Origin of the sequence: Mesorhizobium sp. B2-2-4 (assembly GCF_006442375.1) — a bacterium.
Taxonomy (GTDB): domain Bacteria; phylum Pseudomonadota; class Alphaproteobacteria; order Rhizobiales; family Rhizobiaceae; genus Mesorhizobium.
Genome location: NZ_VFWB01000002.1, coordinates 566,690 through 623,253 on the forward strand (window position 1 = coordinate 566,690; position 56,564 = coordinate 623,253).

Annotated in this window: 54 protein-coding genes (2 of these 54 running past the window's edge); 31 read left to right on the forward strand and 23 right to left on the reverse strand. The window is 63.5% G+C overall.

Translation table 11 applies throughout. From position 1 onward, the window contains the following. The 4 genes in view from betA to betI are tightly spaced (at most 3 nt apart) and all read right to left on the reverse strand, a layout consistent with a single transcriptional unit that may run on beyond the window. Nucleotides 1-1,527 carry the 5' portion of a choline dehydrogenase gene (gene betA / locus FJ959_RS07785; RefSeq protein WP_140494786.1) on the reverse strand. It extends 126 nt beyond the left edge of the window, so 1,527 of the gene's 1,653 nt are visible here — the first part of the coding sequence; it begins with the start codon at nt 1,525-1,527; its stop codon lies beyond the left edge, outside the window. A gap of 3 nt (nt 1,528-1,530) precedes the next feature. Continuing rightward, the gene (locus FJ959_RS07790) at nt 1,531-2,538 is read right to left on the reverse strand and encodes a threonine/serine dehydratase (protein ID WP_140624497.1); all 1,008 of its coding nucleotides are present in this window, start codon (nt 2,536-2,538) and stop codon (nt 1,531-1,533) included. Further along, nucleotides 2,535-4,064, reverse strand: coding sequence for a choline-sulfatase (gene betC / locus FJ959_RS07795; RefSeq protein ID WP_140629372.1), 1,530 nt, complete (start codon nt 4,062-4,064; stop codon nt 2,535-2,537). Before betC ends, FJ959_RS07790 begins: the two co-directional genes overlap by 4 nt. Further along, the gene (betI, locus tag FJ959_RS07800; RefSeq protein WP_140494780.1) at nt 4,061-4,651 is read right to left on the reverse strand and encodes a transcriptional regulator BetI; all 591 of its coding nucleotides are present in this window, start codon (nt 4,649-4,651) and stop codon (nt 4,061-4,063) included. The genes betC and betI overlap by 4 nt, the downstream gene beginning before the upstream one ends. 188 nt (nt 4,652-4,839) lie before the next feature. On the opposite strand from betI, the gene FJ959_RS07805 reads away from it, so the two are divergent. Together FJ959_RS07805 and FJ959_RS07810 are read left to right on the forward strand one after the other, a co-directional pair. Further along, the gene (locus FJ959_RS07805; protein WP_140629375.1) at nt 4,840-6,006 is read left to right on the forward strand and encodes an acetyl-CoA acetyltransferase; all 1,167 of its coding nucleotides are present in this window, start codon (nt 4,840-4,842) and stop codon (nt 6,004-6,006) included. 26 nt (nt 6,007-6,032) lie between these two features. Next, a complete protein-coding gene (locus FJ959_RS07810; protein ID WP_140517947.1) occupies nt 6,033-7,037 on the forward strand; it encodes an asparaginase in 1,005 nt (334 codons plus the stop codon). Between the two features lie 11 nt (nt 7,038-7,048). On the opposite strand, the gene FJ959_RS07815 is transcribed toward FJ959_RS07810, so the two are convergent. Continuing rightward, complete coding sequence (locus FJ959_RS07815; protein WP_140517948.1) at nt 7,049-8,425, reverse strand: TIGR03808 family TAT-translocated repetitive protein; 1,377 nt, start codon at nt 8,423-8,425, stop codon at nt 7,049-7,051. A 116-nt stretch (nt 8,426-8,541) separates the two neighbouring features. Here FJ959_RS07815 and greA point away from each other — a divergent pair, with 116 nt between their 5' ends. Then, nucleotides 8,542-9,018, forward strand: coding sequence for a transcription elongation factor GreA (greA, locus tag FJ959_RS07820; protein ID WP_140494772.1), 477 nt, complete (start codon nt 8,542-8,544; stop codon nt 9,016-9,018). A gap of 9 nt (nt 9,019-9,027) precedes the next feature. Here the strand turns inward: greA and FJ959_RS07825 are convergent, their stop codons facing one another. The 4 genes from FJ959_RS07825 to FJ959_RS07840 all read right to left on the reverse strand — a co-directional run bounded on the left by FJ959_RS07825 (nt 9,028) and on the right by FJ959_RS07840 (nt 13,306). Next, the gene (locus FJ959_RS07825) at nt 9,028-9,417 is read right to left on the reverse strand and encodes a type II toxin-antitoxin system death-on-curing family toxin (RefSeq protein ID WP_140559427.1); all 390 of its coding nucleotides are present in this window, start codon (nt 9,415-9,417) and stop codon (nt 9,028-9,030) included. Beyond that, on the reverse strand, nt 9,414-9,635 hold the full coding sequence (locus tag FJ959_RS07830; RefSeq protein ID WP_140494768.1) for an AbrB/MazE/SpoVT family DNA-binding domain-containing protein: 222 nt from the start codon (nt 9,633-9,635) through the stop codon (nt 9,414-9,416). Before FJ959_RS07830 ends, FJ959_RS07825 begins: the two co-directional genes overlap by 4 nt. 111 nt (nt 9,636-9,746) lie before the next feature. Further along, on the reverse strand, nt 9,747-11,867 hold the full coding sequence (scpA, locus tag FJ959_RS07835) for a methylmalonyl-CoA mutase (RefSeq protein WP_140517950.1): 2,121 nt from the start codon (nt 11,865-11,867) through the stop codon (nt 9,747-9,749). Beyond that, on the reverse strand, nt 11,864-13,306 hold the full coding sequence (locus FJ959_RS07840; protein ID WP_140629377.1) for a methylmalonyl-CoA mutase subunit beta: 1,443 nt from the start codon (nt 13,304-13,306) through the stop codon (nt 11,864-11,866). The genes scpA and FJ959_RS07840 overlap by 4 nt, the downstream gene beginning before the upstream one ends. A 282-nt stretch (nt 13,307-13,588) precedes the next feature. On the opposite strand from FJ959_RS07840, the gene FJ959_RS07845 reads away from it, so the two are divergent. Beyond that, nucleotides 13,589-15,127, forward strand: coding sequence for a helicase HerA-like C-terminal domain-containing protein (locus tag FJ959_RS07845; RefSeq protein WP_140629379.1), 1,539 nt, complete (start codon nt 13,589-13,591; stop codon nt 15,125-15,127). 85 nt (nt 15,128-15,212) lie between these two features. Here FJ959_RS07845 and FJ959_RS07850 read toward each other — a convergent pair whose 3' ends face one another. Further along, nucleotides 15,213-16,037, reverse strand: coding sequence for a L,D-transpeptidase (locus FJ959_RS07850; RefSeq protein ID WP_140629382.1), 825 nt, complete (start codon nt 16,035-16,037; stop codon nt 15,213-15,215). Between the two features lie 202 nt (nt 16,038-16,239). Next, the gene (locus tag FJ959_RS07855; protein ID WP_140517954.1) at nt 16,240-16,902 is read right to left on the reverse strand and encodes a haloacid dehalogenase type II; all 663 of its coding nucleotides are present in this window, start codon (nt 16,900-16,902) and stop codon (nt 16,240-16,242) included. Between the two features lie 154 nt (nt 16,903-17,056). Between FJ959_RS07855 and FJ959_RS07860 the strand changes: the two genes are divergently transcribed. From FJ959_RS07860 to FJ959_RS07875, 4 genes are all read left to right on the forward strand, one after another. Continuing rightward, on the forward strand, nt 17,057-17,935 hold the full coding sequence (locus FJ959_RS07860; protein WP_140494756.1) for a branched-chain amino acid aminotransferase: 879 nt from the start codon (nt 17,057-17,059) through the stop codon (nt 17,933-17,935). Between the two features lie 172 nt (nt 17,936-18,107). Further along, nucleotides 18,108-18,710 (forward strand): superoxide dismutase, encoded by a 603-nt coding sequence (locus FJ959_RS07865; protein WP_140629383.1) that lies wholly within the window; start codon nt 18,108-18,110, stop codon nt 18,708-18,710. A gap of 157 nt (nt 18,711-18,867) precedes the next feature. Further along, nucleotides 18,868-19,305 carry a cytochrome c gene (locus FJ959_RS07870; RefSeq protein ID WP_140559431.1) on the forward strand — a complete coding sequence of 146 codons (438 nt, stop codon included), beginning with the start codon at nt 18,868-18,870 and terminating at the stop codon, nt 19,303-19,305. 9 nt (nt 19,306-19,314) lie between these two features. Beyond that, on the forward strand, nt 19,315-20,265 hold the full coding sequence (locus FJ959_RS07875) for a cytochrome c (protein WP_140559432.1): 951 nt from the start codon (nt 19,315-19,317) through the stop codon (nt 20,263-20,265). On the opposite strand, the gene FJ959_RS07880 is transcribed toward FJ959_RS07875, so the two are convergent. From FJ959_RS07880 to FJ959_RS07890, 3 genes are all read right to left on the reverse strand, one after another. Further along, on the reverse strand, nt 20,266-20,655 hold the full coding sequence (locus tag FJ959_RS07880) for an SET domain-containing protein-lysine N-methyltransferase (protein ID WP_140494748.1): 390 nt from the start codon (nt 20,653-20,655) through the stop codon (nt 20,266-20,268). Between the two features lie 159 nt (nt 20,656-20,814). Next, nucleotides 20,815-21,441 (reverse strand): LysE family translocator, encoded by a 627-nt coding sequence (locus FJ959_RS07885; RefSeq protein WP_140520736.1) that lies wholly within the window; start codon nt 21,439-21,441, stop codon nt 20,815-20,817. Between the two features lie 67 nt (nt 21,442-21,508). After that, nucleotides 21,509-23,623, reverse strand: a complete 2,115-nt coding sequence (locus FJ959_RS07890) for a S9 family peptidase (RefSeq protein ID WP_140629385.1) — start codon at nt 23,621-23,623, stop codon at nt 21,509-21,511. Between the two features lie 116 nt (nt 23,624-23,739). Here FJ959_RS07890 and FJ959_RS07895 point away from each other — a divergent pair, with 116 nt between their 5' ends. After that, nucleotides 23,740-24,108: an SH3 domain-containing protein gene (locus tag FJ959_RS07895; protein ID WP_140520957.1), complete on the forward strand. Its 369-nt coding sequence runs from the start codon at nt 23,740-23,742 to the stop codon at nt 24,106-24,108. Between the two features lie 429 nt (nt 24,109-24,537). Beyond that, nucleotides 24,538-24,963 (forward strand): MucR family transcriptional regulator, encoded by a 426-nt coding sequence (locus tag FJ959_RS07900; protein ID WP_095089970.1) that lies wholly within the window; start codon nt 24,538-24,540, stop codon nt 24,961-24,963. Between the two features lie 184 nt (nt 24,964-25,147). Here FJ959_RS07900 and FJ959_RS07905 read toward each other — a convergent pair whose 3' ends face one another. Next, the gene (locus tag FJ959_RS07905) at nt 25,148-25,576 is read right to left on the reverse strand and encodes a SufE family protein (protein ID WP_140495047.1); all 429 of its coding nucleotides are present in this window, start codon (nt 25,574-25,576) and stop codon (nt 25,148-25,150) included. Nucleotides 25,577-25,674: 98 nt separating this feature from the next. After that, nucleotides 25,675-26,025, reverse strand: a complete 351-nt coding sequence (locus tag FJ959_RS07910) for a DUF5330 domain-containing protein (RefSeq protein ID WP_140517959.1) — start codon at nt 26,023-26,025, stop codon at nt 25,675-25,677. 533 nt (nt 26,026-26,558) lie between these two features. Here FJ959_RS07910 and FJ959_RS07915 point away from each other — a divergent pair. The 3 genes from FJ959_RS07915 (at nt 26,559) to FJ959_RS07925 (ending at nt 29,462) form a co-directional block, all read left to right on the forward strand. Continuing rightward, nucleotides 26,559-28,304, forward strand: coding sequence for a PAS domain-containing sensor histidine kinase (locus FJ959_RS07915; RefSeq protein ID WP_140520733.1), 1,746 nt, complete (start codon nt 26,559-26,561; stop codon nt 28,302-28,304). Beyond that, on the forward strand, nt 28,279-29,043 hold the full coding sequence (locus tag FJ959_RS07920; protein WP_140629388.1) for a peptidoglycan-binding protein: 765 nt from the start codon (nt 28,279-28,281) through the stop codon (nt 29,041-29,043). Before FJ959_RS07915 ends, FJ959_RS07920 begins: the two co-directional genes overlap by 26 nt. A 71-nt stretch (nt 29,044-29,114) precedes the next feature. Further along, the gene (locus FJ959_RS07925; RefSeq protein WP_140494737.1) at nt 29,115-29,462 is read left to right on the forward strand and encodes a DUF1491 family protein; all 348 of its coding nucleotides are present in this window, start codon (nt 29,115-29,117) and stop codon (nt 29,460-29,462) included. Here FJ959_RS07925 and FJ959_RS07930 read toward each other — a convergent pair. The 6 genes from FJ959_RS07930 to FJ959_RS07960 form a co-directional block, all read right to left on the reverse strand. Beyond that, nucleotides 29,440-30,471 (reverse strand): hypothetical protein, encoded by a 1,032-nt coding sequence (locus tag FJ959_RS07930; protein WP_140629390.1) that lies wholly within the window; start codon nt 30,469-30,471, stop codon nt 29,440-29,442. The genes FJ959_RS07925 and FJ959_RS07930 overlap by 23 nt on opposite strands. A 450-nt stretch (nt 30,472-30,921) precedes the next feature. Then, nucleotides 30,922-31,491 carry a DUF1254 domain-containing protein gene (locus FJ959_RS07940; RefSeq protein WP_140629392.1) on the reverse strand — a complete coding sequence of 190 codons (570 nt, stop codon included), beginning with the start codon at nt 31,489-31,491 and terminating at the stop codon, nt 30,922-30,924. Continuing rightward, nucleotides 31,484-32,068, reverse strand: coding sequence for a DUF1214 domain-containing protein (locus FJ959_RS07945; RefSeq protein WP_140494728.1), 585 nt, complete (start codon nt 32,066-32,068; stop codon nt 31,484-31,486). Before FJ959_RS07945 ends, FJ959_RS07940 begins: the two co-directional genes overlap by 8 nt. A 133-nt stretch (nt 32,069-32,201) precedes the next feature. Next, nucleotides 32,202-34,355, reverse strand: a complete 2,154-nt coding sequence (locus tag FJ959_RS07950) for a penicillin-binding protein 1A (RefSeq protein WP_140520727.1) — start codon at nt 34,353-34,355, stop codon at nt 32,202-32,204. A gap of 204 nt (nt 34,356-34,559) precedes the next feature. Continuing rightward, a complete protein-coding gene (locus tag FJ959_RS07955) occupies nt 34,560-35,492 on the reverse strand; it encodes a dimethylarginine dimethylaminohydrolase family protein (protein ID WP_140517963.1) in 933 nt (310 codons plus the stop codon). 28 nt (nt 35,493-35,520) lie between these two features. Further along, nucleotides 35,521-37,110, reverse strand: coding sequence for an amidohydrolase (locus FJ959_RS07960; protein WP_181171578.1), 1,590 nt, complete (start codon nt 37,108-37,110; stop codon nt 35,521-35,523). A 75-nt stretch (nt 37,111-37,185) separates the two neighbouring features. On the opposite strand from FJ959_RS07960, the gene FJ959_RS07965 reads away from it, so the two are divergent. From FJ959_RS07965 to FJ959_RS07985, 5 genes are all read left to right on the forward strand, one after another. Beyond that, a complete protein-coding gene (locus FJ959_RS07965; protein ID WP_140553936.1) occupies nt 37,186-38,082 on the forward strand; it encodes a LysR substrate-binding domain-containing protein in 897 nt (298 codons plus the stop codon). Nucleotides 38,083-38,241: 159 nt separating this feature from the next. Further along, a complete protein-coding gene (locus FJ959_RS07970) occupies nt 38,242-39,336 on the forward strand; it encodes an ABC transporter ATP-binding protein (protein ID WP_140494713.1) in 1,095 nt (364 codons plus the stop codon). A 69-nt stretch (nt 39,337-39,405) separates the two neighbouring features. Next, on the forward strand, nt 39,406-40,518 hold the full coding sequence (locus FJ959_RS07975; protein ID WP_140494711.1) for an ABC transporter substrate-binding protein: 1,113 nt from the start codon (nt 39,406-39,408) through the stop codon (nt 40,516-40,518). Nucleotides 40,519-40,534: 16 nt separating this feature from the next. Further along, nucleotides 40,535-41,368: an ABC transporter permease gene (locus FJ959_RS07980; protein WP_140517968.1), complete on the forward strand. Its 834-nt coding sequence runs from the start codon at nt 40,535-40,537 to the stop codon at nt 41,366-41,368. Nucleotides 41,369-41,371: 3 nt separating this feature from the next. Beyond that, entirely contained in the window at nt 41,372-42,178 is an 807-nt protein-coding gene (locus FJ959_RS07985; RefSeq protein WP_140520723.1) for an ABC transporter permease, read from the forward strand. Nucleotides 42,179-42,223: 45 nt separating this feature from the next. On the opposite strand, the gene FJ959_RS07990 is transcribed toward FJ959_RS07985, so the two are convergent. Next, complete coding sequence (locus tag FJ959_RS07990; protein ID WP_140629395.1) at nt 42,224-43,012, reverse strand: fumarylacetoacetate hydrolase family protein; 789 nt, start codon at nt 43,010-43,012, stop codon at nt 42,224-42,226. 250 nt (nt 43,013-43,262) lie between these two features. Here FJ959_RS07990 and FJ959_RS07995 point away from each other — a divergent pair, with 250 nt between their 5' ends. The 13 genes from FJ959_RS07995 to FJ959_RS08055 form a co-directional block, all read left to right on the forward strand. Further along, the gene (locus FJ959_RS07995) at nt 43,263-43,670 is read left to right on the forward strand and encodes a DUF3168 domain-containing protein (protein WP_140494704.1); all 408 of its coding nucleotides are present in this window, start codon (nt 43,263-43,265) and stop codon (nt 43,668-43,670) included. Nucleotides 43,671-43,843: 173 nt separating this feature from the next. Further along, nucleotides 43,844-44,134, forward strand: a complete 291-nt coding sequence (locus tag FJ959_RS08000; RefSeq protein ID WP_140494702.1) for a hypothetical protein — start codon at nt 43,844-43,846, stop codon at nt 44,132-44,134. 73 nt (nt 44,135-44,207) lie between these two features. Continuing rightward, entirely contained in the window at nt 44,208-44,873 is a 666-nt protein-coding gene (locus tag FJ959_RS08005) for a response regulator transcription factor (RefSeq protein ID WP_140494700.1), read from the forward strand. Between the two features lie 28 nt (nt 44,874-44,901). Beyond that, entirely contained in the window at nt 44,902-46,290 is a 1,389-nt protein-coding gene (locus tag FJ959_RS08010) for an ATP-binding protein (protein ID WP_281405969.1), read from the forward strand. A gap of 187 nt (nt 46,291-46,477) precedes the next feature. Further along, nucleotides 46,478-46,915 (forward strand): hypothetical protein, encoded by a 438-nt coding sequence (locus FJ959_RS08015; RefSeq protein ID WP_140520719.1) that lies wholly within the window; start codon nt 46,478-46,480, stop codon nt 46,913-46,915. A gap of 127 nt (nt 46,916-47,042) precedes the next feature. Next, nucleotides 47,043-48,197, forward strand: coding sequence for a c-type cytochrome biogenesis protein CcmI (gene ccmI, locus FJ959_RS08020; RefSeq protein ID WP_140629399.1), 1,155 nt, complete (start codon nt 47,043-47,045; stop codon nt 48,195-48,197). A 14-nt stretch (nt 48,198-48,211) separates the two neighbouring features. Then, entirely contained in the window at nt 48,212-48,655 is a 444-nt protein-coding gene (gene ccmE, locus FJ959_RS08025) for a cytochrome c maturation protein CcmE (protein ID WP_140494692.1), read from the forward strand. Nucleotides 48,656-48,684: 29 nt separating this feature from the next. Beyond that, complete coding sequence (locus FJ959_RS08030) at nt 48,685-50,676, forward strand: heme lyase CcmF/NrfE family subunit (RefSeq protein WP_140629402.1); 1,992 nt, start codon at nt 48,685-48,687, stop codon at nt 50,674-50,676. Beyond that, nucleotides 50,673-51,140, forward strand: coding sequence for a cytochrome c-type biogenesis protein (locus FJ959_RS08035; RefSeq protein ID WP_140494688.1), 468 nt, complete (start codon nt 50,673-50,675; stop codon nt 51,138-51,140). The genes FJ959_RS08030 and FJ959_RS08035 overlap by 4 nt, the downstream gene beginning before the upstream one ends. Nucleotides 51,141-51,275: 135 nt before the next feature. Then, complete coding sequence (locus FJ959_RS08040) at nt 51,276-52,820, forward strand: Do family serine endopeptidase (protein WP_140494686.1); 1,545 nt, start codon at nt 51,276-51,278, stop codon at nt 52,818-52,820. Between the two features lie 342 nt (nt 52,821-53,162). After that, nucleotides 53,163-53,837, forward strand: coding sequence for a response regulator transcription factor (locus tag FJ959_RS08045; RefSeq protein ID WP_181165141.1), 675 nt, complete (start codon nt 53,163-53,165; stop codon nt 53,835-53,837). Nucleotides 53,838-53,842: 5 nt separating this feature from the next. After that, on the forward strand, nt 53,843-55,318 hold the full coding sequence (locus tag FJ959_RS08050; protein ID WP_140559439.1) for an ATP-binding protein: 1,476 nt from the start codon (nt 53,843-53,845) through the stop codon (nt 55,316-55,318). Then, nucleotides 55,318-56,564: the 5' portion of a bifunctional [glutamine synthetase] adenylyltransferase/[glutamine synthetase]-adenylyl-L-tyrosine phosphorylase gene (locus tag FJ959_RS08055; RefSeq protein WP_140629404.1), read on the forward strand. The gene runs 1,714 nt beyond the window's last position; the window shows 1,247 of its 2,961 coding nt (coding positions 1-1,247); the start codon lies at nt 55,318-55,320; its stop codon lies beyond the right edge, outside the window. The genes FJ959_RS08050 and FJ959_RS08055 overlap by 1 nt, the downstream gene beginning before the upstream one ends.

A 56,564-nucleotide genomic window follows, 5' to 3' on the forward strand; every position in this document is an offset into this window, starting at 1 on the left:
GCCGTTGGTGACGCGCGGGAAGATAGAGGAATCGGCTACCCGCAGGCCCTCGACGCCGATCACGCGGCATTCCGGATCGACGACGCTCGTGACCTCGTCGGCGCGGCCCATCCGGCAGGTGCCGCAGGGATGATAGGCGCTTTCGGCGTGATCCCTGATGAAGATGTCGAGGTCGTCGTCCGATTGCACGTGGCTGCCGGGCGAAATTTCCTGGCCGCGGAAGCCGTCGAAGGCCTTCTGGCCGAAAATCTCGCGCGTCAGCCTGATGCAGTGGCGGAACTCGCTCCAGTCGTCGGGATGCGACATGTAGTTGAAGTGGATCACCGGTTTCGAATTCGGATCCGGCGAGCGCAGCGTCACCGAGCCGCGCGACTTCGAGCGCATTGGCCCGACATGCGCCTGAAAACCATGCGACTTCGCCGCCGCCTTGCCGTCATAGCGCACCGCCGCCGGGATGAAGTGGTACTGGATATCAGGATAGTCGACGCCGGCGCGCGAGCGCACGAAGGCAGCCGCCTCGAAATGATTGGTGGCGCCAAGGCCGGTCTTGAAGAACAGCCACTGCGCCCCGATCATCGCCTTGGAGAACGGATTGAGCACCGAATTCAGCGTGATCGGCTTTGTCGATTCCTGCTGGATATAGAGTTCCAGATGGTCCTGCAGGTTGCGGCCGACGCCGGGTCTATCGGCTACCACCGCGATGCCGTTTTCCCTGAGATGCTCTGCAGGCCCGATTCCCGACAGCATCAGGATTTTCGGCGAGTTGATCGACGATGCCGCGACGATCACCTCACGTCGCGCCTTAACGACCTGAATCTGTTTGCGAGCTTCGATCTCGACGCCGATGGCGCGTTGATTCTCGATGATCACCCGTCGCGCAAAGCCCTTGACCAGGCTTACGTTTTTGCGCCTGAGCGCCGGCCTCAGATAGGCTGATGCCGCCGACCAGCGGCGGCCGCCGAAAATGGTCTGCTCCATCGGGCCGAACCCCTCTTGCCTGGAGCCGTTATAGTCGTCGGTCAGTTCGAAGCCGGCCTGGCGGCCCGCTTCGACGAAGGCGCCATAGAGCGGATTTTTCCGCGTGCCGCGTCGCACGTGCAGCGGCCCGCCATGGCCGCGCCAGCCGTCCTCGCCGCCATCCGCATCTTCCATGCGCTTGAAATAGGGAAGCACGTCTGCAAAACCCCAGCCGGCGGCTCCCTGTTCGGCCCAGTGGTCGAAGTCGCGGGCGTGGCCGCGCACATAGACCATGCCGTTGATCGAGGACGAGCCTCCGATCACCTTGCCGCGCGGCGTCGCCAGCACGCGGCCGCCGAGATGCGGCTCGGGCTCGCTGGCAAAACCCCAGTCGTAGAGGCTCATATTGAGCGGGATCGACAGCGCCGATGGCATCTGGATCAGCGGCCCGATATCGGAGCCGCCGAATTCGATAACGATGACCGAGTGCTTGCCATCCTCTGACAGGCGATAGGCCATGGCCGAGCCGGCGGAGCCGGAGCCGATGATGACGAAATCCGCTTCAAGCATTGTTCATATGCGCCCATCGTTCATATGCGTGATGAAATCGGCGAGCGAGACATTGCCGCCGGTAGCCACCACAAGGACGGTCTTGCCGGCCACATCCACCTTGCCGCCGAGCAGTGCCGCCAGCGAGGCAGCTCCGGACGGCTCAAGCACCAGCTTCATCCGCTCGAAGGCGATTTTCATTGCCCGCCGCACCAAGGCGTCGTCGACAGTGATGCCGCGAACGCCGGCGGTTCTGACCGCCGCGAACGGCGCGTCGCCGGGCCGCCGCGACATCAGCCCGTCACAGATCGAATTCGGGGCGAGCGGCATGGTCTCGATGCTGCCATGCGCCAGCGAGGCGCCCATGCCGTTGAAACCTTCGGGCTCGACGCCGATGATTTCTGTGGCCGGCGACAGGTAGTGGAAAGCGAGCGAAACGCCGCCGATCAGGCCGCCGCCGCCGACCGAGCAGAACAGCACGTCCGCCTTCGCGCCCTTGGCAGAAAGCTGCTCCAGCGCCTCCAGCCCGGCACCTGCCTGGCCGGCCACGATTTCCGGATCGTCGAAGGGATGCAGCAATGTCAGCCCTTCGGTCTCGGCGATCTCGCGCGCCTTGGCGGCGGCGACTTCCTCACGCGCGCGCTCGCCGTGATCGGTAAGCACCACGCGCGCGCCGTAGCCTGCTGTGGCGTCGCGCTTGGCGGCCGGCGCGTCGATCGGCATGACGATGGTGACGGGAATGCCGAGCGCCTGGCCCGCAGCCGCCAGTCCTTGCGCAAAATTGCCGGAAGAATAAGCGACGACGCCCTTCTTGGTTTCGTCGGGCGACAGCCGCTTCAGCCGCCAATAGGCGCCCCGAACCTTGAACGATCCCGCCCATTGCAGCGATTCCGCCTTGACGAAGACGCGAGCGGCGCCGGTTTCCCTGGCGAGCGCCGCCGATTCCAGCAGCGGCGTGATCTGCGTCGCCTTGGCGGTGACCGCATAGGCTTGCTTCAGGTGGTCGAGTGAGGGGACAAGCGTAGTCATCATTCGCCTCGAGGATACCGCTTGCTCTCCTCGAGAGTGTCGAGGTTCATGTGGTTGCGCATGTAGCGCTCGGACGCTTTCTGCAGCGGCTGGAAATCCCAGGGGTAGTAGGCGCCGTTGCGCAGCGCCCGATAGACGACCCAGCGGCGCGCCTGGCTTTCGCGCACCGCAGCGTCGAAAGCGGCCATGTCCCAGCGCGCCCGCACCTTGTCCATGAACGCCGCGACCAGCGGTTCGTTGGCCGGATCGGCCGCGAGGTTTTCCCGCTCCAGCGGATCGGATTGGAGATCGAACAGTTGCGGCGCATCGAGCTCGCAATGGACGAACTTGTATCGGCCCTCGCGGATAGCTACCAGAGGCGCGTATGAACCCTCAGCCGCATATTCCATCAGCACAGGCGCGCTGCGCCGCTCACCGTCGATCAGAGGCAGCAGCGATTGGCCATCGGTCCATGGCGAGACGGCATCGATGTCGATGCCAGCGAGTTCGCAAAGCGTCGGCGTCACGTCGAGATTGGAAACCGGCGCTTCGATCAGCCCGGCCGCAACGCCCCTGCCGGCAATCATCAGCGGCACCCGCGCCGAGCCCTCGAAGAAGCTCATCTTGAACCACAGGCCGCGCTCGCCGAGCATGTCGCCATGGTCGGAGCAGAACAGGATGGTGGTGTCGTCAAGCATGCGCGTTCGCTTGAGGACGTCCAGGAGCTCGCCGAGCTTGTCGTCGACATAGGAAATATTGGCGAAATAGCCACGCCGCGAACGGCGCACCTGCTCAGGGGTGATCTGGAACGACGGATAATCGCTGGCGACATACAGCCGCTGCGAATGCGTATCCTGTTCGTCATACGCAATGAAATTGGTTTCCGGGTCGAGCGCCTGGCAATTTTCGTAGAGATCCCAGTACTGCTTGCGCGCGACATAGGGGTCGTGCGGATGTGACAGCGAAACGGTCAGGCACCAGGGCCGGCGCTCCTCATCATCCTGCTCCCGCGAAAGCTGGTAGAGCTTCTGCGTGGCGAGGAACACGACCTCGTCGTCATATTCCATCTGGTTGGTGGTTTCCGCAATGCCGGCCCCGGTCACCGAACCCAGATTGTGATACCACCAGTCGATGCGCTCGCCGGGCTTACGATAATCCGGCGTCCAACCGAAATCGGCGGGGTAGATGTCCGTGGTCAGCCGTTCCTCGAAGCCGTGCAACTGGTCCGGCCCGACGAAGTGCATCTTGCCCGACAGGCAAGTATGGTAGCCGGCGGCGCGCAGATGATGAGCGAAGGTCGGGATCGACGAGGCGAACTCGGCGGCGTTGTCATAGACTCCGGTGCGCGACGGCAACTGGCCGCTCATGAACGAGGCACGGCCCGGCGCACAGAGCGGCGAGCCGGTGTAATTGTTGCGGAAGCGCGCCGAGCGGGCGGCCAACGTCTTCAGATGCGGCGCGTGCAGGAAGTCAGCCGGCCCGTCCGGAAAGAAAGTTCCGTTGAGCTGATCGACCATGACGATCAGGAAGTTAGGGTGCTTGCGTGTCACTGCGTCTGCCGTCCGCTGAGTTTCGTTTCGAGATAGTCCTCGACCAATGCGATCGCGGTCGCGGCATCGGGCACGCCGTCCTTGAGCGCGCGCCTGATATAGAGCCCGTCGATCATCGCCGCCGTCGCTTCGGCGACGCGGTCGGCCTCGGCTCGGGACAGGATGCCGGCCAGCCCGCTCATCAGGTTCGAATGCAGCCGCCGCGCATAAATCCTGAGCAGCCGGCGCAGCGCAGCCGATTTCTGCGCCTCGACATAGAAGGCGAGCCAGGCGGCGATCGTTTCGGCACGGAACTGGATCTCGGAGAAGTTGACGGCCACGACCGCCGAGACGCGTTCGCGTGGGGAACCGGTGGATTGAAGCGCGCGCCGCATGTCTGTGGTCAGTTCGGCCAGGATATGCCGCATCGTCGCGAACAGCAGCTCATCCTTGACGCCGAAATAGTGATGGGCCAGCGCCGACGACACGCCGGCGCGCCCGGCGATCTCCGACATCGTCACGTCAAGCGAGCCGCGCTCGCCGATCGCCGAGATCGTCGCGTCGATGAGCGCTTTGCGGCGCAGTGGCTCCATTCCGACTTTCGGCATGCTGTTCCCATTGTTTCGGTGAAGATTATTTTTTATTGACGGGTCAATCAACAAAAATTCAGCCCAAACAACAACCGATTGTCGGCTCTGGCTCATCCCGCGGACTGGAAAACGGTTCATTATTGAACAATATTGAGTGCTCAGGCCGCGATATGACGTGTTAGGATCCGCGGCAAATGGAGGTTGCCATGACCGCATGCATCGTTGGCTGGGCGCATTCGCGCTTCGGCAAGCTTGAAGGCGAAACATTGGAGAGCCTGATCGTCAAAGTGGCAACCGAGGCGCTCGACCATGCCGGCATTGGCCCGGACGACGTCGACGAGATTGTGCTCGGACATTTCAACGCCGGCTTTTCCGCGCAGGATTTCACCGCCAGCCTTGTCCTCCAGGCCGACGACCGGCTGCGCTTCAAGCCGGCGACGCGCGTCGAGAACGCCTGCGCCACCGGTTCGGCCGCTGTCCGGCAAGGCGCCCGCGCCATCGATGCCAATGCCGCCCGCATCGTGCTGGTGGTCGGCGCCGAGCAGATGACGACGACGCCCGGCCCCGAGATCGGCAGGAACCTGCTGAAAGCCTCCTATTTGCCCGAGGATGGCGACACACCGGCCGGCTTTGCCGGCGTCTTCGGCAAGATCGCACAAGCCTATTTCCAGCGCTATGGCGACCAGTCGGATGCGCTTGCCATGATCGCCGCCAAGAACCACAAGAACGGCGTCGACAATCCCTATGCGCAAATGCGTAAGGATTTCGGCTACGAGTTCTGCCGCCAGGAGAGCGAGAAGAACCCCTTCGTCGCTGGCCCGCTGAAGCGCACCGACTGCTCGCTGGTCTCCGACGGTGCCGCCGCTCTCGTCCTCACCGACACAGCGACGGCACTGAAGATGCGCCGCGCCGTCACCTTCCGCGCCAATGAGCACGTGCAGGATTTCCTGCCGATGTCGAAGCGCGACATCCTGACTTTCGAAGGCTGCGAGCAGGCCTGGAGCCGGGCGCTCAGGAATGCCGGCGTGACGCTTGATGATCTCTCCTTCGTCGAGACGCATGACTGCTTCACCATCGCCGAATTGATCGAATATGAAGCCATGGGCCTGGCGAAGCCTGGGGAGGGCGCGAGGCTGGCGCTGGACGGCACGACCGCAAAGGACGGGCGGCTGCCGGTCAACCCGTCCGGCGGCCTGAAGGCGAAGGGTCATCCGATCGGCGCCACCGGCGTGTCGATGCATGTGCTGAGCGCCATGCAGCTCGTCGGTGAGGCCGGCGGCATCCAGGTGCCCAACGCCAAGCTTGGCGGCATCTTCAACATGGGCGGCGCGGCGGTCGCCAACTACGTTTCCATTCTCGATCGGATTCGGTAAAAGCGACCCGCATCCGCGGGGGCAACATGACAAATCCGGTTCTGATCGAAGTTCTGCGTGGCGCCATCGTCGAGAGCGCGCACCGAGGCGCGGTCGCGGTTTTCGACGCCGATGGCAAGCCGGTTCTCGAGATCGGCGACACATCGAGGCCGGTGTTTCCGCGCTCCGCGGTCAAGGCGATCCAGGCGCTGCCGCTGGTCGAAAGCGGTGCTGCCGATGCCTACGGCTTCGGTAACCGCGAACTGGCGCTGGCCTGCGCCTCTCATTCGGGCGAACCGGCCCACGTCGAACTGGCGCGGTCGATGCTCGCGAGGGCCGGGCTGGACGGGTCGGCGCTTGAATGCGGCGCGCATTGGCCGTCGAGCCATGACGCGACGATCGCACTCGCCCGCGCCGGCGGATCCCCGAACGCCCTGCACAACAATTGCTCCGGCAAGCATTCCGGCTTTCTTTGCACCTGCGTCCATTCAGGCATCGAGCCTCACGGCTATGTCAGGGCGGATCACGCCTTGCAGGAGATGGTGCGCGATGCCATGCAGGCGGTGACGGGAGCTCGCCACGGCGCCGACGAGCGCGCGACCGACGGCTGTTCGATCCCGACCTACGCGGTGCCGCTCAGGAGTTTTGCGCTTGGCTTTGCCCGCATGGTGACCGGCAGGGGCTTCGCGCCCGAGCGCGCCAGGGCGGCAAAGCGATTGTTGTCGGCTTGCATGGCCGAGCCGTTCTTCGTCGCCGGCACAGGCCGCGCCGATCTCGCGCTGATGCAGGCGGCGCCTGGCCGAATATTTGCGAAGGGCGGCGCCGAAGGGGTCCATTGCGCGGCGCTTCCCGAGCTTGGCCTCGGCATCGCACTCAAATGCGATGATGGTGCCGGCCGGGCCGCCGAATCCATGGTGGCCGCAATCATCGCCCGACTGCTGCGCGCGGACGAGGTTTTGGCGGCGAAGCTGCTCGAAATGGCGAATGCACCCATCGAAAGCCGGATAGGCGCCAAGGTCGGTGCGCTCAGGCCGACGGCGGCACTGGCCTGAGCCGGACGCTCTCAACTGACATGATTGCGCTCGACGGTCAGATGCGGAAAGCCGGTGTCGGCTGACGCGGCGAGATCGCCCGTGGCCGGGTCGGCCCAGCGCTGCCCGACAATGGCGCCATTGCGTGCGCCGTCGATGACATTGTCGGAGATGATGGCGGTTCCGGCACCGTCGACCACGCTGACGACGATGCCGGTGCCCGCTTTGCGGATGATGTTGCCGGTGGCCACGACGTTGCGCAGATACGGTCCCCAGCCGATCGACATGCCGTAGAGCGGCGCATTCTCGATGACGTTGTTGGACACGGTGGTGTCGGCCTCGACGCCGATGCCGACGCCGAATCCCGGCGGGTCGGCGGGGTAGGGGCCTGATGTCGACAGGTTGCGCACGATGTTGCCCGAGCAAACACCCATGCGTCCGCCTTCGTTGAAATTGACGATCGAGATGCCGTTGGCGGCACCATCGACGATGTTGTTGCTGATAACGGCGCCCTCGAACGAGAATTCGGAATAGACCGCCGTTTCGCCGGAACGCATGCAAGTGTTGCCCGATACTTGCAGATTGCTGGCGCTGTTGGCGCGGATGGCGGAGAATGCACAGTCCGAAACAATATTGCCGGAGACGATCACGTTGGCGGCGCGGAAGGCATTGATGCCATTGCCGTTCTGGCCAGTGCCGCCGCCGCGCGCCGCGATGCGTTCGACCCGGTTGCCGGTGACGATGGTGCCGTCCTCCGCCGCTTGCCAGCGGTGCACGAGGATGCCGCCATTGGCGCAGTCGGAGACGGTGTTGCCTGTGATCGCCAGCCCTGCGGCCTCGACCGAATAGATGCCGGCGTCCGCCGCTCCGGATATTTCCGTGCGCTCGACCCGGCCCGCCGCGTGCTCGAGCGCCAGCCCGTTCTTGCCGCTGCCGGTTATCTGGCAATTATCGACGATGAGATGCGCCACGCGGCGCAGATCGAGCAGTCCTTGCGCGTAGTCGCCCATCGAGCGGTTTGAGCCGTCGAGGACCAGGCCGCTGAGCTCGATGTGATCGGCTTGTTCGGCCATGAACAGGTGGCCGTCGCCACCATAGACGATGCGCGTTGCGCCAGGCACGCCGGTAAGGCGCACCCGGCCGGGCAGCGTCAGGTTGGACACGACATAGGTGCCGGGCTGCAGGAAAACCGGCATGTCGCGATCGCTGGCCTCGCGCAGCAGCTTGGCGAAAGCCTTGCTCTGATCGTCAAAGGTGCCGGGTTGCACGCCAAGCTCGGTGGCGTTGATCGATCCGCGCATCGAGGCTTTCTCGACGCCGGGCAAGCTCGCGGCGGCTGCCTTGCCCAGCGAAAGCCCGAACACGGCAAAACCGGCTGTCCGGACAAGCAGCTTGCGTCTGTTCAACATCGGCACAGGTCCTGGCTTTTGCCCATCTAGTGGCAGGATTCGTGCCAGTCAGGCACCTGCGTCCCCGGCGAGGGCAATGACTTGTGAAGTCGTGAGGGCGGGCATAAGTTCAAGGAATGAGCAGAGCCTTTACCCGCGAGGAAGACAGCGAAAACGCCATCGCAGGCGTCGGCGAACGGCCGATCAGTCAACACCGCAACCTGGTGACGGAGCGTGGCCTGGCAATGATCGACGAGAATCTGGCCGATCTGCGCGACATATTGGCCAAAGCCGAGCGGCGGGGAGACCGCGAGCGCATCGCACTGGTATCTCGCGACCTGCGCTATTGGACCGCGCGGCGCGAAAGTGCCGAGCTTTCGGTGCCCGAGCCCGGGAGCGACGTCATCCGCTTCGGCATGGGCGCCACGCTCGAAGCCGACGACGGCAAGAAGGTGCACTGGAAGATCGTCGGCGAGGACGAGGCTGATCCATCGAAAGGCAGCATTTCCCATGTATCGCCAATGGCGATTGCTTTGTTTGGCAAGAAGGTCGGCGATGTCGCCACCGTCAATGGCAAGGAATGGGAAATCGTCAAGCTGAGCGCGGGCGGCTGAACCCCAACATCAGTCCTCGGTCTTCACGAGGTGGTCGCGAAAAAATGCGGCGGCACCCGCTTCATCGATCTCGCCGGCGGCGATAGCCATCACGAATTCATAAAGCGTGCCGTTGTCCGCCGTCAGGACCTGACCGTTGACGATCAGGAAGGCGCCGGCGGCGACAATAGCCGTGCGTTTGTTGCCGTCGACAAAGGCATGATTTCTGGCAATGCCGAAGACATAGGCTGCTGCAAGATCTGCAATCGACGGAGTGCCGTAATTAGCCTTGTTCTCGGCCCGGGCCAGTGCCGATTCAAGTGCATTTTCATCCCGCAAACCTTGTGCGCCGCCATGCCGGCGCAATTGTTCGGCATGCATCGCCTCCACCGCGCGGCGCGACAGGAACTCCCAGTTCATTCGGCGAGCTTCTGAAGCGCGACCTTGTACTTGTCCATGACCTTGCGAGCAGCTTCCATCTGCCGCTCGAAACTATCGTCGACCGGTTTGAGGACGATGTCCTTGTCTGTTTCGAGAACCTGAAGCTGATCACCGGCTTTGAGATTCAGGCGGTCGAGTAGCTCCTTGGGCAGGATCACACCTTCGGAATTGCCGATCTTGCGAATGGTGGTGTTCATGCTGGATTGCTCCTGTTGCAACGTCAATTATAACTCGACCGCCGCACCGTTGCAACAGATATTATAACTTACGAATGGGAGGAAGGCCCGGACACACTCGTTGCCGATAACTCAGGACGCCAGCAGCCGGTCGATCAGCCGCTCCGCTGCTTGCGGGATCACGGTACCGGGCGGGAAGATTTCCGCCGCACCCGCTTGCAGCACGGCATCATAGTCCTGCGGAGGGATCACGCCGCCGGCAACGATCAGCATGTCGCTGTGGCCGAGCCTCTTCAGCGCATCCCTGAGTTCCGGGATCAGCGTCAGATGTCCCGCCGCCAGCGACGACGCGCCGACAATGTGCACATCCTGCTCGTGGGCGAGCTTCGCGATCTCCTCCGGCGTCTGGAACATGGCGCCGACGGTGACGTCGAAGCCGAGGTCGGCAAAGGCTGTGGCGATCACCTTCTGGCCGCGGTCATGTCCGTCCTGTCCCATTTTGGCGACCAGGATGCGCGGCTTGCCGCCGGTCTTCTTTTCGAACGCGCCGATCTTCTCCTGCAGCCGGTCGACGGCCGGATTGTCGCCGAGCGCCTGGCGGTAGACGCCGGAAATCGTCTGCACCGACGCGATGTGGCGGCCAAAGACCTTTTCCAGCGCCAGCGAAATCTCCCCGACCGTCGCATTGGCGCGCGCGGCGTGGATGGCGAATTCGAGCAGGTTCTCGCCGCTCTCGGCCGCGCGGGAGAGCGCTGCGAGCGCATTCTCGAGCACCGCGACGTCGCGCGTGCCCTTCAGCCGCTGCAGCTTCGATAGCTGCCGGGCTCTTACCTCGGCATTGTCGATCTTCAAGACGTCGACTTCGATATCCGCACCGGGCCGGTGCGCGTTGACGCCGACCAGCACCTGCTCGCCTGAATCGATGCGCGCCTGGGTGCGGGCGGCCGCCTCTTCGATGCGCAGCTTGGGAATGCCCTTCTCGGTGGCCGCGGCCATGCCGCCGAGCGCCTCGACCTCCTCGATATGGGCAAGCGCACGCGCTGCCAGATCATGCGTCAGCCTCTCGAGATAAGCCGAACCGCCCCACGGATCGATGATGCGCGTGGTGCCGGATTCCTTTTGCAGGATCAGCTGCGTGTTGCGGGCGATACGGGCCGAATGATCCGTCGGCAGCGCCATGGCCTCGTCGAAGGAATTGGTGTGCAGCGATTGTGTATGGCCCTGTGTGGCGGCCATCGCCTCGATCATCGTGCGGATGATGTTGTTGTAGGGATCCTGCGCCGTCAGCGACCAGCCAGAAGTCTGGCAGTGGGTGCGCAAGGACAGCGAACGCTCGTCCTTCGGCGAAAAATTCTTCATCATCAGGCTTGACCACAGCAGCCGCGCCGCCCTGAGCTTGGCGACTTCCATGAAGAAGTTCATGCCAACAGCCCAGAAGAAGGACAGGCGCGGGGCGAAGCGGTCGATGTCGAGCCCGGCCGCGACGCCGGCGCGGGCATATTCGATTCCGTCGGCAATCGTATAGGCGAGCTCCAGGTCCGCCGTCGCGCCGGCCTCCTGCATATGGTAGCCGGAGATCGAGATCGAGTTGAATTTCGGCATGTGCCTGGATGTGTAGGAGAAGATGTCCGACACGATCCGCATCGAGGGCTTCGGCGGATAGATATAGGTGTTGCGGACCATGAACTCCTTCAGAATGTCGTTCTGAATGGTCCCTGCGAGATCCTTCTGCGCAACCCCTTGTTCCTCGGCCGCCACGATGTAGAGCGCCATGATCGGCAGCACCGCGCCGTTCATGGTCATCGACACCGTCATCTCGCCGAGCGGAATTCCGTCGAAGAGCTGGCGCATGTCGAGGATGGAATCGATGGCCACGCCCGCCATTCCGACATCGCCGGCCACCCGCGGATGATCGCTGTCATAGCCGCGGTGCGTGGCGAGATCGAAGGCGACCGACAAGCCTTTCTGGCCGGCGGCAAGATTGCGCCTGTAGAAGGCGTTGGATTCTTCCGCGGTCGAGAAACCGGCATACTGCCGGATCGTCCACGGCTGCTGGACATACATGGTCGGATAGGGTCCGCGCACGAAGGGCGGCATGCCCGGATAGGTGTCGAGATGCGGCAGCCCCTTCAGGTCGCCCTGATTGTACAGATGTTTGACGGCAAGGCCTTCCGGCGTCATCCGCTGGCCCTTGATCTCGACCGGCGCCCGCCGCGGCGGCGCCCAGCCGACCTGGCTGAAATCCGGAATCAAGAAGCGGCTCCGATCGATTGATCGATGCGGACCGGAAACAGCGGCTCGCACATGACGATGCCTTCCGTGAAGGCAGGTCGCCGCTCCGCGGCCAGCGTCTCGACCGCGCGCTCGGTTTTCTGCGGATAGAGCGTGGCGCCGACGATGGCGCGCTCGCGGGATCGGAAGGCGGCAGCGCGCTGGGCGGCGGCGGTGCGAACGCGCTCCTGTATGCGTCCCTCCTGAAGGCTGGACAGCACGCCGCCCTCGGCCTCGATCGCCTGCAACTCGGCCCAAGCCGCTTCGCAGAGGCCAGCAGTGAGCGCTTCGACGCCACCGGAGCCGCAGGCGGGATCGGCGACCTGATCGATGTGGCTTTCATTGGCCATGATCAACTGCGCGTTACGGGCCACGCGGCGTGCGAAAGGCGCCGGCAGGCCATGCGCGACGGTGTGCGGCAGGATGGCGATCGAATCGGCTCCGCCCGCCGCCGCGGCGAAGCAGGCGATCGTCGTGCGCAGGATGTTGGTCTCCGGGTCTAATGCCGTCATCATCCGAAACGACGTCTCGGCGTGAATATTGGCCGTCGAAGTCGGGATCGAGCAGGCCTCCTGGACGCGAGCCCACAGCCTGCGCAAGGCCCTGACCTTGGCGATCGACAGGAACTGATCCTGGTCGGCGCTCAGCGCAAAACCGATATGGGGCGCTGCGTAGACGAGCGGTTGCCGCGCTTTCTCGAACATCCTGAGATAGGAGACGGCCGAAGCGAGCATGATGCCAAGCTCCTGCGCCTCTGTGGCGCCGGCATTGTGGAACACCCGCCCATCCGCCTCGAGCAGCACACCGGGCACGCCCATCGAAAAGAAATGTGCCAGCGATTGCGGCATGGATTCCTGCAGCGCCTCGATCGACATGCGCAACCGGCCGGTTCCGGCCAGGATCGCCGCCGGATCGATGCCGAAGGAGAGGTTGAGCTTTGCCGGGTCGGAGCGGCGCTTGCCAAGGAACGCCACCAGCCAGTCGGCCATGGGGCGGCTCCATGGGTGGGCGTCGATGCGGATCTGGACGCGGTTTAACGGGATGCCGTCCAGAACCGTCTCCAGCGCCTGCGCCGTTCTCGGCAGGCCGTAGCCGAAGGCGTTCGGGGCACCTTCGAAGACGAGCGACAATCCCGTCGCGCCCTGCGCGACGTCCTCCAGCGCCTGGGCTTTGGCGCGACCAATGTCGGGATCGTCGATGCGCTGGCTGACGATCCACGGCGATCCGGGGTTGGCGCGCACGATCGGCTCGGCCGCCGCCGCGCGCTCATAAAGCGGTTCCACGCGGATGCCGTCATCGGTGTGCGAGACCAGTTTTTCCTCGAAAGATGCGCCGGCGAGCGCCTTTTCAGCCAGGGCCAGCCATCGCTGCCGGTCGGCATTCGGAACTTCGTTATCCCTGGTCAAGGCTCCGGCGCTCATCCACTGTCCTCGTCACTATGCGGCCGCATCAGCCTGGAGCACTTCAGTCTACGGGTCCCGGTGCGATACCGCAATGCAATGCGCTTCCAAGACTCGAATTCGATCCCTCGAGCGTACACCAGCCTTCGAGCACGAAGCATGAACGATTGCCAAACATGGGCAAAATCCGCAAGCTCCAAAAAAGGCCATTTTCGCCGATCGCCATTGTCGCTGTGCAAGGCCCCCACTATACCTTCGGGCGAAGGGCTGGTTTTATACACAGCAGTTGCGGAGACCGGACATATGGCTGACGACACCATTTTCATCGGCGCCAGCCGCAAGCCCGACGACAGCTATCAGCGTCCCGAAAACCTGCTTTTGCACTATGGCAACCGTCACGGCCTGGTGACCGGTGCCACCGGCACCGGCAAGACGGTCACCTTGCAAATATTGGCCGAGGGATTCTCCAATGCCGGCGTGCCGGTGTTCTGCGCCGACATCAAGGGCGATCTCTCCGGCATAGCCATGATCGGCACGGCGCAGGATTTCCTGGTCAAGCGCGCCGAGCAGGTCAAGCTCGCCCCCTATGACTTCCAGGAATTCCCCGTCATCTTCTGGGATCTGTTCGGCGAACAGGGCCACCCCATCCGCGCCACCATCTCCGAGATGGGCCCGCTGCTCTTGTCGCGGTTGATGAATCTGTCCGAAGCCCAGGAAGGGATCATGAACATCGCCTTCCGCATCGCCGATGAGGAAGGCCTGCTGCTGCTCGACCTCAAGGACCTGCAGGCGCTGCTCGCCAATATCGCCGGGCGCGCCGAAGAGATCAGCGCCCGCTACGGCAATGTGACGAAACCCTCGGTCGGGGCCATCCAGCGCACGCTGCTGGTGCTGGAACAGCAGGGGGCGGCGAACTTCTTCGGCGAGCCGGCATTGCGCATCGCCGACATCATGCGCACCACCCGCGACGGCCGCGGCGCCATCAGCGTGCTGGCCGCCGACAAGCTGATGATGAATCCGCGACTCTACGCGACGTTCCTGCTTTGGCTGATGTCGGAACTGTTCGAGGAGCTGCCCGAAGTGGGCGACCCCGACCAGCCGAAGCTGGTCTTCTTCTTCGACGAGGCACATCTGCTTTTCGACGACGCGCCGAAGGTGCTGATCGACCGCGTCGAGCAGGTGGTGCGCCTGATCCGCTCGAAGGGCGTCGGTGTCTATTTCGTCACGCAGAACCCTTTGGATATTCCTGAGAAGGTCCTGGCCCAGCTCGGCAACCGCGTCCAGCATGCGCTGCGCGCCTACACGCCGCGCGAGCAGCAGGCGGTAAGGACCGCGGCTGAGACGTTCCGGCCGAATCCGGATTTCGATTGCGCGACCGTGATCACGCAACTGGGCACCGGCGAAGCGCTGGTTTCAGTGCTGGAAGCCAAGGGCATCCCGTCCATGGTCCAGCGCACGCTGATCCGTCCGCCATCGTCACGACTTGGGCCCATAACCCCAGCCGAGCGGCGGAAGCTGATCCAGGAAAGCCCGGTGATCGGTCAGTACGATGAGGGTGTCGATCGCGAATCGGCTTTCGAGATGCTGCAGAAAAAGGCCAAGGACGCGGCGGATGCCGAGGCACAGCAGGCCGACGCCGGCCGTTCACGCTGGACCATTCCGGGCTTCGGCAATGATGCTCCGCCGCCGCAACCCGGCGGCAGACGCCCGCCTCAACCGCGCCCGTCCAACCGCCAGACGGTGGCGGAAGCCGCGATCAAGTCGGTGGTGCGCTCTGTCGGCTCGTCGGTCGGCCGCGCCATCGTGCGCGGGATACTCGGGAGTCTGTCGAGGGGCAGATAGGGAAGCGCGATCGCGCAACGGCCATGCAGGGATAGGCTGATGTGGAGGTGAAGGCGGCGAGTCGCCGCATTCACCCTCGCTCCCATCAGAAAATCGCGTCGCCCACCGCTTTCACCGGGCCAAGCAGCACCGATCCGTCCGGCACGCCGGCATCGATCGGGATGGCTTTGTGATTCGCGGTCGCCACCATGGGCTGGCTGGCGTCGCTGGTCACGATGACCGGGGTCTTCGAAGGCACGCGATCATATAGGTCTATAATGTCCTGGTTCATCAGGCGCACGCAGCCCGACGACACCGACTTGCCGATCGAACGCCATTCCGGCGAGCCGTGCAGCCGGTAGAGCGTGTCGACGTTGCCCTGGAAGAGATAGAGCGCACGTGCACCGAGCGGGTTTTTCAGCCCGCCCGGCATACCGCCATTGTCAGCGCTGTATTGCCTCAGTTCCGGCTGCCGGGCGATCATCTCGTCCGGCGGCGTCCATTTCGGCCACTTCTGTTTCCACTGGACGACGGCATCGCCCGACCATTCGAAGCCGGCGCGGCCGAGGCCGACGCCGTAGCGGATCGCCTGGCCGCCCGGACGAACCAGATAGAGGAAGTGGCCGGTCGTATCGACGACGATGGTTCCCGGCTTCTGGCCGGTCGGGTCGGGCACGATCTGGCGCAGGAATTGCGGATCGATCCTGTCGACGGGAATGGCCGGCACTTCGAAACCGCCATCGCTGACGGCGGCGTACATCGTCACGTAGTCGGCGAGCGGCGGCTCGACATAGGCCGGTGGCGGTGGCTCGACTGGCCCGGACCCGGTGGTGGCGCATGCGGAAACCGCGATCGAGGCGGCGCCCAGGGCTGCGGCATTGAGAAAGCCGCGACGGCTCAGGCGATAGGATTCGATTTCGGCTGGGAACATGGTTGCCTTCTTTAAGTCTGAAATCGCAACAAAGCATGAATATGCCGACCGTTGCGAGGGTGCCTGATCAACACTTGGGCGCGATAGGCGGTTCCGAATCTGGCCTCAAGGTGGACAAACAAAGGCGAAGCTGTGACCGCGTCGCCACTGTGGCGCTACGGTCACAGGAGCGAAAACCAGGATTACTTTTGGGCCGCATGCGTTAGCCACCTGTGACAAGGGCATCGAGCGACGGCAGGATCAGGGCCGGTGGAAAATCTCGATACTCCTCCGGCTGGTTGGAGCGGTTGATCCACACGGTGCGGAAGCCGAACTTGGTCGCGCCGGCAATGTCCCAGCGGTTGGACGACTGGAAGGAGACCGCACCCGGATAGAGGCGCCAGCCTGTCGTGACCATGTCGTAGACCGACGGATCGGTCTTGAAGCGCCGTACCGCATCGACGGAATAGATATCGTCCAGCACCTGATCGAGCGCCGCGGATTTAACGGCTGCCTCCAGCATTTCCGGTGAACCGTTGGACAGGATTGCCAGCTTGGCGCCGGACGCCTTCAGCGCCTTCAGCACGGCGGGCACTTCCGCATAGCAGTCCAGCCGCCAATAGGCATCCAGCAATACCGCCTTGAGGCCGGGATCGGCAGAGGGCACCTTGTGCAACGCGAAATCAAGTGCCTGCTCGGTGAGTTGCCAAAAATCGGCATAGGCGCCCATCAACGTACGCACCCAGGAATATTCGAGTTGCTTGGCGCGCCAGATCTCGGACAGCAACTGGCCGTCCGGTCCGATGGCGTCGGCGTGGCGGCGCACGGCGGCATGAACATCGAACAGTGTGCCGTAGGCGTCGAAAACATAAGCGGCGTATTGCATGGCAACAGTTTTGAGGCGAGGCGGGGCAAGGTGCAAGTCTTGATTGCAGCGCGCCGTCTGTGGCCTCAACAAAACTCCCCGATGCTGGTTGACGACGCCGGCCAAAGCGTCATCCAATGCTGCAACACGAGATTGATCGGAACGGGACAAAGCAATGACACTGGCGGCTGCCGCACTTTCCGCGACATGGACTTTCGTCGACGGCGACTGGTACGAGGGCAATGTCGCCGTTTTGGGCCCGCGCAGCCACGCAATGTGGCTCGGCACCAGCGTGTTCGACGGCGCCCGCTGGTTCGAAGGTGTCGCTCCCGATCTTGACCTTCATGCCGCGCGCGTGAATGCCTCGGCGATCGCGCTCGGTCTCAAGCCTTCGATGACGGCCGAGAAGATCGTCGGGCTGACCTGGGACGGATTGAAGAAATTCGATGGCAAGACGGCTGTCTATATCAGGCCGATGTATTGGGCCGAGCACGGCGGCTATATGGGCGTGCCGGCCGATCCCGCCTCGACCCGTTTCTGCCTGTGCCTCTACGAATCGCCGATGATCTCGCCGACCGGCTTTTCCGTGACGGTTTCGCCGTTCCGGCGCCCGACTATCGAAACCATGCCGACCAACGCCAAGGCCGGCTGCCTCTATCCCAACAATGGCCGCGCCATCCTCGAAGCCAAGATGCGCGGCTTCGACAACGCCCTGGTGCTCGACATGCTGGGCAACGTCGCCGAGACCGGAACCTCGAACATCTTCCTGGTCAAGGACGGCCACGTCCTGACGCCGGCGCCGAACGGCACCTTCCTGTCGGGCATCACCCGCTCGCGCACGATGACGTTGCTTGGCGAGTACGGGTTCAAGACCACGGAAAAGGCGCTGTCGGTGCGTGAATTCCTCGAAGCGGATGAGATTTTTTCGACCGGCAACCATTCCAAGGTCATTCCGATCACGCGCATCGAGGACCGCAGCCTGCAGCCCGGGCCGGTGGCCAAGAAGGCGCGGGAGCTCTATTGGGATTGGGCGCATTCGACGTCGGCGGGCTGATCCGTCCAGGCTTTTCGTCGCAATGCGCCCGGTTTCCGGAAACTGTGTGACAGTTCTCCGGAACCCGCTTAGAAAGAGCACCCGGCGCTTCACTTTTCGGAGTTGTCCGAACCCAATCCAGACCTATCTTAGTCCGGTATCGACACCGGATTTCCTTGAGGGAGTACCTTCCATGGCTTTTGAATTGCCCGCTCTGCCTTACGACTATGAGGCCTTGCAGCCCTACATGTCGAAAGAGACGCTGGAATATCACCACGACAAGCACCACAAGGCCTATGTCGACAACGGCAATAAGCTTGCCGCCGAAGCCGGCCTTGGCGATCTGTCGGTAGAAGAGGTGGTCAAGCAGTCGTTCGGCAAGAATGCCGGCCTCTTCAACAATGCCGCCCAGCACTACAATCACATCCATTTCTGGAAGTGGATGAAAAAGGGCGGCGGCGGCAACAAGCTGCCGGGTGCGTTGCAGGAGGCTTTCGACAGCGATCTGGGTGGCTACGACAAATTCAAGGCCGACTTCATCGCCGCCGGCACGACCCAGTTCGGTTCCGGCTGGGCCTGGGTTTCGGTCAAGGATGACAAGCTGGCGATCTCGAAGACGCCGAACGGCGAGAATCCCCTCGTCCATGGCGCGGCGCCGATCCTCGGCGTCGATGTCTGGGAGCACTCCTACTACATCGACTATCGCAACGCCCGGCCGAAATATCTCGAGGCCTTCGTCGACAGCCTGATCAACTGGGATCATGTTCTCGAACTCTACGAAAAAGCGAAAGCCTGATCGAGATTCAGAAAGCCCCGGCACCCCCGGGGCTTTTCTTTTTCTGTGCCGAGATCCCACAGCAAAGGTCTGCAAAATCGTCGGGGGAAGGGAATATTCCTCCCGCCACGTCCGTTAACGTCCTGTCCCGAAATGCCCTCATCATGGAGCTAATTGAATGAGAAAGCTTGTCGTCGCCATCTCTATGCTCGCGTTCGCCGGTTCGGCGGCCTTTGCCGACCCGATCCTCGACCGCCAGGCCCTGATGAAGGAACGCGGGAAGATCGTCGGCGGCCTGTCGAAAGTGGTCAAGGGTGAGGAGCCCTTTGATGCCGCCGCAGTACTGACTGCGCTGCAGGCGCTCCAGGCGAACGCGGAAAAATTCGACGCCGACGTCCTGTTCCCGGCGGGCAGCGACACGGGCGACACCACGGCGGCGCCGAAGATCTGGCAAGACATGGCCGGTTTCAAGGCGACAGAAGACAAGTATCTTGCCGACGTCAAGGCCGCGGTCGCCGCGGCCCCAGCCGACGTGGATTCCCTGAAGACGCAAATCGGCGTCATCGGCTCCGACTGCGGCACCTGCCACAAGGGCTACAGGGTCAAGAAAGGCTAATCGCCGGCCATGGCATGGCTGAGGAAGTTTGTCGGCGCCGCACTCGTGCTCGGCGGCGTCGGCGCGGTTGCCGCGTGGACGCTTTCGGCGCCGGTGAAGCTCGATGCGGAAACCCTGGCCAAGCTCGCGCCTGGTGACGCGGCCAGGGGCAAGCGCATTTTTTATGCCGGCGGCTGCACCTCCTGCCATGCAAAACCCGGTTCGAAAGGCGATGAGCGGCTCGAACTTGTCGGCGGCCTTGAACTCAAGACTCCGTTTGGCACGTTTGTGCCGCCCAACATTTCGCAAGACCCCAAGGACGGCATCGGCGCGTGGTCGGCCGAGGATCTCGCCAATGCCATGCTGAAGGGTGTCTCGCCGTCGGGCGAGCATTTCTATCCGGCATTTCCCTATACGTCCTACGCGCGCATGAAGCCCGCCGACATTGCCGATCTCTATGCCTTCCTGAAGACGCTGCCGGCGGTTGCCGGCCGAGCGCCGGCCAATTCATTGAGTTTCCCGTTCAACATCCGTCGCGGCATCGGCTTGTGGAAACGGCTCTATCTCAGCGAGCAGCCTGTTGTGTCCCTGCCCGAAGGCGCGCCTGGTCCTGTGATTGCCGGTCGCTACCTGGTCGAGGGACCGGGTCATTGCGGCGAATGTCACACACCGCGTGACCTTGCGGGGGGGACAAAGAAGAGCGAGTGGCTGGCTGGAGCCACAGCCGCCGAAGGCAGCGGCATCGTCCCCAATATCACCTCCGGGGAGGGCGGCATCGGCGACTGGTCGCAGGCCGATATCGCCAACTATCTCGAAACCGGCTTCACGCCCGATTTCGATTCCGTTGGCGGGGCCATGGTCGACGTGCAGAGGAACATGGCCGAACTGGCGCCCGAGGACCGCGCGGCGATCGCGGCCTATCTCAAGGCGGTTCCGCCGCATCCGAACGGCTATCCGGCGCGCAAAAAACCGGCGAGCTGACTACGGGTGGCGATCGCCCAGGAAGTCGAAGCCCGCCGCGAAGAAATGATTGTAGTTGCAGGTCAGTTCCTCGCCGGCCGCGATGTCGCGCAACGCAAAGCTTTCCTCCGGCGAGGATACGTCGCAATTCGGCTCGTCGGCGTGGTTCATGTAGCGTGCATCGTCGGCCTCGAAGACGATGTAGTTCGGATCTCGCCTGTCCGGATAGGCATAGCGGTCGAGATAGCTCTTCACCGGTCCTGTCTGGCTCTCATAGGTCTCGACCTCGATGAGCCGGTCGAATCTCGGATCCAGCTTCCAGATCATCGTGCCGCGGGAAATGGGATTCTTGGCAAAGACACCAATGCCCTGGATGGGGGATTTGTCGAGATAGACGTCGACGAGCAGCATGGCAGGCCCTTGTGCGATTGTGGGCTGTCATGGCCCGGGACAAAACGCGCCTTGGGTAGCGCGCGGGCATCGCAATTGCGAGCGAAAACCAGCAACACGGAATTCAAAAACCAATGATTGCCCGGCTCGCCGAGAAGGCGCGCCGGTCACCGTTTCGCGTCAGCGCTGCTGAAGCGCCAGCCGCACGCCCAGGCCGCAGTAGATGCCGCCGACAATCTTGCCCTGCCATTTCAACACCGTGGGATTTCGACGCAGGAAAGTGCCAAGCCCGCCTGCGCTCACCGCGAAAACCACTGTGCTGAAGAGGCCCAGCAGAACAAAGATGATCCCCAATACCGCCAACTGGAGCATGACCGATCCGTTTTCGGGCCGCACGAACTGTGGCAGGAACGCGAGGAAGAAAAGCGCCGTCTTGGGGTTGAGCATCTCAGTCAGTATGGCTTGCCGAAACGCCTTGCCCGCTGAGATTGGGAACCTGCCGGCGGCGAGATCGGCCGGCGTCTTTTCCATGATCGCGCGAATGCCGAGATAAACGAGATATGCCGCACCGAGATACTTCACGGCGCTGAACAACACCGCCGATGCGGCGATGATCGCCGAGATGCCGACCATGGCCGTGAAGGTGTGAAACACGTCGCCGGCCGCGATCCCTGCGCCGGTTGCGATGCCGGCTTTGGTTCCCGAACTCGTTGCCCGCGCGACCGTCAGCAGCGTGGCGGGACCGGGAATAAACACAAAACCGAGCACCACGGCGACATAGGTGGTCAATGTGGCCAGGTCGATCATTGCTCGCATCCTCCTCGGCGTTCGTCGTCGATCAAGTCACGCCAGGGGCCGAAGGGCAATGACCGCTTCAGCCCTGCGGCCCTGTTGCCTTGCCTGTCACTTTCAAGGCGAATGAATATGTGTAGGCGATCTCCTCCAGCCGGGAAAACCGGCCGGACGCGCCGGCATGGCCCGATTCCATGTTGATCTTGAACAGGACCGGATTGTCGCCCGTCTTGCGCTCGCGCAGCCGCGCCACCCATTTGGCCGGTTCCCAATAGGTGACGCGCGGGTCGGTGAGACCGGCTAGCGCCAGGATCGGTGGATAGCCGAGCGCGGCGACATTGTCATAGGGCGAGTAGGCGGCGATCGTCCGGTAGTCGTCCGCCGACGCGATCGGATTGCCCCATTCAGGCCACTCCGGCGGGGTCAGCGGCAGGCTGGCGTCGAGCATGGTGGTGAGCACGTCGACGAAAGGCACCTCGGCAACGATGCCGCCGAAACAGTCCGGCGCCATGTTGGCGACCGCGCCCATCAGCATGCCGCCGGCGGATCCACCTTGCGCGACGATGCGGTCATGCACAGTGTAGCGTTCGGCGACCAGATGGCGTGCACAGGCGATGAAATCGGTGAAAGTGTTCATCTTGTGCGCCCGCTTGCCATCATCGTACCAGCCATAGCCCTTGTCCTTGCCGCCGCGGACGTGGGCGATCGCAAAGACAAAGCCGCGGTCGACCAGCGAGAACCAGTTGGTGTTGAAGGCCGCCGGCACCGTGATGCCATAGGAACCGTAGCCGTAAAGCAGGCAAGGCGCGGAGCCGTCCAGCGGGGTATCGCGGCGGTACAAGAGCGAGACCGGCACCAATTCGCCATCAGCCGCGGGCGCCATCAGCCGACGCGTGACATAGCGCCCCGGGTCGTGGCCGGACGGCACCTCCTGGGTCTTGAGCAACACGCGCTCGCGGGTGCGCATGTTGTAGTCGAAGACCTGCGCCGGCGTCGTCATCGATGAATAGGTGAAGCGCATGATCTCGGTGTCGTATTCCAGGGATCCCGACAGGCCGAGCGAAAACGCCTCCTCGTCGAAGGAGATCAGGTGTTCCTCGCCGGTTGCACGGTCGCGCACGACGATGCGCGGCAGGCCCTCCTTGCGCTCCAGCCTGACCATATGGTTCTTGAAGCCGATCACCGACAGGATCAGCCGGCCGGCCTCGTGCGGAACCAGTTCCTGCCAGTTGGCGCGGATCGGATCGCTCGCCGGCGCCGTCATGATCTTGAAGTCCTTGGCCCCATCGGCGTTGGTCAGGATGAAGAAAATGTCGCCGCCTTCCTCCATCTCGTATTGAAGACCGGTCTCGCGCGCCGCCACCAGCTTCGGCTCGCTAAACGGCTCGCCCGCGCTCAGCAGCCGGTATTCCGATGTCTCGTGGTCGTTGATGGCAACCATGATCCATTCATTGGAGCGCGTGCCGCCGACATTCATGAAGAAGCCGGGATCATTTTCCTCATAGATCAGCCGGTCGCTTGCCGGATCCTGCCCAAGCGCATGGAACAGCACCTTGGAGGGACGGTGGTTGGGGTCGAGCCGGGTGTAGAAAAACCCGTCATTGGCGGCGTTCCACACCCCCGAACCGCCGGTGTCTGGAACCGTGTCCGCGAGTTCCTTGCCGTCGGAGAGGTCGCGCACCCGAAGCGTATAGAATTCGGAGCCCTTGTCGTCGAACGCCCATAAAAGCTTGCCATGGTCGGCCGAATGATCGACGCCGCCAAGCCGGAAATAAGCCTTGCCTTCGGCCTCGGCATCGCCGTCGAGCAGGATATGCTGCGCGCCGCCGTCCCGCGGCATGCGGAAATAGCGCGGCTGCTCGCCGCCGAGTTTGAAGGAGGAGCCATACGCATAGGGTCCGTCCTTCATCGGCACGGAAGAATCGTCTTCCTTGATGCGACCCTTCATCTCCTTGAACAGCCGCTTCCGCAAATCGGCCGTGTCGGCCATCAGTTTCGACTGGTAGGCGTTCTCGGCTTCGAGATGGGCGCGGATGCCCGCATCGAGCAATGCGGGGTCCCTGAACATCTCCTGCCAATTGTCGGCCCGCAGCCAGGAATAGTCGTCCGTTCGCGTGATACCGTGATGCGTGTCGAAAACCGGCCGCTTCTCGGGCGATGGCGGGGTGACATCCGGGAATGCAGAAGTTTTGGTCATTGCGTCTCGCTTTGGAAATGTCCTGAATGGCCAATGAACACGCCGATCAGCGCGGGTTCAAGAGCCGGGTCTTATTGCTGCGCCGGGCTCCAGAAAGCGGGCCGGGAGGAGAAATAATGTATATCTATGCTCGCACCGTCGCGGCTCTCGCCGTCGTTTCCGCAACTATGGCCATCGCCGGCCAATCTCATGCGACCGTATTCGCCGCTTGGCAAGTGGCCAACGTGCCGTTCGGCGACACGCTCAACGTGCGCAAATATCCCTCGGGCACGTCCCAGAAACAGGCCGCATATCCGAACGGCACCGTTTTGCAGATGACCGGACGATGCACTGGCGGGACGAACCTGCTCGACATCGCCAATCAGCCGGCATGGAAGCAGCAGCAGGCGGTTCGCTATCGCTGGTGCGAAGTCTGGCATGATCCGGCGAAGAACGGCGGTTTTGTCACCGGGTGGGCCTATGGCAAATACATCGCCCCGTATTGAGTGATCCGAGCTGGTCGGCTGCACGACGCGTGAGGGCCGGCAATGGCCGAGGTGGGGCAACCTATGGTTTTGTGAAAGGGGGTGAGCAACCAAGATTGCCGGCGCGATCGCCAAGCAAAGCGAAGCACTCGGAGATGCTTTGTGAGTTAGCGCGAATGTAACGGTTAGCTAACGCTGCGTCACCGGTCGCTGGTTTCGCCTGCGAAATATCGAAAAATTACATCGTGCACGAAAGATTGAAGCTGATCCGAAAATATTTGATCAACATCGTTCAATATAGTGCAAGGATCGAATTGACTTACTTGCTAGGTAGGTTCATTGATGCCCCCGCGACACGAATCGCAGAAGCTCTGTCTGCACAAAATTCGTGCAATGCCTTGCCTGTAAAAAAGGGCGCACTAAACTAACTCTCGTTGGGGCCTGAAGACCATGGATATTGTCGAAACACCTTCCAGAAACAGCGACGCGCTGATCGAGCTGACCGCCGACGTGGTGGCCGCCTATGTCAGCAACAATCCCGTGCCGGTCGGCGAACTGCCGAACCTCATCTCCGATGTCCATGCTGCTCTCGGGCGTGTGGGCGGAACCGCCGAACAGCCGCCCGCCGACAAGCAGAAGCCGGCAGTGAACCCGAAGCGCTCGGTTCATGACGACTACATCGTTTGCCTTGAAGACGGCAAAAAGTTCAAGTCGCTCAAGCGTCACCTGATGACTCATTATGATCTGACGCCGGATCAGTATCGCGAAAAGTGGAACCTCGACCCGAGCTACCCGATGGTTGCCCCGAACTACGCGGCCGCCCGCTCCCAGCTCGCCAAGAAGATGGGGCTCGGCCGCAAGCGCAAGGCCCGCTAAGCATTTGCTGCCAGGTGAGTACACTTGGTATCGCAGAATGCGGCTCAGCCGATAGATAGAGCCGGACGGAAGGTTCAACGATCGACATCGGCGCCTTCGGGCGCCGTTTTACTTTGCCGGCCGGGCCGGACAGCGCTGGTACCAGTGCGCGGTATGATGCGATCGGCTGATCGCGGAGGCGATATCAGGCCGTCTGCTCGAGTGCGGCCTCTGCGTCGCGCCTGATGCGCTTGACCATCGAGCGAAGGCCGTTGGCGCGCTGCGGCGACAGGTGCTCGTCCAGGCCGAGCGCCTTCAGCGTCGCTTCCGCATCGATTTTCTGGATCTCGCTGGCGGTCTTGCCGGAGAACAGCGCCAGCATGATCGCCACCAGCCCGCGTACGATATGGGCGTCCGAATCGCCCCTGAAGGTGATGACCGGATCGCCGCCCGGTCCCCGTTCGGTGGTCAGCCAGACCTGGCTGACGCAGCCCGGCACCTTGTTGGCGGCGGTGCGTTCCTCATCCGGGAATGGCGGCAGCGCCTCGCCGAGTTCGATGACATAACGATAGCGGTCCTCCCATTCGTCAAGGAATGAGAAGTCGTCGCGGATCGTCTGGATCGTGGTCGTCATGACAGGGATATAGTCATCCACCGTCGCCGCGTCACGGAAAAACAAGGACACCGCGGGCGTCGAGAGGCAGACTGCCCGCGGTGCGCCGTCGAAACGGCTTAATTCTTTACCGGCAGGTTGACTGTCTCGGGCAAGACGACTTCTTCGGGAACGCTGCCGGTCATTGTGGAGATGTCGGGGCCTGCGGACTTGTCGTCCAGCATGGCGGCCGCGATCTTGGCTGTCTCCTTGGCCCTTGCGGTGATGGTGTGCATTGCCGACTTGCCGGTCTCACAGACATCGGGCTTGCGTTCGCAAATACCGGCGATGTCGCCGACCGCGTCGCGGGCTGCGAACAGGGCCTGGATCGGTCCTACGCTTTCCTGGCCCGGCTCGCCGGGACCGACGCCCAGCGGCAGTGCCAGCAGCACCAGCGAAAACCAGAAAGCCATTCTCATCAGGAAGAACATGCTCGCCTCTTGTCGTGACCGGATCATGCAGCCATGAGCATGACCTCTTTTGTGGGCGGGATATTGGCACACAGGCGCAAAGGACGGCTTGCGGGTTAGCCGAGAATTTTCTTCAAATTTGAGGCAAATTCGAAACGAAGCGTTTTGCTGTCGATTTGTCTCAGATTGGAACCATTTTTCTTATCATCCATCAGCCATATATTCCTTTGTTTCTATTGCGTTTTCCACAAAATCAGGCGGTCGGTGCGCTGCGGCTGGCCACGCTGCGGGCGGCCCCTGCGGATAACCCTCCGTTTACTATGGTGGCATTTGCCCGCCTTTTCGGGCGCTCCCATCCCGATATTCGCCGTGGGCCGGGCCTTGGGTCGGCCCTGCCTTATCCATTCTTTAAAGGCTGGGTGCGAGTTTCAGAGTCAATCAAAACGATCTGCAAAAGCAGAGCTGTTCACGACGAGTGCGGGTGCGTTGAGTTGATGCCGATCAAGGCCAGATACGTTGAATTGCCTGGGGCAATGGCCGCCGGTTGTGAACGTATGGTCCATCCCTCCATTCTTGGGCTGGACGACCGCGAGCGTCAGCGTCGCTTTATCGGCGCCATGCTGGCCGCTCCGTTCTTTGCCGCCGGTGCCGCCGTCACGCTCGTCACGTCAGGCATGGGCGCAGCCGTCACCGTGGCCGCCATCTTCGCGGCCTTTGGTCTTTGCTGGTTCATCGCCTTGCTGGTGGCCGCGACCGGCAGGATGGATCTGGCCGGCCGGGCCGCGCTGGCGATCGCGGGACTTGCGCTCGCCGGTCTTGTTGCCGCTGCCGGCGGGCTGAGCTCTCCGGTCGCGATGCTTTTCGTGGCGCTGCCGTTCGAAGCCTGGTGGATCGGCGCCTCGCGCCGCGCGGCGCTGTGGGGAGCCGTCTGCGCCGTCGTCGCCATTCTGTTGCAGCCTGTGACGGCAACCGTCCTCCCGCACGCCGCGGTGCCGATCGCCGCGTGGCACTGGCTGCTGCCATTGGCCTGGGCGCTGACGCTGGTGCCGCGTATATCGGCGGTTCGCAACACGGCGGCTGCGGCCGACGTAGGGGACACCGGCGATCGTCTGGAAGACATGATCGACGCGGTGGTCCTGCGCGTCGCCCGCCATGGCGAGGTTATCGATGCCTCGGCAAAGGCGCGTACGCTGTTGAAGCTGCCCCCGCAACTGCTTTGCGGAACCGGGCTTTTCGATCGCGTGCATCTCTCGGATCGCGTCTCCTATCTCAGTGCCTTGGCCGACATGCGAGACGGGGCGCTGTCGCGCAGGCTGGAGTTGCGCGTCAGGCTGCCGCAGGACGGCAATGGACAGAATGGCAATGGCGCGGCAGACAACTATCGGCCGTTTTCGCTCGAACTGATGCGCGCTCAGGAGCAGGGCGACGTTTTCACGCTTGTGCTGCGCGAGAACGACGAGGTCGCCCGGTTGCGCGAAGACCTCGGCGCCGCCAATGACGCGGCCGCCGCCGCCGAAGTGGCGAAAGGGCGCTTCCTGGCGGTGGTGAGCCACGAACTGCGCACGCCGCTCAATGCCATCATCGGATTCTCCGACATGCTGCTGCACGAGATGTTCGGCGCCTTCAAGGATCCACGGCAGAAGGAATATGTCGGTCTGGTGCGCGATTCCGGCCAGCATCTGCTTGCCGTCGTAACCTCCATTCTCGACGTGTCGCGGATCGAATCGGGCGTCTATGCGACCGAACCGGAGCCATTCCGCTTCATGGAAGCCGTCGACATGTGTCAGCAGATGATGCGGCTCCAGGCGCAGGCCAAGAACATCGATCTCAAGGCGCAGATCGCGCCGGACGCCGGCGAAATCAACGCCGACCGGCGCGCCGTGCAGCAGATCCTCATCAATCTCGTCTCGAATGCGATCAAGTTCACGCCCGATGGCGGCGATGTCGTCGTCGGTGCCAAGCGGATCGGTTCGCGCCTGCATTTCTGGGTGCGGGACACCGGCATCGGTATCGCCGAGGAAGATTTCGCCAATCTCGGCAAGCCGTTCATGCAAATCCAGAACGACTATACCCGTCGTTTCGAGGGGACCGGCCTTGGCCTGTCGCTGGTCAAGGGACTGGTGGCGCTGCACGAAGGCACCATGTCGATCGAAAGCATGCCGGGCGAGGGCACCACGGTCACCATCAGCCTGCCGGTGAACGGGCCGAAAGGGCGGCCGGCGGACAAGGCCGGGGTGCTGACGATGCCGCTGGCCAGGGCGAAAGGGGACGGAAATGGCGCGCTCCGCAAAACAGCCTAAGGCGGCCAAGCGCCGCAGCAACGCCTTCCAGGACGGAGCCGTCGCCATCGGCGGCATGATTTCGCGCAATCCCGTCCTGGCGGGAGGGTCGACGGCATTCCTGGTGACGCTGTTCTACGTTTCGGCGAATGCGCTGTGGTACCAGCCTTTTCCGCATGCCGGCGCCTTCTTCGCGACCCGCAGCATGCAGGGCGTTCCGCACGCGGCCGCTGATGAGCCGGAGACCACCTTCAACATCGTGCGGCCAAGTACCGCGCCGGCGCCGGTCAAGGGCGATCCGGTGGTGGAGCAGGTGCAGGGCATATTGAAGGATCTCGATTTCTACGCCGGCACGGTCGACGGCATTTCCGGACCCAACACGCGCAAGGCGATCCAGGCCTATCAGCAGAAGGTTGGGCTCAACACGTCCGGCGAGATCGACGCGCTGCTGCTCGATCAGCTGGGCGCGACCCCGAAAACCGCCGCCGTGCCGAAACCGCAACCGCGTCCCGAAGTGTCGCAGGCGGTTCCAGTGTCGCTGCAGACCGATACGGCTTCCCAAGCGCCGGATCCTCGCATTGTCAAGATACAGGCCGGGCTCAAGGCCTTCGGCAATGACGACATGCAGCTCGACGGCGTCGTCGGCGCCCGTACCAAGGCGGCCATCAAGGAATTCCAGTCGCTGTTCGGCCTGCCGCAGACCGGCGAGCCCGACGAACTGGTCTATGTCAAGATGCGCGAGATCGGCCTGACCAACTGACGGCGCAAACAACGGCTCGCCCAGCGGTGTAAATACCGATAGATAGCCCGCATGCTGTCCGGACTTTTCTCATGCGCGTGACCACGGATCTCTGGGTATCGGCCCTGTTGCGTCGGGTTTTCGGCGCGGGCGGGTTTGCCGCCGTGGTCAAGCGCGGCGCGACCGAAGCCGGCGCCGTGTTCGTCCTGACGCGGAGCCGGCTTGGTGAAATCGCTCTCTATGGGCCGGCGCCACAGACGAGCTACGATTCGGCCAAGCCCGACGACCGTTTCTTTAGCCTTCTCGCCACCGCCGCCGATGCTTCGGTGCTGGACGCCAGACTGGAACGCGAGAAGAAATTCGATCCCGACATCTGGGTGGTTGAGATCGAGGCCGGCGCTGTTCCTGTCGAGGAGCTTATTTCCGTGAAGATGTCCTGAGGCCAGGGAAGGCCGCTGCATCGTCACTGTTCGACGCCTCGCGGCTGGCGCTGTTGGTGGGGGCGGCGTCGCGAACCACATCGGACAGGGTCACGGCCTTCCATTCCCGCACCTTGTCCAGCGCCGCGTCGCGGTGCAGGAGCCGGTAGCGATCGAGGAAGGTTCGGATCGCCTGCGGATGTGGAAACTCGCGGGAGTAGACGGCAACCGTGATCAGGAATGCCCGGTCCTCGCTGAGGTCGAGCGAGCGCAGCGCCGCCAGCAGCGGCATGTAATTCTGGTTCGCCGTCAGCAACCTGGCCGTCGAGAAATCGATATCGAGCGCATCGGCGAGCGCGGTCTGGAAGAAGGCGGCGTTTCCGGTCAGCGCCGTCTCGCGCAATTTGGCATAGGTGTCGGCTCCGGTGAACGGATCGACCTGCGCCGCCTGCGCCTCCTCGCCGGTCCGCATCATGGAGCGCAGTCTGCGCCGCGCATTTTCGGCACCAACGCCCGGCGTCTGCTGCTTCGCCGCGCTGTCGGCGGCCGGCGCCTTCGAGGGAGCGGTTTGTGCCGGAGAGGCTTCCGCTTCCGGATCGCGCACCCGCACCAGCGTCGGCCTTTCCAGTGCCCTGATCAGATCGGCGATAGTCGGATTAAGGTTCTTGCGGCGCGCGATCGCGCGCGCATGCGGCAGCCCGTGCCGGCCGATCAGCGCAATGAGGTCGATGTCACTGACTGCGCGCGAGCGGATGAGCAAGGGGGCGGCGATGCCCACCGGCTCCTCGCACAGGCGCCGCACCAGCCCGGCCGGAGCATATTCGCATTCAGAGAGGGCCGCCGCCACGTAGCGGCGCGATTCGGCGGACACGTTGTCGAACAGCGGCAGCGTCAGATCTTCGAGCTGGCCAATTTCACGGCGGGATGGCCGGGTGAGCGAGCAGAACGCAGACACCGCTGCGCGGAACAGCCTTTCGGCCTTTCCTGATTCCGTCCCTGCCGCGATTTGCCTGAAGTCCGAAGATGACACGAGGGATACGCCCGATACTCTATACACGCTTGACCATGCTCGGAACCATGTCGGTTTCGCGATTGCCAAAAACAAAGATCAAGTTAGCTGGGATCCGTTAGCGCTCCGTTAACCCTCTGCCGGCCTTAATGATATTTGGAGGCGTTGCGTTGTGCTCCGGGGCAACCGAGAGGAATACGCGAACCATGGGCATGGTACTGTCTTTCGTGCCGAGAACGGCACCGACCAATCGAGCAAAGCAAACCACCGAAATACCGGCGGCGGTGATCATCTTTCCCGGTATCCGCTATGAGCGGTCCGCCGCGGGGGAAGCGCGGCCTGCCGGCCCTGACAAGCCGGGATCGCCACGCACGCCAGTGCCGCACCACTGAACGTTCTTGAGGCCGAGGCGGGAATCATCCCTGCGGCACCGCCCTTGATTGTTGTGATGCTGACTGTCCGGGCCGCCGTCTAAAAGTCCTGCAGCTCGCACGAACTCTGCTCCAGAAAGCGCGACACGATCGACTTCCAGCTGTCGTCCGGCACGAAGCTGCGGATGACGAATATGCCCTCGTCGATCGGCGCTTCGACGAAGATCGCTCCCTGAAGCTCCTCGGGAAGGTCCCTGCGTATGTCGATCATCTGCGCCGGCGTCAGCACCACGGCATCCAGCTTGCTCCCGGTCGCCGTGTGGTCGTTGAATGAATAGATGTTGTGGCCGTTGCGGTCATAGACCGACACCGACCAGAAGGGCACATTGCCCGGCGCCCTGATCCTCACCATTCCCTCATCGAGGTCGAACCGGCAAGCCGTCGCATAAAACAGCGGGTCGACCGATTTCACCACCGGCGCGCCGCCCGCCTCGGCATCGAGCCGGGTCATCCGGTAGAGATCCGACGCCATCGACAGCCGTGACCAGGCATCGCGTTCCGAGAATTCAGGCACCAGAAGCAGCACGACGATATGCACGATGCCGGCGCCGACGAGGCCGAGCAGGACGGCATGTAGAAGTCTGCGCGTCGCGGCATAGACACTACGCATCGCAGCTGACCTTGGTGATCTTGGGCAGCGACACATCCGACAGGCCGGTGCTGCTGGCGATCGGCGTGTCGTAGAATGTCAAAACGAAATACATCCTGCCGGAACCGTCGGTCAGCAGCCAATTGCCGGGCATCGGGTGATGGCCGACGGAAATGAGCACCGAATTGTCGGATTGGCGCAGCACGCCATAGGATTGAAGCGCGGCAACCCGCGATTTGCCGGTCTCGACCACGCCGAGCGATTGGTCGGCGGCATAGAGGGTCCAGAATCGGGCGGTCGGAAATCCGCCTTCGATCGTGTAGGTACATTCGCGCCTGAGTTCTCCGCCAGCTGCGTCGTCCTCGGCGACAAAGGACAGCCCTTCGGCGCGGCCGAGCGCGAGCACGCCCTCGCGCGCCACGCGGGCCTTGGAATAGGGGTCGGCTGCGGGTGTGCCGATATCGGGAAAGGCGGTCCACTGGCCGATCCTGATCGCCCCGACGCCGTCCTGCATTTTCAGCGCATACCAGACGCTGGCGCCGCCGCCGCCGATGGCTATGGCAAGCGAAAGCAGCGTCAGGAAGGCGTTCTTGAGCATGAAAGGCCGGGCGCATGAAGAATTGCCGCTCGGGGATATCGCGGCGCGGGGTCGTGTGGCAAGCCGCAGGACGCGGATTCGCAAGGTGTGGCTTTTCCATCTTCCCGAAGGCAGAAGGGAAGAGGCGCCGCGATCACAGCGCCGACAGCGTTTCGGGCGGAGCCGATGCACCGAGCCTGCGCGCCGTTTCGAACAGGTGGGTCATGTCCCTGAGCGTCTGTGTCGTCCGGCTGGACAGCACCGGCGGCCGTTCGGCGGCGGCATCGGCCGCTGCCTGTTCCTCGCTCTTCTTCTGCGCTTCCGCGGCCTTGGCCGCGATCTCCTCGTCGACGAAGGGCTTGTCGATGCCGGGGATAGGCTTGAGGTCGATGTTCTGATGCGCATAGACCATGAGCCGCTGCCACACCATCGCCGGCAGCGAGCCGCCTGTCATGTTCTTGGTCGGCGTGAAATCGTCGTTGCCCAGCCAGACGGCCGCCGTGTAGTTGCCGGTGAAGCCGACGAACCAGGCATCGCGGTAGGATTGCGTCGTGCCGGTCTTGCCGGCGACGACGATGTTGGGTATCTGCGCGCGCCTGGCGGTACCCATCGCCGGTACCGCGACAAGCATGGTGTTCATCGATTTCAGCGCCTGCTCGGACAGCACGCGATGCGGCGGCGGCGCATCCTTGGCGAAATCGTAGACCACCTCGCCGGTGCGGGTGACGAGCTGCGTGATCCCATGCCTGGAGCCGACAAAGCCGTTCTGCGCGAACACGCTGTAGCCCGTCGCCTGGTCCATCACTGTCATGCCCGAGGTGCCGAGCACCATGGTCTTGTGCGCTTCGAGCGGCGATTCCACGCCGAACGATTCCGCCATCGCCTTGATCGGCCCGATACCGAGATAATCCTTGGCAAGCCGCACGGGCACGGTATTGATCGACTTGGCCATGGCCACGATGAGCGGAACCTTGCCCGCCGACTCGCCGCCGTAATTGTGCGGCGACCAGCTGCCCCAGCTGATCGGCCCGCCTGATACGATCGAATTCGGCGTAAAGCCGTGCTCCATAGCCGTTGCATAGACATAGGGCTTGAAGGAGGAACCGGTCTGGCGCAGCGCCTTGGTGGCGCGGTTGAACTGGCTGGCGCCATAGTCGCGGCCGCCGACGATCGCGCGCACCGCGCCGTTGGTCTCGATGACCACCACGGCCCCTTCGGTGACGTTGTACTCCTTGCCGAACTGGCGCAGGTGGAACTCCACCGACTCTTCTGCCGCCTTCTGGATGTTGGCGTCGAAGGTGGTGTGCGCCACCAGCGAGTGCTGCCCGGGCTTGGCGATCTTCTTAACCTCGTCGAAGGCCCAGTCGAGGAAATAGTCGGGGCTCTTCTGTTCGCCGCGGTCGACGACATCGGCCGGATGCAGCCTTGCCTGCAGCACCTGGCCCTCGGTCATGAAGCCGGAATCGACGAGATTGGACAGCACCACATTGGCGCGCGCGCGCGCCGCCGGCAGGTTGATGTGCGGCGCGTATTTGGTCGGCGCCTTGAACAGGCCTGCAAGCATCGCCGCCTCGGCGAGATTGAGGTCCTTGACGCTCTTGCCGAAATAGAAGTCCGCCGCCGCCTCGATGCCGAACGTGCCGCCGCCCATATAGGCGCGGTCGAGATAGAGCTGCAAGATTTCCTTCTTCGACAGATTGGCTTCGAGCCACAGCGACAGGAAGGCTTCCTTGATCTTGCGCTCGAAGGTGCGCTCATTGGTCAGGAACAGGTTCTTGGCCAGCTGCTGCGTGATGCTGGAGCCGCCCTGGACGACGGAGTTTGCCCGCACATTTTCGAAGATTGCGCGCGACAGGCCGAGAACGTCGATGCCGTAATGGTCGAAGAAACGCCGGTCCTCGGTGGCAAGCACCGCCTTGATGACATGATCGGGCATTTCGTCGACCGGCACGGAATCGCGCTGGATGATGCCGCGTTGGCCGATCTCGTTGCCATAACGGTCGAGGAAGGTAACGGCGAAGTCGCCCTGGGCGCGCCAGTCGCCGGCCGTGTCCTGGAAGGCGGGAATAGCCAGCGCCAGCATGACGACGATGCCGCCGGCGCCAAGCGTGAAACCTTCGCTCAACAACTCGACGATGCCACGGCGCCAGCCGTTGACGCGGAAACGCCGGGAGAAAATCGTCGCGCCCTCCCAGAACTGGCGCGCCTTGAACCCGATCTCGTAGAGAGAAGAATCGATCCATGCGTCGAGCGCCAGCAGCCGGGCGGCGATCGCACCTCTTCTCTTGCGTGGTTCAGGACTGACCATTCAAAAACCCGGACGGCTATGGCGCGGCCTGAAAACCAAGCGGGCAGTTTCAGGGCGACGCCGCCCTGACTATTCATCCATTTGCGGACGCCCACAAGGGTGGCGAGGACACACCTGCAGGGTTTGTTGATGGGGGCGGTACAAACCGCCATTCACCCGCCTGACGCTGATCAGGCGGGTGAAGATGGGGTTGCCGTTCCGGGCTCAGGCCGCCTCGCGCTTCAGCGCCTGCGCCATGCAGTGGATGCCGCCGCCGGTCTTGGAGATCTCGCTCATGTCGACGGCCGCCACCTCGAAGCCGCGCGCCTTGAGTTGACCGATCAGCGACTGGCTGGATGTCGGCGCGATCACCCTGTCCTTGCCAAGCGACATGAAGTTGCAACCGAGCGCCATCGTGTCCTGGAACGGCACGTCGATGATCTCGTGCCCTTTGCCCTTCAGCCAGTCGACGATCCCCGGCTCGGTGCAGGCGAGGCAGACGGCGGTGAGTTTTTCGGCGATCGGCACCACCATCAGGTCGATATGGACATAGTACTCGTCGATGAAGGCGATGCGTGTTTCCCAACCTTCTTTTTCGAACCAGGCCTGCACCTGCCGGGCGCCTTCTTCCTGCGTGCGGGCGCCGCCGCAGCCGATCAGCACAACGCCGTCCTCGATGACGTTGAAATCGCCGCCCTCGAAGGTGCCTGCGGTGACCATGTCGTAGATCGGGATACCGAGTTTTTCATAGGTGCGGATGGCGGCGTAATTCTCGCCGCGCCGCCACCAATTGGCCATGGCGGTGATGATGGCGCCGTAGGGCGTCATTACGCTGGAATCGCGGGAGTAGACCTGCATCGGCAGCTCCGGCGTCGGCTCGTGCCAGTGGATGTTGACGCCGAAATGCTCGTAGGCCGCGACCAGATCCTTGTGTTGTGCCTGCGCGATCTGGATGTTGCAGGGCGCCTCGCGCAGGTGCTTGCGCGACAGGGAGCTGGTCGAGAGATGGCGCAGGAAATTGGGCGAGCCGAGCAGCACATCGGTCAAGACGTCGGTCTCGTTGGCGAAACCCCATGATGTCAGCGGCTTGGTGCCGCCGGCTGGGTTGCGGCGCTGCAGCGAAAACGGCTCGGCGATGATGCGGTCATGAACGGTCATGCGGTTCTCCTCGTATGGGCGTTTGCGGTCATTGCTTGCTTGGTATCCACCAGTCGCGGCCGCGCGGCGTGGTGACATATTCCGGCCAGCGGAAGTTGATGGGCGGATCGTAGTCGCAGAGCGGGGCGATCCAGGTCGAACCGCCAATGCCGCCGCCGGTTCGGGTGACGAACTCGTCCATCGCCATGTCGCGCGCGGCCTTGTCTTCCAGCAGGCGAAGGGCGGATAGCGCGACGGTCTTCGCCGCGCAGATGACCATCGGGTCGATGGTCGCCGGGATGCCACCCAGCGCGTTCATCGCCCAAGCTGGAAAAACATGACCGTTTGCCGAACGCAGGGCAGGGCGGGCGACATAGAAACGCGCCGTCGGCGCGTGCCAGCTCATGTCGGTGTAGTCGTCCGAGGTCGAGTTCACCTGCGACGGCGGCAGGTCGCGGCGCAGGATCGCCTCTGCCTCCTGTGGTGCAATCAGCCGCTCCAGCTCGTCGATGAAGGGGTTTTCGCTCGCCACCCCACCGGCATTGACCTGGATCTCGCGGGCGATCTTCTTCGCCGCCTCGTCCCAGCGGGGCGGGCCGACGCTCGCCAACGCCTCATAGGCGATCCCGGCCATGGCATGATTGGCCAGCCCCGGCCGCGACTTCGAAACCCAGTGCCGTTCGTAGCGGCAGCCGCTGATCGCGGCGGCGGCCGAGGCGTTTCGGTCGAGCACGGCGGTGACCTGCTCGGCCATGGCGATGGTCGGAACACGGATCATGTACTGGATCTCGGCAAGGCCTGCCGGCAGATTGTCGGCGGTGGCCTGGCCCGCCGTCAGGATCGCCTCGCTGATCGACCAGCCGCCCTGGTGCGGCAGCATGGAATCGCGCAGCGCCTTGGAGGCTATGTACATCGTCATCAGCGCGTCGTTGGCGCCGGGCGCGCGAACCGCCGAATGTGCCTGCGGGATCGGGGCGCCGTCGCCGGCGGCGCGTGCCCAATTCTCGGGCTCATCGCAGATGAAGCGATAGATCATCGCGTAGGCAGCGCCGCAATGGGTGTCCCAGCGCGCAGTGTTGCAGAGCGGCAGCATGTAGAAGGGATGGAAGGAGATCATGCCGGCTAGGCCGTCATAATAGCCTTTGGCTGCATGGATCGGTTTCGAGCCGCGCACCTTCTCCGCCGGCTCGCCGGTGAAGCGCAGCGTGCCTGCAATGCCGTGGCGCTGCATGGCGGCCTTGGTGGCGAGCAGACCGCCCAGGCTGGCCATGCCCAGGCCCGAGTGTGGATCGGTATGGCCGCCGGCTTCGGAACCGAGCCCGAGGCGTGGCCGCATCACCGTGGCAGCGTCCTGGCAGTTGCCGGGCACGGCGTCATATTCGGCATACATGCCGATGGTCGGACCGTCCCCATTGGTCCAGTGGGCGCAGAAGGCCGTCGGCATGCCCGCGGAGCCTTCCTCGACCGCAAACCCCTCGCGCTTCAGCCGATCGACATACCAGTCTGCCGACTGGTACTCGCGCCAGGCAGTCTCGCCGAAGTCGAAGATGGTGCGCGTCCAGGCCGACAGCAGCGGCTGGATGCCGTCGAGGCAGGCAAGAGCGGTTTCTTGCGCCGATGTCGTCACCGGTTTTTCCATGCGCCAAAGAAAGCAGTGAAGCGGCTCGCCAAAAAGTGATATGTTTTCCCGGTTCGTGCAAATTCGGTTCACCTCTTGAGAATTCCATCGACGCAGGCGCTGCGCGCCCTCGACAGTTTCGCCCGTCATGGCAGCGTCTGGCGCGCCGCCGACGAATTGCACCTCACCCGCAGTGCGGTCAGCCATCAATTGCGCTTGCTCGAACGCGACCTCGGCTTCGATCTGCTGGAGCGCATCGGCAAGGGCGTGGCGCTGACGCCGCGCGGCCAGCGCTATGCCGCGGACGTGCGCAAGGCGCTGACCGTGCTCGGCGACGCGGTGGCGCAAAACGCCGGCACCGGGGTCGGCGGCTCCTTCGCAGTCTCATGCACACCAGGCTTCGCCTCGCTGTTCTTGTGCACCCATATCGGCGAGTTCCGGCAGATGTATCCGGACGTGGCGCTGAGCATACTGACGCCCCGGCGGCTCGACGACGTCAGCAATCCGGACGCCGACGCCTTCATTGCCTTTGGCGTCGGCAACTGGCCGAACCGCGTGGTGGAACTGCTGTGCGAAATCTCGTTCACGCCGCTCTGCAGCCCGACGCTACTCAACAAAGTGGGCGGCTTTTCCAAGCCCGCCGACGTCCTGCGCGCCAACCTGCTGCATCTTGGCGATACGGAGGACTGGGCGCGCTGGCTGGCGCTGGCCAAGGTCGAGAACCCCGACACCGAGGGCGGCATCTTCTTTTCCGACATGAACCTCGTTTTCTCGGCGGCGATTGCCGGCCAGGGCATCGCCATGGGGGACGAGCTGACCAGCCGCCGGGCGCTGAGTGAGGGCCGGCTGGTCAAGCCGTTCGAGACCTCGATCCCGTCGCCGCGTTCCTATTTCCTGGTTTCCGAGCACGCCAAGGCGGGTCACCCTGTGCTGGAGGCGTTTGGGGGATGGTTGAGGTCGAAGCTATCGGAGAACAGGTTGCGGACATATTGAGATCAACTGATCTCCCCCAGGAGAGGTGAATTTTCGCGGCTCCAGCGTCGCCGGCATTCGCCATAGATGAATCAAATTTGCCGATCAGGCGAAAACTATTCGGTTGCGGTGAGCCTTCGCGCTGCCTACGATTTCCCCAGCCACCAAGGAAGAGGCAGGATGCAGCAACCCGGCCGGGCCGCAGAGATCAAGGCGAACGGGATCGGCAAGAGCTTCGGCTCGTTCCGTGCGCTGGACAATCTGACGCTCAATATCGGCCGCGGCGAGTTTTTGACGCTGCTCGGCCCCTCCGGCTCCGGCAAGACCACCTTCCTGATGATCCTGGCCGGCTTCCTGCAGCCCAGCGAGGGCCGCCTGTTCAGCGACGGCGTCGATATTACCGACCGGCCGGCCGAGCAGCGCGCCGCCGGCATGGTGTTCCAGGGCTATGCGCTCTTCCCGCATATGAGCGTCGAGCAAAACATCGCCTTTCCCCTCAAGGTTCGCAAGAAATCTGCCGCCGAGATCAAGCGTAGCGTCGGCGAGATGATAGAGCGCGTCGGTCTGCTCGGCCACGAGAAGAAGCTGCCGGCGCAGCTTTCCGGCGGCCAGCAACAACGCGTGGCGCTGGCCCGCGCGCTGGTGTTCGAGCCGGGCGTGCTTTTGCTCGACGAGCCGTTCTCGGCGCTGGACAAGAGCCTGCGCGGCCAGATGCAGGCCGAGATGAAACGTCTGCACCAGGAGACCGGCACCACCTTCGTCTTCGTCACCCACGACCAGAGCGAGGCGCTGGCGCTGTCCTCGCGTGTCGCCATCTTCAACCATGGCAAATTGTTGCAGGTCGGAGCGCCTGACGAGGTCTATGACCGGCCCGCCAACCGCTTCGTCGCCGAGTTCCTGGGCGAGATCAATATGCTGCCGCTGAAGGGCGTGCGCGTCGCCGACCATGGCGCGACCGCGCTCTGCGAAGACCGGGCAATCAAGCTGCGCGGCAACGCCGAAGCAGTGGATGGCAATGCCATCCTGGCGATCCGGCCAGAACATATGTCGATAGCGCGCGAGGCGGCGGCAGGCGAGAACGGCATAGCTGCCACCGCGATCGGATCGACCTATCTGGGCGCGGCGACCAAACTCGACCTTACGACACGCCAAGGTGCGAAGGTGACCGTCTCTGTGCCGAACGAGGTCGCGGCCGCGGCACTCAGCAAAGGCAATTCCGTCTGGCTGACCTGGCCGGCGGAAAAGGGTTTCCTCCTTCCGGACGGAGGGCAATGAGCACCGGCGCGGCCTGAATTCGCCGCACCGGATTCCGGATTCGATCAACGAAAACAAAGGGGAACTAACATGAACGATACCAAAAAACAGGCCATCGAAACGCTCTCCGAAAGGACAAGGCGCGGTGAGATCTCGCGCCGGCAATTCACGCAACTTGCAGGCCTCGTGCTTGCCGGCACGCCGCTGCTGCTGCGCTCGACCAAGTCCTTCGCCGCCGCGAAGGAACTGGTGCTGGTCAACTGGGGCGGCGACGCCATCACGGCTTACGACGCCGCCTATGGCCAGGCTTTCACCAAGGACACCGGCATCACCGTCAAGATGGATGGCTCCGGCCCGACCGAAGGGGCCATCGCGGCACAATTTAAAAGCGGTGCGCCGACCTGGGATCTTGTCGACGTCGACCCGTTCTCGGCCATCACGCTTGGCGCGCAAGGCATGCTCGAGCCGATCGACTACACAATAGTCGACAAGAAGAAGATGCGGCCGGGTTTCGGCTGGGATTACGCCGCCTCGACCTATTTCTTCTCCTATGTGATCGCCTACGATTCGCAGAAATACGGCAGCAATGCCCCGACCGGCATGGCCGATTTCTTCGACGTGAAGAAATTCCCCGGCAAGCGCTCCCTCTACAAATGGGGCGTGTCGAGTTGGGAGGCGGCTCTTCTCGCCGACGGCATCGCGCCGGCGTCGCTCTATCCGCTCGACCTCAAGCGCGCGCATGACAAGATCGCCGCGTTCAAGGAGAACGTCGTCGCCTATTGGGGCGGCGGCGCGGAAAGCCAGAGCGTGTTGCTCAACGGCGAAGCCTCGATGGCGATCGTCTGGTCGACGCGAGCCTCGCTGATCGAGCAGGATTCGGGCGGTCAGATCAAGTTCATCTGGGACCAGGGCCTGATTTCGCCCGGCGCACTGGCCGTGTTGAAGAACAACCCCGGCGGCAAGGACGCGGCGATGAAGTTCATCGCCAGCGCGCAGGACCCTGCAAAGCAGCTTGTCATGTTCGACAAGCTCGGTCAGGGCCCGGCCAACCCGGCTGCCGACGCTCTGGTTCCCGCCGACAAGAAGCGCATCAACCCGGTCGATCCCGAGAACATGAAGAAGCAGATCCCGCTCGACATGGACTGGTACGCCAAGAATTACGGGGCGGCGCTGGACGAATATACCAAGATCATCTCCGCCTGACCGGCGCTGGGCTGACATGAGAGGCGTTCTCTCGGATAGGATGGGCGCGGCGCTGCTGATGGCGCCGCTGCTCCTGTTCCTTGGCCTCGCCTATGCCTGGCCGTTCCTCGGCGTGGTGAAGTGGAGCTTCACGCTGCCGACGCCGGGGCTTGGCCAGTACGGCGCGCTGATAACCGACCCGCTGGTACAGTCGGTGTTCGTCCGCACGCTGCGCATCGCGGCGATCGTCACCGTTGTATCGGTTGCCGCTGCCTACGCCATCACCGTGGTCTGGGTGCGCGGCAGCCCGGCGCAGCGGGTGCTGGCCGAATTCTGCATCCTGGTGCCGTTCTGGATATCGGTGCTGACGCGCGCCTTCGGCTGGGTGGCGCTTCTCTCCAACCGCGGCCTGATCAACACCTGGCTGCAGTCGATCGGCTTCATTGGCGAACCGCTGACGCTGGTGCGCAACGAATTCGGCGTCATCGTCGGCATGACGCACTTCCTCATTCCTTTCGCCGTCTTTCCGCTGGCGTCTTCCATGCGCAGCCTCGACGAGCGTGTGCTGCTCGCCGCGCGCGGGCTGGGTTCCAGCCGCATGCGCACCTTCTGGACGGTGTTCGTGCCGATGACGCGCTCCGGCATCATCGGCTCCGCGCTGATCGTCTTCGTCTTCTCGCTCGGCTTCTTCGTCACGCCGGCGATCCTTGGCGGTGGCCGCAGCGTCATGATCGCCGAACTGATCTATCTCCGCATCTTCCAGAGCCCGGACTGGGGGCTGGGTGCTGCCATCAGCGTGGTGCTGGTGTTGTTCGTCGGCATCCTGATGGCGCTGCTCTTCCGCTACGTCAGACCGAAGCAATTGGTGTAGCCTATGCCGACCTATCGCCCCGGTCCCGTCTCGCTGGCCCTCGCCGTCCTGGTGGCGCTGTTCCTGCTCCTGCCGCTGCTGGCCGTGATCCCGGTCTCGCTGACGCCCAGCCGCATGCTGGCGATGCCGACGGGCGAGTTGTCGCTGCGCCACTACCGCTCGCTGGTCGAGGATCCGCGCTGGCTCCAGTCCATCCTGCTCTCGATCAGGATCGGCATCGTCAGCAGTGTCATCTCGACGGTGCTGGCACTGTGCTTCAGCCTTGGCGTGTGGATGTTCCAGCCGCGCTTCACCGCGGCTCTGGTCGGCTTCGTGCTGTTGCCGATGGTGGTGCCGCCGGTGGTCTCGGCGGTGACGCTCTATTTCCTGCTCACCTCGATCTCCGGCGTCAGTTCCTTTTTCGGCTACGACACCTGGCTGGGTGTGGCCATGGCGCATTCGGTGATGACGGTGCCCTTCGCCACGGTGCTGATCCTGGTCTCCCTCAGCCAGCTTGACCGCCGTATCGACCTCGCAGCGCGTGGCCTTGGCGCCAGCGTCTGGGAGCGCGCCACGCGCATCATCATGCCCAACATCAAATTCGGCATCGTCACCGCGGCACTGCTGTCCTTCGTGCTCTCCTGGGAGGAAATCGGCGTCACGCTGTTCATCACCTCGGTCAACGCCATCACGCTGCCCAGGTTGATGTGGATGGGTCTGCGCGACAATATCGACCCGGCGATCGCGGCACTTTCAGTGATCCTGATCGTCATCACCGTGCTGGTGCTTGCAGTGCGCAGCGTTGTGGTGCGGCTGCGTGGAGGACAATGACCGGGGGCCTGTCTGCCTCAGGGGATTGTCACAGGGGTAAAACTGCTAGCAGAAGCGCACCGAGACCCGGCCGAACCTGCCCAAATCGCCGATGACTTCGTCGCCCGCCTCGACGCTGATCGGCGTCACGCAAGTGCCGGTGATCACGATCTGCCCCGGCTGGAGCGCTATGCCCAGGCCCGACAATTCGTTGACGATCCAGGTCAGCGCAATACGAGGATCGCCCAACACGGCTGCTCCTGATCCGTTATGCTGCGATTTTCCGGGGACAAAAGCGGCCACCGGGTGCTTCGCGAGATCTACGTCGCGCCAATCGTCTTCCACCGCCTCGCCGATGACGAACAGATTGGCACAAGCATTGTCGGCGATGAGCTGCGGCGCGCTGACAGCGCAGAAATCGTCATAGCGGGAGTCCGGTATTTCGATCGCCGGATGCAAACTCGCCACGGCGTCCATTACATCACCGATTTCATAAGGCCCCGGGCGAGGCGGCAACTGACGGCCGAACCGGAACGCGAATTCGATCTCGGCGACACGCATCTTGCTTGTCGCCAGGGAAACGGAGCCTCCAACCTCGACCGCCTTCTCGGCGAGGAGGCGCCCGGCCATCGGGCGGTCGACGTTGATATGCCGCTGGCCGGCCAGGCTGGTTGCCGCGATCTTCCAGCCGAAGAGCGGAGCCACTGAGCGATCCATGACGTGCGACTGGATGGCGTAGCCTTCGGCCCGCGTCTTCGGCCGCAATTCCTCGGGTATGGCGTCGAGGCGGGTGCCCTTGTCCCAATGGCCTACCAGGAGGCGCGACGCGGCCCTGGCCTTTTCTGGATCGAGCATGATCAGCTCCTGAAATTAGGAAATGCGGCGCTGCCGGGCGTTGCTGATGCTTGCGGTTCGCAAAGGGTACCCGCTATTCGCTGACGAGATTGTCGGGAAGTCGTATTTTCGAGATCATCGAGATTCATCATCGTGACAACGAATCGGCAATCGTGTTCGTTCGGTAAATGGCTATATATGGCAAAGCGTCTGGAGTGCGGAAGAGCTTCTGGCGAGCAGGGTCGATAGCGCACCGGGTGAGGGAGAAACGATGACGGCGCCCGGCGATTTGCAACAGGCACTGTTTCTGAGGCTAAAAAGCGATCCGTCCCTGTCGGCTCTGCTGGGCGGCGCCGGACTGCGCGAACAACCAACCGACAACGTCGCCTTTCCCTATGTGACATGCGGCCAGACCTGCGCCTTTGACTGGGACACCGGGGCCGAGAACCGCGACGATCAACTTATTACGCTGCATGTCTGGTCGAAGGCCCATGGCGAAGCCGAAACGCGGGCCATCATGGATGCCATCGAGGCGCGCCTTGCCGACGCGGTGCTGGAGGTCGGCGCTCGCGGCCAGACACGCCTGTCGCTCGAATTCAGCGAGGCGCGGTATGACGAGGAACTGCTTGTCCATCACGGCCTGCTGCGTTTTCGGGCGCTGACCCAGGAAAACGCCTGACGCGCGCTTTCAATATGAACGAAACGGAGTCTAGACTGGAACTTCATGGGTTTCATCGGGTTGGGCGGTGAAATCTCAATTTGTTTGTCTCGCATTGCAGGGGTGGCGAGCATGGTTTCAGCGGCGATCACCGTTCATTTCACGTTCAGCGCCGATGCGTTACAACGCTGGCCATGAGAACGCTTCGCTCCCATTTCCGAACCGCGACCCTGGCGCTCTGCGCGGGGCTGCTTGCGGTGCCGGCAAGCGTTGCGCCGGCAGCCGCGCAGGATGAATCGATTGTCGTGGCGGCGGCCGACTGCTACGCGATCGGCCAGCAGGTGGCCGAGCAGAATGGCGGGACGCTTGCCAAGGCCTCGCAGTCGACGCGAGGCGGGCAGCCGGTCTGCGTCATCGTCGTGCTCGTTCCGGGCAAGAACGGGCAGCGTCCGCGCCGCTCCGAGATCGTCGTCCCGCAGAACTGACCCCCCGTCGTTTCCCAGGCCGGCGGAATCGGCCTATAGCTGAAGCAATCGGTCAACAGGCAGTGGTCTTCGCATGCGCGTACTGGTCGTCGAGGATGACAAGGATCTCAACCGGCAGATATCGGATGCGCTGGTCGACGCCGGCTATGTCGTCGACCGGGCATATGACGGCGAGGAGGGCCATTTTCTCGGTGACACCGAGCCCTACGACGCGGTCGTGCTCGACATCGGCCTGCCGCAGATGGACGGCATCAGCGTGGTCGAGCGCTGGCGGCGCGGCGGCCGCAAGATGCCGGTGCTGATCCTGACCGCCCGCGACCGCTGGAGCGACAAGGTCTCCGGCATCGACGCCGGCGCGGACGACTATGTCACCAAGCCGTTCCACATCGAGGAGGTCCTGGCGCGGGTCAGGGCGCTGATCCGCCGCGCCGCCGGCCACGCCTCATCCGAACTGACCTGCGGGCCGCTACGCCTCGACACCAAGGCCTCGAAGGCCGATGTCGCCGGCGTGCCGTTGAAGCTGACATCGCATGAGTTCCGCCTGCTTGCCTACCTGATGCATCACATGGGCGAGGTCGTCTCGCGGACCGAACTGGTAGAGCATCTCTACGACCAGGATTTCGACCGCGATTCCAACACGATCGAGGTGTTTGTCGGACGGCTCCGCAAGAAAATGGGCATCGACATGATCGAAACCGTGCGCGGCATGGGTTATCGCATGCGTGAGCCGGAGGCGTAAGGCGGAACCGCTCCCTACCAACCCAACCGTGAGCAAGCGGCTCTCGCTGCGCTTGTGGCCGCGCTCGCTGACGTTCCGCGTCATCGCCTTTTCCACGGTCTGGGCGATCCTGACCCTCATCGTCATTTTCACCCTCATTACCACGCTGTACCGCCAGGCCAGCGAGCGCGGTTTCGACAGCCTACTTTCTGCGCATCTGTTCAACCTGATCGGCTCCATCGGCATTTCCGATACCGGCGCGCTCACCGGCGCTCCGGATCTCGGCGACCTCCGCTTCTCGGAACCGAATTCGGGCTGGTACTGGTCCGTCGAACCCGCTTCGGAAGGCGTGCACGGCAATCTCCACTCATCGTCGATGACCAGGACGATCCCGTCGCCCGATGTGGCGGACGTTCCCTTCAACGCCAATTTCCAGCGCAGCTACGCGGCGCAAGGCATCGATGGCGAGGAGTTGGTCGTGTTCGAGAGCGAATTCGTTCTCGATGCCAAGAACCGCGCCGCCCGCTTTCGCGTCATGGGCAACAAGACCGAACTGGAACAGGAGATCGCCACCTTCCAGCGCCGCCTCCTGACCTACCTTTCCCTGTTCGGCGTCGGCATGATCGCCATCAACGCCATCGCCATCCTGCTCGGCCTGCAACCGCTGCGAAGGGTCAGGGACGCGCTCGCCATGGTGCGCGAAGGCGCCGCGCAAAGACTTGACGGCCAGTTTCCAGCCGAGATTGAACCGCTTGCCAACGAAACCAATGCCTTGATCGAGAACAACCGGCGTATCGTCGAGCGCTCGCGGACTCAGGTCGGCAATCTCGCCCATTCCCTGAAGACGCCGCTGGCGGTGCTGCTCAACGAGGGGCGGGCGCTTGGTGGCGCCAAGGGGCAACTGATCGCCGAACAGGCCGCTTCCATGCAGAAGCAGGTCGATCACTATCTCCAGCGCGCCCGCGTCGCGGCGCAGCGCGACAGCGTCGTCTACCGCACGCCGATAGCGCCGTTGGTGCAGCGCATGGTCAGGGTCTTGCAGAAGCTCAATCCGCAGACCAACCTGTCGTTGTCGCTGCCGCCGATCGAGATCGTCTTTGCCGGCGAGCGCGAGGACCTCGAGGAGTTGCTCGGCAATCTGCTCGAAAACGCGATGAAATGGGCGAAGAGCGCGGTTTCGGTTTCCGTCGTTCCCGTGGGCGACAAGGACGACAACATGTTCGAGATCGCCATCGAAGACGACGGACCGGGCATACCCGAGGAAAAAGCGCGCGAAGCGTTGAAACGCGGACGACGCCTGGACGAGACCAAGCCGGGCACGGGTCTCGGCTTGGCCATTGTCGCCGACCTCGTCAACGAGTATGGAGGCATACTGCTGCTCGAACGGTCCGGCATGGGCGGATTGAAGGCGGTAGTGCGATTGCGGAGCCTTCAGTGATGCCTTTCCCCGGCCGATCGACATTGACGGACTGGGCATGTTATGGCGGCGCACCGATTGGCTCCGTAGCCGGCCCAACGGCCAAATTTCCGACAAATATCAACATTATAGGCTCGCCGACTTCTCCGATGACGCGGCCCCCGGCTCATCCATGACAGGCTCCAGCTCAAGAAAACCGGTTGTTGGCATGAAGATTCGCGTCGCGCTTGTTTCCGCATTGATGGCCGTTTCCGGCTGCACCACCTTGGGCGGCAAGGCTCCCACCATCGCTGCGACGCCGGCCTCCACGCCACCCAGCAGCGGCAAAGTCGCCACGACGATCATTTCGGCGATGGGCGGCGGCCTCATCGGCGGGTCGGTCGGCAGCGGCCTTAGCGAAGCCGAGAAGCGCAGCGCGCTGGAGGCTGAATACAAGGCGCTCGAATACACCACGAGCGGCCAGAAGGTGACGTGGAAGGGCACCCAGGCGTCCCGCTATGGCGAAGTGGTTCCGGCTCAGCCCTACCGCGTCGGCTCACAGGACTGCCGCCAGTACACGCAGACCGTCTTTACCGGCGGGGCAGGCGTCACGGCGCGTGGAACGGCTTGCCGCAACGCCGATGGCAGTTGGACGCCGCTCACCTGACAGGCTAGCCGGTCCATTTCGGACACGGCCGGTTGATGTCGATGAAGGATATGCGGCGCGCCCGCCGTCAAAGCGTCGCAGTATGCTTGTGTTGGCAGGGCAAGGCTCTGCCGTTATTGGAAGAACCATGCTGTTCTGGGTCATAGCCGCAATCCTAACGCTGGGCGCCAGCCTGGCGGTGCTGCTGCCGCTGGCCGGTGGCGCCAGAAGCGCGTCTTCGAGCGGCGAGCACGATCTGGAAGTTTATCGCGACCAACTGTCCGAACTCGACCGCGACGCCGCCCGTGGCCTGATCAAGCCTGCCGAAGCCGATGAGGCGCGCGCCGAGATCGCCCGGCGCATCCTTCGCCTCGACAATGCGGACCAGACCGGCAGCGCATCCGTCGGACGTACATCCTTCGCGACGCGGCTTGTCGCCACCGCGGCCGTGCTGGCGGTGCCGCTGGTCAGTTGGGGCCTCTACATCAACATAGGCTCGCCCGATCTGCCCTCGCAGCCGCTCAGCGAGCGCCTGGCCAAGAATCCGGCCGACAGCTCGGTCGACGAACTTGTGGCTCGCGCCGAAGCCCATCTTGCCGCCAATCCGTCCGACGGCAGAGGATGGGACGTGCTGGCGCCGGTCTATCTGCGCATGCAGCGCTTTTCCGACGCGGTCGCCGCCTATCGCAACGCCATTCGCCTCGACGGCGACAGCGCTGTTCGCCGGGCCGGTCTCGGCGAGGCGATCGCCAGCGCGGCCGGCGGCATCGTTTCGGCGGATGCCCAGGAGGCCTTCGAGGCGGCCCTGAAACTTGACCCGGCCAACGCCAAGGCCGGCTTCTACCTGGCTATGGCCTTGGCGCAGGAGGGCCGCAGCAAGGAGGCGGCCGCGGCCTGGCAGGCGATGCTGGGCACGCTGCCGAAGGATTCGCCATGGCGCGGCGCGATCGAGCAGGCGCTGGCCAAGTCCGATAGTTCCGGCGCCGGCAATGCAGGCATCGCTTCGAGCGAGCCGGCAAACGGACCGACCGCGGGCGATATCGATGCCGCTTCATCGATGTCGCCGCAGGACAGGGAAGCCATGATCAACACCATGGTCGCCGGGCTCGACGAGAAGCTGCGGCAGAATCCGCGCGACCCGGAAGGATGGATGCGGCTCGTTCGTTCCTACATCGTGCTGGGCAAGGCCGACCAGGCGCGCGAGGCGCTGAGCCGAGCTATTGCCGTCTTTGGAGCCGACAGTGACGAAGCCAGGAAATTCACCGCTTTTGCCGCTTCGCTCGGCCTGACGGCGACGCAATAGGGCTGGACCGGACAATGACACGCAAACAGAAACGATTGTCGGTGATCGCGGGCGGCCTGGCCTTCCTCGGCGCCGCCACCGGCCTGACATTCTATGCGCTCGGCCAGAAGGCGTCCTATTTCTACATGCCCGCCGATCTGGCCACGGCGACGGTGCAGCCGGGCCAGCGCATCAGGCTTGGCGGCCTGGTGGAAAAAGGCACGATCCAGCGCGGGCAGGGGGCGACAGTGGCGTTCTCGGTGACCGACACCCATAAATCGGTCAAGGTCACCTATACAGGCATCCTGCCTGACCTATTTCGCGAGGAGCAGGGGGTCATCACCGAGGGCACGTTCGGCCCGGATGGCGTCTTTGTGGCCGACAGCGTTCTGGCCAAGCACGACGAGCGCTACATGCCCAAGGAAGTGGCCGATGGGCTGAAGGCCAAGGGCGTTTGGCAGGAGAGCAAGAGTGAATAGGCAGGCTCGATATAGCCGGGTTGGCGATCATGGTTGAGACCGGACATTTCGCGCTGGTCCTGGCCTTCGCGCTGGCGCTGGTGCAGACGGTGGTGCCGCTGTTTGGCGCCCGCACCAACAATCAGCGCCTGATGGCGGTCTGCGCTCCCGTCGCGATCACCGGCTTTGCCCTGACGGCGCTGTCCTTCGCCGCACTGGTCAGCGCCTATGCGAGCTCCGATTTCTCGGTCGCCAGCGTCTGGGAAAATTCCCATTCGCTGCAGCCGATGATCTATAAGATCACTGGAACCTGGGGCAATCACGAAGGCTCGATGCTGCTCTGGGTGTTGATCCTGACCTTCTTCGGTGCGCTGGTCGCCGCCTTCGGCTCCAACCTGCCGGCGACGCTACGCGCCAACGTGCTTGCCGTGCAGGGTGCGATCGGCGCGACATTCTTCCTGTTTATCCTGGCAACGTCCAATCCCTTCGCCAGGCTTTCGCCGGCGCCCATCGAAGGGCGCGATCTCAATCCCATTTTGCAGGATCTCGGCCTCGCAGTGCACCCGCCACTGCTCTATCTCGGCTATGTCGGCTTTTCGATCTGTTTCTCGTTCTCGGTAGCCGCGCTCATCGACGGACGCATCGATGCGTCCTGGGCGCGATGGGTACGGCCGTGGACCCTGGTGGCCTGGATGTTCCTGACCGGCGGCATCGCCATGGGCTCGTACTGGGCTTATTACGAGCTCGGCTGGGGCGGCTTCTGGTTCTGGGATCCGGTCGAGAACGCCTCCTTCATGCCGTGGCTGGCGGGCACCGCGCTGCTCCATTCGGCCATCGTCATGGAAAAGCGTTCGGCACTGAAGATCTGGACGCTGCTGCTCGCCATCCTGACCTTTTCACTGTCGTTGCTCGGCACCTTCCTGGTGCGTTCGGGCGTCCTGACCTCGGTGCATGCCTTCGCCACCGATCCGACGCGCGGCATCTTCATCCTGTGCATACTGACGTTGTTCATCGGTGGATCATTGACGCTGTTTGCACTGCGTGCCTCGAGGCTGACGGCCGGCGGCCTCTTTCATCCGGTTTCGCGCGAAGGCGCGCTGGTGCTGAATAATTTGTTCCTGACCACGGCCACCGCCACCGTACTCGTCGGTACGCTCTATCCGTTGGCCGTCGAGGCCCTTTCGGCCGACAAGATTTCGGTCGGCGCGCCGTTCTTCGACCTCACCTTCGGACCGCTCATGGTGCCGTTGCTGGCCATGGTTCCGTTCGGGCCGCTGCTGGCCTGGAAGCGCGGCGACGTCTTCGCCGTCGCGCAGCGCCTGATGGCAGCTTTCGCGGCGGCGCTTCTGGCAACGCTGGTCACCGCCCTGTTCATCAACGGCGCTTCGGTATTCGCAGCCCTTGGCGTGGGTCTTGCCGTCTGGCTGATCCTCGGCGCTCTCACCGACCTCGCTGTCAAGGCGGGGTTCGGCAATGTGGCTGCGAGGGTCATGGTCAGGCGCCTGCTCGGCCTGCCGCGCTCGGTCTTCGGCACAGCGCTTGCCCACCTCGGTCTTGGCCTGACCACGCTTGGCATCGTCGGCACGCTTTGCTTCGGCACCGAGAAGATCCTGTCGATGCATGCCGGGCAAACCGTCGAATTGTCCGGCCACACTCTGCGTTTCGTCGGGCTCCATCCGGCGCAGGGACCGAATTACAGCGAGAATCGCGGTCGCTTCCAACTGATCGGTGTCGGCGGCAGTCCGGTTGGCGAAATCAGCTCGGCCAAGCGCTTCTATCCGGTACGCCAGACGACGACGACGGAATCAGGCATCAGGACGATGGGCCTTTCGCAGCTTTACATTTCGCTCGGCGACGAGGGCAATGACGGATCGGTCGTGGTGCGCCTGTGGTGGAAACCGCTGGTGACGCTGATCTGGGGCGGCGGCCTGGTCATGATGGTTGGTGCGGCCATGTCGCTGATGGACAGGCGCCTGCGCGTCGGCGCACCCTCGCGCCGCCGCAAGCAGGCCGGCGCCATGAGCCCCGCGGGCCTGCCATGAAGGCGAAGTTGTCCATCGCGTCGCTCGTGATGGTGCTGGCGCTGTCCTTTGCCGGCACGGCGCTGGCGGTGAAGCCCGACGAGATGCTTGCCGATCCGACGCTGGAAGCGAGGGCGCGAGCGCTGTCGGAAGGGCTGCGCTGCATGGTCTGCCAGAACCAGTCGATCGACGAATCCGATGCCGACCTTGCCCGTGACCTGCGCGTTCTGGTGCGCCAGCGCCTGGTCGCTGGCGATACCGACAAGCAGGTGATGGACTATGTGGTTTCGCGCTACGGCGAGTTCGTGCTGCTGAAGCCGCGCTTCGACCTGCGCAACGCTCTGCTTTGGGGCACGCCGGTGATCCTGCTTTTGGCCGGTGGCCTGTTCGTCGTGCTCAGCGCGAGATCGCGCCGGACACTGGCGACAAAATCCCTCTCCGCCGACGAGCGGGCGGCACTGGAGGCGATCCTGCGCCGCGATTGAGGGCAGGCGGCGATCGTTCGCCAACATTACCAAAGTTTCATGCGTCGGAAATGGCGTCGTAATGTACGCCGCTCTAATTCTCTTCCTCAGGATGCCGACAAGGCGCGTCCCTTCGAAAAGAGGATACGAGACCCCATGAATATTGCCCCCAATTCATATTCCCGCACCCGCAAGCGTCTCCTGGCTGCCGTCGCTTCCGTCGCCGTTGCCGGCGCGATCGGCGTTGGCGCGTTGACCAGCGGAACCAGCCCCGTTCTGGCCGATGCCGTGCGCGTCGAGGCGCCGCAGGTCCCCAGCTTCGCCGATGTCGTCGAGCGCGTTTCGCCCGCCGTTGTCAGCGTCAAGGTCAAGGCCAAGGTCCAGCCCACCGCCGATGACGGCTCCGACGACCAGGACGGTTTCGACAATTTGCCCAACAATCCGCAGCTGCGCCGCTTTTTCAAGGAATTCCGCGGCTTTGGCGATCAGGGCGGCCAGAACGACGATGGCCACCGCCGGTTCGGGCATCGTGACCGCGGTAATGGCGAGCCGCGCCCGGTGGCTCAAGGGTCGGGCTTCTTCATCTCCGAGGATGGCTATCTCGTCACCAACAACCATGTCGTCGAAGAGGGCACCGCCTTCACCGTGGTGACCAATGATGGCAAGGAACTCGACGCCAAGCTGGTCGGTACCGACCCGCGCACCGACCTCGCGGTGCTCAAGGTCGAGGGTGGCGGCAAATTTACCTATGTCGACTTCGCCGACGACTCCAAGGTTCGGGTCGGCGATTGGGTCGTGGCCGTCGGCAACCCCTTCGGTCTCGGCGGCACCGTCACCGCCGGCATTGTCTCGGCGCGGGGCCGTGACATCGGCGCCGGTCCCTATGATGATTTCATCCAGATCGACGCCTCGGTCAACCGCGGCAATTCTGGCGGCCCGACCTTCAACCTCAGCGGTCAGGTGGTCGGCATCAACACCGCTATCTTCTCGCCTTCCGGCGGCAGCGTCGGCATCGCCTTCGACATTCCTGCCTCGACCGCCAAGCAGGTCGTCGAGGATCTGATGAAGAGCGGTGCCGTGCAGCGCGGCTGGCTCGGCGTCGAGATCCAGCCGGTCACATCAGACATCGCCGAATCGCTCGGCCTGAAGTCCAACAACGGCGCACTGGTATCCAGCGCACAGGACGACGGCCCCGGCAAGAAGAGCGGCATCACCGCCGGTGACGTGATCACCCAGGTCGACGGCAAGGATGTTGCTTCGCCGAAGGAGCTCGCCCGCCTGATTGGCGCCTATTCGCCGGGCAAGTCGGTTGACGTCACGGTCTGGCGCGACGGCAAGAGCCAGAGCGTCAAGGTGGAGCTCGGCAAGCTGCCTTCAAGCGACAAGCAGGCCTCGGCCGACGACAAGCCTGCGGCTCCGGCTAAGGCCGATACGCTCGCCGATCTCGGTCTGACCGTCACCAAATCCGAGAACGGCAAGGGTTTGGTGGTGACCGATGTCGATCCCGACAGCGATGCCGCCGACCGTGGCATCCAGCCGGGCGACATCATCACCGCGGTCAATTCGATGGAAGTCAACGGCACCGACGACGTCACCAAGGCCATGGACGAAGCGGTGAAATCCGGGCGCAAGGCCGTCCTGATGCAGATTACCCGCGACGACAACAACCGCTTCGTGGCGCTGCCCGTCGCCAAGGGCTGACAACGACTTTTCCAGTGCGGCGGTTTCAAACACCCCCGAGCCGCCGCACGGGAAGTATGGAGCCGAGCACGTTAGTCAGTCATCGTGCTCCCCTCCGGCGGCAGCGGGCTTCCCATCGCCCGCTGCCGCACTCACCCCGCGGGCCATGCGCTCAGGCTGAGCGAACAAGCGGAGCGCTTTGGTGGCAACGGCATGCCGGCAGCATGCTGGGACAGTAACACCAGAGAACCAAGACTTTATCGCGCGCGGCCTGGATCATCTTGATCGCGATGCGCTTTGGCGAAGGCTAAAATGCAGATGCCGGCTACTCAATCTTCCAGCGAAATCGCGTATAACGGTCCTATGAAGATTCTCGTCATAGAAGACGATCGCGAGGCTGCGGATTATCTGCAGAAAGCCTTTACCGAGGCCGGGCACACCGCGCATGTCGCGGGTGACGGCGAGACCGGCTTCGCGCTCGCCGATGCCGGCGACTACGACGTGATGGTCATCGACCGGATGATGCCGCGCCGCGACGGCCTTTCGGTCATCGCCGGCCTGCGCTCCAGGGGGAACGCCACGCCGGTACTGATCCTGTCGGCGCTGGGCGAGGTCGACGATCGGGTCACCGGCCTACGCGCCGGCGGCGACGATTATCTGACCAAGCCCTATGCCTTTTCCGAGCTGCTCGCCCGCGTCGAGGTGCTGAACCGCCGGGCCAGCGCCAAGGAAGCCGAAACCGTCTACCGCGTCGGCGATCTCGAACTTGACCGGCTTTCGCATTCGGTCAGGCGCGCCGGACGCGAGATCACGCTGCAGCCACGCGAGTTCCGCCTGCTTGAATATCTGATGCGCCATGCCGGTCAGGTGGTGACGCGCACCATGCTGCTCGAAAATGTCTGGGATTATCATTTCGATCCGCAGACCAACGTCATCGACGTCCATGTCTCGCGACTGCGCGGCAAGATCGAAAAAGGCTTCGACAAGCCCATCCTGCATACGATTCGCGGCGCCGGTTACATGCTTAGGGCCGGTTAGGCGGCATGGCCCTTTCCGTGCCTGCCATCATGAAGACGACGGCTGCGCGGCTCTCGGCGCTCTATCTCTTGCTCTTCGCGCTCTGCGCCGTACTGCTTGTCCTCTACATGACCTCGCTTTCGGCGCGCATGCTGACCGCGCAGACGCAGGAGACCATCAACGACGAAGTGCTCGGCCTTGCCCGCGCCTACCAGCGCGGCGGCCTGCCTGTCCTGGTGCGCGTGGTGGAGCAGCGCTCGCGCCAGCCCGGCGCCAATCTCTATTTGATCGCCGACGCCAACGGCCAGATCCTGACCGGCAATGTCCAGAGCCTGGAGCCGGGGGTCATCGAAACCGAAGGCTGGACGACCGAGCCGTTCTCCTACCGTCGTTTCGGCGAAGGCGAACTCGACCGGCAGCGCAGCACACCTTCCGATCAGACCACGCCCCAGGCCGGCGATACGGCGGTCCGATCCGAAGGTGAGAAGGGCCACAATGCGATCGCCCTGGTGCTGCGCCTGCCGAACCAGATGATCATGCTGGTCGGCCGCGATCTCGGCGAACCTGAGAGGTTCCGCGCCGTCATCCGCCGCTCCCTGATGCTGGCGCTCGGCATGATGGGGCTGGGCGGGCTGTTGATCTGGTTCTTCGTCGGCCGCGCCGCGCTGAAGCGCATCGATGGCGTTTCGGAAGCCAGCCGCCGCATCATGGGCGGTGATCTTTCGGGCCGGCTGCCGGTGACCGGCGCCGGTGACGAATTCGACCGGCTTTCCGAGAACCTCAACGCCATGCTGGCCAGGATCGCCATGCTCAACGAGGGGCTGAAACAGGTTTCCGACAACATCGCGCATGATCTGAAGACGCCGCTGACCCGGCTGCGCAACCGCGCCGAGGCGACGCTTTCGGGCAAGCACAAGACATCGGACTACCGCCAGGCGCTGGAAGGCACCATCGCCGAGTCCGACCAGCTCATAAAGACCTTCAACGCCATCCTGATGATCTCCCGGCTGGAGGCGGGTTATTCCTCCGAAAGCACCAGTCGCGTCGATCTGGCCGCAGCCGTGCGCGATGTCGTCGAACTCTACGAGCCGGTGGCGGAAGAGGCTGGCGTTTCGCTCGAAGCCGCGGTCAATGGCGCATTCCTTGTCGACGGCAACCGCGAGCTGATCGGCCAGGCGCTGTCTAACATCGTCGACAATGCGATCAAGTACTCGACCGATTCCACCTCCAAGCCGACTGTCCGCGTGACGCTCGAACGCACGCATGGCGAAATCAGACTTGTCGTCGCCGACAACGGCCAGGGCATTCCGGACGATGCCGATCGCGCCCGGGCGACGGAACGGTTCGTGCGGCTCGAGAAGAGCCGTTCCCAGCCAGGTTCCGGGCTTGGCCTCAGCCTCGCAAAGGCGGTCATGACATTCCACTATGGCCGGCTTGATCTGTTGCCTGGTAATCCCGGATTATCCGTGGTCATGAGTTTTCCCGCGCGGGAGGATCATTGATGACGGCGGCTGCAAAGCGGACGGCGAAGGACTGGCTGTTGAAGCCCGCGGCAAGGCTTGCTCCTCTGGACGACAGCCGGGCCCGGCAGGAGCTGGCCGAGATCGCCACCTTGGCACGCGAAGAAGGATTGACACGGCTGGCGAAATTCCTGGCTGGAACGGGTGAGGCGCAGGACTTCCTGGCCGCTGTCTTCGACCTGTCGCCGTTCCTGCGTGACATGGCGCGTCGCCGGCCGCAGATATTGGATGGGCTTTTCGACCAGCCGGTCGAGGCCCGGCTGAAGGCGATCATCGTGGCGATCGACCGGGCATCGTTCTCCGAGACGATCTCCGAATCCAGATTGATGATGGAACTGCGGCAATGGAAGGCCGATGCGCATTTCCTGATCGCGCTGGCCGATCTGGCCGCCGAGGCCGAGACCTCGCTTACGGTGCGGCGGTTGAGCGACCTTGCCGATGCGTGCACGCGCGCCGCCGTCGATTTTCTGCTGCGCGACGCGCATGGCCAGGGCAAGCTGAAGTTGCCGGATCCCGCCAATCCCTCGAACCGGTCGGGCTGGATCCTGCTCGGCATGGGCAAGCTTGGCGCGCATGAGCTCAATTTTTCCTCCGATATCGACCTCGTGGTCTTCTTCGACCCGGAAGCGTCGGCCGTCGTCGATCCGCTCGATGCGACGGAGCTGTTTTCGCGGCTGACGCGCCGTCTGGTGCGCATCCTGCAGGACCGCACCGAACATGGTTATGTCTTCCGCACCGACCTCAGGCTGCGTCCCGATCCCGGTTCGACCCCGCTGGCGATCCCGGTCGAGGCGGCGCTGCGCTACTACGAGGCGCGCGGCCAGAACTGGGAGCGCGCTGCCATGATCAAGGCGCGTCCTGTGGCCGGCGATCTGGACGCCGGCACCGCTTTCCTCAAGGAGCTCCAACCTTACATCTGGCGCAAATACATGGACTATGCCGCGATCGCCGACGTCCACTCGATCAAACGCCAGATCCACGCCCACAAGGGGCATGGCGAAATCGCGGTCAAGGGCCACAACGTCAAACTCGGGCGCGGCGGCATCCGCGAGATCGAGTTCTTCGTCCAGACGCAGCAGCTCATCGCCGGCGGCCGCTTCCCGGAACTGCGAGGCCGCGAGACCGTGCCGATGCTCGGCCAGCTGGCCGCGCGCGGCTGGATCACCGCCGAGGCACGCGACGCACTGGCCCGGCAATATTGGTTCCTGCGCCGGGTCGAGCATGCCAT

Bases quoted from the DNA above. Each gene is read 5' to 3' on its own strand.
- FJ959_RS07790 (WP_140624497.1), bottom strand. From the start codon at position 2,538: ATGATGACTACGCTTGTCCCCTCACTCGACCACCTGAAGCAAGCCTAT.
- betI (WP_140494780.1), bottom strand. From the start codon at position 4,651: ATGCCGAAAGTCGGAATGGAGCCACTGCGCCGCAAAGCGCTCATCGAC.
- FJ959_RS07805 (WP_140629375.1), top strand. From the start codon at position 4,840: ATGACCGCATGCATCGTTGGCTGGGCGCATTCGCGCTTCGGCAAGCTT.
- FJ959_RS07810 (WP_140517947.1), top strand. From the start codon at position 6,033: ATGACAAATCCGGTTCTGATCGAAGTTCTGCGTGGCGCCATCGTCGAG.
- FJ959_RS07815 (WP_140517948.1), bottom strand. From the start codon at position 8,425: ATGTTGAACAGACGCAAGCTGCTTGTCCGGACAGCCGGTTTTGCCGTG.
- greA (WP_140494772.1), top strand. From the start codon at position 8,542: ATGAGCAGAGCCTTTACCCGCGAGGAAGACAGCGAAAACGCCATCGCA.
- FJ959_RS07825 (WP_140559427.1), bottom strand. From the start codon at position 9,417: ATGAACTGGGAGTTCCTGTCGCGCCGCGCGGTGGAGGCGATGCATGCC.
- FJ959_RS07830 (WP_140494768.1), bottom strand. From the start codon at position 9,635: ATGAACACCACCATTCGCAAGATCGGCAATTCCGAAGGTGTGATCCTG.
- FJ959_RS07840 (WP_140629377.1), bottom strand. From the start codon at position 13,306: ATGAGCGCCGGAGCCTTGACCAGGGATAACGAAGTTCCGAATGCCGAC.
- FJ959_RS07845 (WP_140629379.1), top strand. From the start codon at position 13,589: ATGGCTGACGACACCATTTTCATCGGCGCCAGCCGCAAGCCCGACGAC.
- FJ959_RS07850 (WP_140629382.1), bottom strand. From the start codon at position 16,037: ATGTTCCCAGCCGAAATCGAATCCTATCGCCTGAGCCGTCGCGGCTTT.
- FJ959_RS07855 (WP_140517954.1), bottom strand. From the start codon at position 16,902: ATGCAATACGCCGCTTATGTTTTCGACGCCTACGGCACACTGTTCGAT.
- FJ959_RS07860 (WP_140494756.1), top strand. From the start codon at position 17,057: ATGACACTGGCGGCTGCCGCACTTTCCGCGACATGGACTTTCGTCGAC.
- FJ959_RS07865 (WP_140629383.1), top strand. From the start codon at position 18,108: ATGGCTTTTGAATTGCCCGCTCTGCCTTACGACTATGAGGCCTTGCAG.
- FJ959_RS07870 (WP_140559431.1), top strand. From the start codon at position 18,868: ATGAGAAAGCTTGTCGTCGCCATCTCTATGCTCGCGTTCGCCGGTTCG.
- FJ959_RS07875 (WP_140559432.1), top strand. From the start codon at position 19,315: ATGGCATGGCTGAGGAAGTTTGTCGGCGCCGCACTCGTGCTCGGCGGC.
- FJ959_RS07880 (WP_140494748.1), bottom strand. From the start codon at position 20,655: ATGCTGCTCGTCGACGTCTATCTCGACAAATCCCCCATCCAGGGCATT.
- FJ959_RS07885 (WP_140520736.1), bottom strand. From the start codon at position 21,441: ATGATCGACCTGGCCACATTGACCACCTATGTCGCCGTGGTGCTCGGT.
- FJ959_RS07890 (WP_140629385.1), bottom strand. From the start codon at position 23,623: ATGACCAAAACTTCTGCATTCCCGGATGTCACCCCGCCATCGCCCGAG.
- FJ959_RS07895 (WP_140520957.1), top strand. From the start codon at position 23,740: ATGTATATCTATGCTCGCACCGTCGCGGCTCTCGCCGTCGTTTCCGCA.
- FJ959_RS07900 (WP_095089970.1), top strand. From the start codon at position 24,538: ATGGATATTGTCGAAACACCTTCCAGAAACAGCGACGCGCTGATCGAG.
- FJ959_RS07905 (WP_140495047.1), bottom strand. From the start codon at position 25,576: ATGACGACCACGATCCAGACGATCCGCGACGACTTCTCATTCCTTGAC.
- FJ959_RS07910 (WP_140517959.1), bottom strand. From the start codon at position 26,025: ATGTTCTTCCTGATGAGAATGGCTTTCTGGTTTTCGCTGGTGCTGCTG.
- FJ959_RS07915 (WP_140520733.1), top strand. From the start codon at position 26,559: ATGGTCCATCCCTCCATTCTTGGGCTGGACGACCGCGAGCGTCAGCGT.
- FJ959_RS07920 (WP_140629388.1), top strand. From the start codon at position 28,279: ATGGCGCGCTCCGCAAAACAGCCTAAGGCGGCCAAGCGCCGCAGCAAC.
- FJ959_RS07925 (WP_140494737.1), top strand. From the start codon at position 29,115: ATGCGCGTGACCACGGATCTCTGGGTATCGGCCCTGTTGCGTCGGGTT.
- FJ959_RS07940 (WP_140629392.1), bottom strand. From the start codon at position 31,491: ATGCGTAGTGTCTATGCCGCGACGCGCAGACTTCTACATGCCGTCCTG.
- FJ959_RS07945 (WP_140494728.1), bottom strand. From the start codon at position 32,068: ATGCTCAAGAACGCCTTCCTGACGCTGCTTTCGCTTGCCATAGCCATC.
- FJ959_RS07950 (WP_140520727.1), bottom strand. From the start codon at position 34,355: ATGGTCAGTCCTGAACCACGCAAGAGAAGAGGTGCGATCGCCGCCCGG.
- FJ959_RS07955 (WP_140517963.1), bottom strand. From the start codon at position 35,492: ATGACCGTTCATGACCGCATCATCGCCGAGCCGTTTTCGCTGCAGCGC.
- FJ959_RS07960 (WP_181171578.1), bottom strand. From the start codon at position 37,110: ATGGAAAAACCGGTGACGACATCGGCGCAAGAAACCGCTCTTGCCTGC.
- FJ959_RS07970 (WP_140494713.1), top strand. From the start codon at position 38,242: ATGCAGCAACCCGGCCGGGCCGCAGAGATCAAGGCGAACGGGATCGGC.
- FJ959_RS07975 (WP_140494711.1), top strand. From the start codon at position 39,406: ATGAACGATACCAAAAAACAGGCCATCGAAACGCTCTCCGAAAGGACA.
- FJ959_RS07980 (WP_140517968.1), top strand. From the start codon at position 40,535: ATGAGAGGCGTTCTCTCGGATAGGATGGGCGCGGCGCTGCTGATGGCG.
- FJ959_RS07985 (WP_140520723.1), top strand. From the start codon at position 41,372: ATGCCGACCTATCGCCCCGGTCCCGTCTCGCTGGCCCTCGCCGTCCTG.
- FJ959_RS07990 (WP_140629395.1), bottom strand. From the start codon at position 43,012: ATGCTCGATCCAGAAAAGGCCAGGGCCGCGTCGCGCCTCCTGGTAGGC.
- FJ959_RS07995 (WP_140494704.1), top strand. From the start codon at position 43,263: ATGACGGCGCCCGGCGATTTGCAACAGGCACTGTTTCTGAGGCTAAAA.
- FJ959_RS08000 (WP_140494702.1), top strand. From the start codon at position 43,844: ATGAGAACGCTTCGCTCCCATTTCCGAACCGCGACCCTGGCGCTCTGC.
- FJ959_RS08005 (WP_140494700.1), top strand. From the start codon at position 44,208: ATGCGCGTACTGGTCGTCGAGGATGACAAGGATCTCAACCGGCAGATA.
- FJ959_RS08015 (WP_140520719.1), top strand. From the start codon at position 46,478: ATGAAGATTCGCGTCGCGCTTGTTTCCGCATTGATGGCCGTTTCCGGC.
- ccmI (WP_140629399.1), top strand. From the start codon at position 47,043: ATGCTGTTCTGGGTCATAGCCGCAATCCTAACGCTGGGCGCCAGCCTG.
- ccmE (WP_140494692.1), top strand. From the start codon at position 48,212: ATGACACGCAAACAGAAACGATTGTCGGTGATCGCGGGCGGCCTGGCC.
- FJ959_RS08030 (WP_140629402.1), top strand. From the start codon at position 48,685: ATGGTTGAGACCGGACATTTCGCGCTGGTCCTGGCCTTCGCGCTGGCG.
- FJ959_RS08035 (WP_140494688.1), top strand. From the start codon at position 50,673: ATGAAGGCGAAGTTGTCCATCGCGTCGCTCGTGATGGTGCTGGCGCTG.
- FJ959_RS08040 (WP_140494686.1), top strand. From the start codon at position 51,276: ATGAATATTGCCCCCAATTCATATTCCCGCACCCGCAAGCGTCTCCTG.
- FJ959_RS08045 (WP_181165141.1), top strand. From the start codon at position 53,163: ATGAAGATTCTCGTCATAGAAGACGATCGCGAGGCTGCGGATTATCTG.
- FJ959_RS08050 (WP_140559439.1), top strand. From the start codon at position 53,843: ATGGCCCTTTCCGTGCCTGCCATCATGAAGACGACGGCTGCGCGGCTC.